Origin of the sequence: Pseudomonas sp. PONIH3, assembly GCF_002934345.1 — a bacterium.
Lineage (GTDB): Bacteria > Pseudomonadota > Gammaproteobacteria > Pseudomonadales > Pseudomonadaceae > Aquipseudomonas > Aquipseudomonas soli.
The window spans coordinates 3484792-3542462 of the sequence record NZ_CP026386.1; the positions used below are offsets into that span (position 1 = coordinate 3484792).

At 62.0% G+C, this 57671-nt stretch carries 32 protein-coding genes and 1 pseudogene (2 of these 33 only partly in view); 14 read left to right on the forward strand and 19 right to left on the reverse strand.

Translation table 11 applies throughout. The features are described from left to right. Both C3F42_RS16120 and C3F42_RS16125 read right to left on the reverse strand, forming a co-directional pair. Positions 1-1649, reverse strand: the 5' portion of a protein-coding gene (locus tag C3F42_RS16120) for a type I secretion system permease/ATPase (protein WP_038707141.1). Its footprint begins 508 nt before the window's first position; the window shows 1649 of its 2157 coding nt (coding positions 1-1649); the start codon lies at positions 1647-1649; its stop codon lies beyond the left edge, outside the window. Between the two features lie 45 nt (positions 1650-1694). Beyond that, positions 1695-3032: a TolC family outer membrane protein gene (locus C3F42_RS16125; protein WP_094011626.1), complete on the reverse strand. Its 1338-nt coding sequence runs from the start codon at positions 3030-3032 to the stop codon at positions 1695-1697. A 469-nt stretch (positions 3033-3501) separates the two neighbouring features. Here C3F42_RS16125 and C3F42_RS16130 point away from each other — a divergent pair, with 469 nt between their 5' ends. Continuing rightward, a complete protein-coding gene (locus C3F42_RS16130; protein WP_094011627.1) occupies positions 3502-5628 on the forward strand; it encodes a retention module-containing protein in 2127 nt (708 codons plus the stop codon). A gap of 63 nt (positions 5629-5691) precedes the next feature. On the opposite strand, the gene C3F42_RS16135 is transcribed toward C3F42_RS16130, so the two are convergent. Then, positions 5692-7029: a TolC family outer membrane protein gene (locus C3F42_RS16135; protein WP_038707140.1), complete on the reverse strand. Its 1338-nt coding sequence runs from the start codon at positions 7027-7029 to the stop codon at positions 5692-5694. Between the two features lie 348 nt (positions 7030-7377). Here C3F42_RS16135 and C3F42_RS16140 point away from each other — a divergent pair, with 348 nt between their 5' ends. Continuing rightward, entirely contained in the window at positions 7378-25590 is an 18213-nt protein-coding gene (locus tag C3F42_RS16140) for an immunoglobulin-like domain-containing protein (RefSeq protein WP_104444636.1), read from the forward strand. 161 nt (positions 25591-25751) lie between these two features. After that, positions 25752-26093, forward strand: coding sequence for a hypothetical protein (locus C3F42_RS16145; RefSeq protein ID WP_023628881.1), 342 nt, complete (start codon positions 25752-25754; stop codon positions 26091-26093). A 54-nt stretch (positions 26094-26147) separates the two neighbouring features. On the opposite strand, the gene lapD is transcribed toward C3F42_RS16145, so the two are convergent. Both lapD and lapG read right to left on the reverse strand, forming a co-directional pair. Continuing rightward, positions 26148-28094, reverse strand: a complete 1947-nt coding sequence (gene lapD, locus C3F42_RS16150; protein WP_094012622.1) for a cyclic di-GMP receptor LapD — start codon at positions 28092-28094, stop codon at positions 26148-26150. 10 nt (positions 28095-28104) lie between these two features. Beyond that, positions 28105-28806 carry a cysteine protease LapG gene (gene lapG, locus C3F42_RS16155; protein ID WP_244916739.1) on the reverse strand — a complete coding sequence of 234 codons (702 nt, stop codon included), beginning with the start codon at positions 28804-28806 and terminating at the stop codon, positions 28105-28107. A 271-nt stretch (positions 28807-29077) separates the two neighbouring features. On the opposite strand from lapG, the gene C3F42_RS16160 reads away from it, so the two are divergent. The 8 genes from C3F42_RS16160 (at position 29078) to C3F42_RS29965 (ending at position 38599) form a co-directional block, all read left to right on the forward strand. Beyond that, positions 29078-29770 carry a GntR family transcriptional regulator gene (locus C3F42_RS16160; RefSeq protein ID WP_023628878.1) on the forward strand — a complete coding sequence of 231 codons (693 nt, stop codon included), beginning with the start codon at positions 29078-29080 and terminating at the stop codon, positions 29768-29770. Positions 29771-29842: 72 nt separating this feature from the next. Next, on the forward strand, positions 29843-30409 hold the full coding sequence (locus C3F42_RS16165) for a hypothetical protein (protein WP_023628877.1): 567 nt from the start codon (positions 29843-29845) through the stop codon (positions 30407-30409). Positions 30410-31010: 601 nt separating this feature from the next. After that, entirely contained in the window at positions 31011-31787 is a 777-nt protein-coding gene (locus tag C3F42_RS16170; protein WP_023628876.1) for a DUF3050 domain-containing protein, read from the forward strand. Continuing rightward, the gene (locus C3F42_RS16175; protein WP_023628875.1) at positions 31784-32713 is read left to right on the forward strand and encodes a diiron oxygenase; all 930 of its coding nucleotides are present in this window, start codon (positions 31784-31786) and stop codon (positions 32711-32713) included. The genes C3F42_RS16170 and C3F42_RS16175 overlap by 4 nt, the downstream gene beginning before the upstream one ends. A gap of 10 nt (positions 32714-32723) precedes the next feature. Next, a complete protein-coding gene (locus C3F42_RS16180; RefSeq protein ID WP_104444638.1) occupies positions 32724-36155 on the forward strand; it encodes an amino acid adenylation domain-containing protein in 3432 nt (1143 codons plus the stop codon). A 32-nt stretch (positions 36156-36187) separates the two neighbouring features. Beyond that, positions 36188-36655, forward strand: a complete 468-nt coding sequence (locus C3F42_RS16185; RefSeq protein WP_104444639.1) for an SRPBCC family protein — start codon at positions 36188-36190, stop codon at positions 36653-36655. Between the two features lie 243 nt (positions 36656-36898). Beyond that, positions 36899-38098 carry a site-specific integrase gene (locus tag C3F42_RS16190; protein ID WP_033948200.1) on the forward strand — a complete coding sequence of 400 codons (1200 nt, stop codon included), beginning with the start codon at positions 36899-36901 and terminating at the stop codon, positions 38096-38098. A gap of 75 nt (positions 38099-38173) precedes the next feature. Further along, on the forward strand, positions 38174-38599 hold the full coding sequence (locus tag C3F42_RS29965) for a DUF1016 N-terminal domain-containing protein (protein WP_052151340.1): 426 nt from the start codon (positions 38174-38176) through the stop codon (positions 38597-38599). A gap of 202 nt (positions 38600-38801) precedes the next feature. Here C3F42_RS29965 and C3F42_RS30305 read toward each other — a convergent pair whose 3' ends face one another. From C3F42_RS30305 to C3F42_RS29390, 10 genes are all read right to left on the reverse strand, one after another. Further along, positions 38802-39143, reverse strand: coding sequence for a DUF6527 family protein (locus C3F42_RS30305; protein ID WP_339328081.1), 342 nt, complete (start codon positions 39141-39143; stop codon positions 38802-38804). Next, positions 39140-40546, reverse strand: a complete 1407-nt coding sequence (locus tag C3F42_RS16205; protein WP_033948202.1) for a ThiF family adenylyltransferase — start codon at positions 40544-40546, stop codon at positions 39140-39142. The genes C3F42_RS30305 and C3F42_RS16205 overlap by 4 nt, the downstream gene beginning before the upstream one ends. After that, positions 40546-41475: a multiubiquitin domain-containing protein gene (locus tag C3F42_RS16210; RefSeq protein ID WP_019184000.1), complete on the reverse strand. Its 930-nt coding sequence runs from the start codon at positions 41473-41475 to the stop codon at positions 40546-40548. The genes C3F42_RS16205 and C3F42_RS16210 overlap by 1 nt, the downstream gene beginning before the upstream one ends. Before the next feature lie 96 nt (positions 41476-41571). After that, positions 41572-45000, reverse strand: coding sequence for a UvrD-helicase domain-containing protein (locus C3F42_RS16215; protein WP_033948206.1), 3429 nt, complete (start codon positions 44998-45000; stop codon positions 41572-41574). Positions 45001-45003: 3 nt separating this feature from the next. Next, the gene (locus tag C3F42_RS16220; protein WP_023082436.1) at positions 45004-45597 is read right to left on the reverse strand and encodes a hypothetical protein; all 594 of its coding nucleotides are present in this window, start codon (positions 45595-45597) and stop codon (positions 45004-45006) included. Continuing rightward, positions 45594-46373 carry an RNA polymerase subunit sigma-24 gene (locus C3F42_RS16225; RefSeq protein ID WP_033948211.1) on the reverse strand — a complete coding sequence of 260 codons (780 nt, stop codon included), beginning with the start codon at positions 46371-46373 and terminating at the stop codon, positions 45594-45596. Before C3F42_RS16225 ends, C3F42_RS16220 begins: the two co-directional genes overlap by 4 nt. Before the next feature lie 54 nt (positions 46374-46427). Further along, complete coding sequence (locus C3F42_RS16230) at positions 46428-48653, reverse strand: S8 family peptidase (RefSeq protein WP_033948212.1); 2226 nt, start codon at positions 48651-48653, stop codon at positions 46428-46430. After that, complete coding sequence (locus C3F42_RS16235) at positions 48650-49684, reverse strand: AAA family ATPase (RefSeq protein ID WP_021156357.1); 1035 nt, start codon at positions 49682-49684, stop codon at positions 48650-48652. Before C3F42_RS16235 ends, C3F42_RS16230 begins: the two co-directional genes overlap by 4 nt. A gap of 356 nt (positions 49685-50040) precedes the next feature. Next, complete coding sequence (locus C3F42_RS30310; RefSeq protein ID WP_371264243.1) at positions 50041-50151, reverse strand: hypothetical protein; 111 nt, start codon at positions 50149-50151, stop codon at positions 50041-50043. Between the two features lie 19 nt (positions 50152-50170). Then, positions 50171-50317, reverse strand: coding sequence for a hypothetical protein (locus C3F42_RS29390; RefSeq protein WP_021156355.1), 147 nt, complete (start codon positions 50315-50317; stop codon positions 50171-50173). A 537-nt stretch (positions 50318-50854) separates the two neighbouring features. Here C3F42_RS29390 and C3F42_RS16240 point away from each other — a divergent pair. The 3 genes and pseudogenes from C3F42_RS16240 (at position 50855) to C3F42_RS16255 (ending at position 55037) form a co-directional block, all read left to right on the forward strand. After that, a complete protein-coding gene (locus C3F42_RS16240) occupies positions 50855-51682 on the forward strand; it encodes a DUF932 domain-containing protein (RefSeq protein ID WP_033948216.1) in 828 nt (275 codons plus the stop codon). Between the two features lie 79 nt (positions 51683-51761). Further along, positions 51762-53782 (forward strand): annotated as a pseudogene (locus C3F42_RS16245) (ParB N-terminal domain-containing protein). A 226-nt stretch (positions 53783-54008) separates the two neighbouring features. After that, positions 54009-55037 carry an IS30 family transposase gene (locus tag C3F42_RS16255; RefSeq protein ID WP_100774681.1) on the forward strand — a complete coding sequence of 343 codons (1029 nt, stop codon included), beginning with the start codon at positions 54009-54011 and terminating at the stop codon, positions 55035-55037. 11 nt (positions 55038-55048) lie between these two features. On the opposite strand, the gene C3F42_RS16260 is transcribed toward C3F42_RS16255, so the two are convergent. From C3F42_RS16260 to C3F42_RS16275, 4 genes are all read right to left on the reverse strand, one after another. Then, positions 55049-55180, reverse strand: a complete 132-nt coding sequence (locus C3F42_RS16260; protein ID WP_256586195.1) for a hypothetical protein — start codon at positions 55178-55180, stop codon at positions 55049-55051. A gap of 91 nt (positions 55181-55271) precedes the next feature. Further along, positions 55272-56084 (reverse strand): ABC transporter ATP-binding protein, encoded by an 813-nt coding sequence (locus tag C3F42_RS16265; RefSeq protein WP_024944155.1) that lies wholly within the window; start codon positions 56082-56084, stop codon positions 55272-55274. Between the two features lie 5 nt (positions 56085-56089). After that, positions 56090-57247, reverse strand: coding sequence for an ABC transporter permease (locus C3F42_RS16270; protein WP_000063629.1), 1158 nt, complete (start codon positions 57245-57247; stop codon positions 56090-56092). After that, a protein-coding gene (locus C3F42_RS16275) for a DUF3313 family protein (protein ID WP_000837791.1) crosses the window boundary here: on the reverse strand, positions 57244-57671 show its 3' portion. It continues 193 nt past the right edge of the window; only the last 428 of its 621 coding nucleotides appear in the window; its start codon lies beyond the right edge, outside the window; the stop codon is at positions 57244-57246. Before C3F42_RS16275 ends, C3F42_RS16270 begins: the two co-directional genes overlap by 4 nt.

Here is a 57671-nt window from a genome sequence, read left to right on the forward strand (position 1 = left end):
CGGATATCCACGCCATCGACCAGCAGCGAGCCGTTATCTGGTTCGTACAGGCCGACGATCAGCTTGGCCAGGGAGCTCTTGCCCGAACCACTGCGACCGATGATGCCAACCTTCTCACCCGGACGGATATTCAGGTTGATGCCCTTGAGCGCCTGGTTCTGCTGGTTTGGATAGGTGAACTCGACGCCGCGGAACTCGATCGCGCCCTGCAGCACCTGACGGCTCAGCGGACGCTCTTCGAAATTGCGCTCCTGGGGCAACTCCATCATCTGGTCGGTGGCAACCATGGTCACCTTGGCTTGCTGATAGCGGGCCAGCAGGCCGTTCAGCGAGCCCAGTGGGCCAAGGGCCCGACCGCTGAGCATGTAGCAGGCCACCAGGCCACCCATGCTGAGATTGCCGTCGATGATCAGGTAGACGCCCACGCAGATCATGGCCACGCCCGCCAATTGCTGGACCAGCGCGGTAATGTTCATGGCCAGGCCCGACAGCACCTTCACCCGCAGTTCCAGTCGGCTTAAGGTGCCTAGGGTCTGCTCCCACATGTACTGACGCTCACTCTCGGCGTTGTTGACCTTGATCCCGTCCAGTCCGGCCAGGGTCTCGATCAAGCTCGACTGCCGCTCGGAGGCCAAAGCCATGGTGCGTTCCATGGTCGCCATCAGCGGTTTCTGCAAGGCGTAGCCAATACCCAAGGCAAGGGGGAACGCCAGGATCGGAATCCATACAAGGTGCCCCCCGATGATGGCGATGACCACCAGGATTAGCAGAGTAAACGGTAGGTCGATCAGGCTGGTCAGTGTCAACGAGGCAAGAAAGTCACGCAGGCCCTGAAACTCATGGATGTTCTGGGCGAAGCTGCCGACCCGCGCCGGCCGGTACTTCATGGCCATGCCGACGATACGCTCGAACAGCGTCGCCGATATGATCAGGTCGGTCTTCTTGCCGGCCAGGTCCAGGCACAGGCTGCGTAGTCCTTTGAGGATCAGGTCGAACACATAGGCCCCGGCGATACCCACCGCCAGCACCCACAGGGTCGAGGTGGCCTGGTTGGGCACCACGCGGTCATAGACGTTCATCACGAACAGCGGCGCTGCCAGGGCGATCAGGTTGATCACCAGGCTCGCGGCGATGGCATCGATGTACAGCCATTTGCTGCGCAGCAGCGTGTCGCGGAACCAGGAGCGCGCGCGAGGGATCAGGTTGCCGTGGTTGACGTCGAACTTGTGCTGGGGCTGGGCGAAGAACACCTTGCCGCTATAGTCGCCCAGCAACGCCTCACGGGTGACATGCACTTCGCCGCCGTCGCTTTCGCTGAGCAGCAGCCGCGCGGTGTCTTCATTTTCCCAGCCCAGCAGCACCGCGCAGCGGCCTTCCTTGAGCAGCAGCATCGCCGGCATGGCGATGCTGGGTATCTGCTCCAGCTTGCGCTGCAACAGGCGCCCCTGCAGCCCGGCCCGTGCGGCCGCACGCGGCAGCAACTCGGCGGTCAGGCGTTGTGAGGGCAAGGGCAGCCCGGTGGTCAGCATGGCCCGGCTGGCGGGTTTCTGATGCAGGACACACAGGGTCAGCAGACTGTCCAGCAGCGGGTCGTCATGCTGACTGCGTGGATCGTGGCTGAGTTGGACTCGACTGACTTCGGATTCCACGCGGCGCTCTCTTCATCCTTGCGGGGGGTGGGTTCAAGGCGCCTTTCAGTTCATGCCTGGCAGGTTCACCTTGGGTTTCAGGTCGTTCTGCACAACGGTGGCCATCGGGGCTACAACACCCTGGCTCTTGAGCAGTTGGCCAATGGTCGCCTTGATTCGGTACTGAGTAAACATTTGTATGTTCTTCACTTCCACCAGACGACGCTGGGCGGTGAAGGTTTCATTCTCGCTGTCGAGCAAGTCGAGCAGGGTTCGCTCGCCCAGGCCGAACTGCTGCTGGTAGGCGCTGCGCACCCGCTTGCTGTGATCGACGTACTGCTGGGCGATCGGCACCTGGGTGTTGGCGTTGTCCAGAGCATTCCATGCCAAGCCTAACTCCTCATTGAGTTGGCGCAAGGCGTTGTTACGAATGTCCAGTGCCTGGTTGGCCAGGTACGACTTCGATTCCAGGTCCGCCTTGTTGCTGCCGCCTGCGTACAGGTTGAAGTTCATGCGCAGCATCGCCTGCCACTCGTTGTTGTGGCCGGTCGCACCGTCTAGGTTGTTGGCTACCGTTCGTCCAATTTCGGCATCGAAGCGCGGATAGAACGTGGACTTTGCCGCTTCGTATTGTTTTTCGGCGGCGGCGATGTCCGACTCGGCCGAACGCAGAATCGGACTGTTCTTGATCAACTGATGACGGGCCTCCTCAAGGGTGGCCGGCAGCAGGTCCAGAAATGGCGCAGGCATGCTTAATTCGTCGGGCATCTGCCCGACGACGCTCAGGTAATTGATATTGGCATCAGCCAGGTTGGTCTGCTCGGTGGTCAGGTTGTTGCGGGCCTGGGCCAGGCGCGCCTCGGCCTGGTCGAGGTCGGCAAGACGGCCGACGCCACGGCTGGTTCGCAACTTGATCTGGTCAAGGATGCGTTCGTGGTTTCGCAGGTTATCTTCGGCCAGGCGCACCATCTCCCGGCGCGACAGCACATCGAGGTAGACCTGGGCAACTGTCAGCGCGGTGCGCTCAGAGGTGCCCAGCAGGGAGTAGGCGCGAGCGTTGACGGTAGCCTGTTGACGCCCGACCTCACTGGAAGTGGCGAAGCCGTCGAAGACCATCTGCCGCAGGCGGATCGCCGATTCGCCACGGTTGAGCGTCTCCCAGCGATTGCGGGTGCCTGGGCTGTCGCTGCCCTCGCGGCCATAGCCGGCGGTCACTTCGACCCGCGGCAAATAGCCGCCTTGGGCTGCACGCAATTGATGGTCCACAGCCGCGCGTGCGTTCACGCCGGCCTGGATTTCCGGGTGCACCTCAAGGGTTTTCTGCATGGCTTCGGGCAACGTCTGGGCTTGAACAAGCGTAGTGATGAAAGTGAAAGGTAGAGCGGCGAACAAGAACACACGCATTCAACTGATTCCCGGAAAAATACTGTCACGACTATAAGAGCTAATTCCTCCTAACCTTTTAAGATGAAAGCTCACTTGTAGCAGTAGGAATATTTACCCAATCATGTACGGCATGTAGGAATACTCTTCAGAAACACGATTTCCGATATGAAGTGAAAAAATTATTGATTAGCATCATCCGAAACATGCCAAGGACTCAGGCAAACCCTAGGGGCATAGTCAGGCCTAGGGTTATCACGAATAGTTGTCGCGCGGCGATCAGGCAAGGCAAAAAAAGGCGAAGAGCGGTCGGGCCGTGCTCGAACCTACAGGCTGTAAAAGTTCAACTCGAGCCTATTTCAACGCAGCATGCCCATCGAGCAGGCAAAGCCTAAAGCTTGCGCCACATATTCAAGCACACCAAGCCCAAGTGACATAACCACATGGCCGCCACTATGGCAGACCCCTGCATAAAAGTTTGGAGAGTTAAATGAGCACTGTTGCCGCCATCGTAAAAAGCCTTGTTGGCCAGGTTATCGCAGTTTCTCCAGAGGGTATCCAGCGTATATTGATCGAAGGCGACCGCTTGCTTGCCGGAGAGCAACTCGACACTGGCATCGGCGGCTCGGTGACCCTTGAACTGGCCGATGGTCGCATCTTCGAACTGGGTGGCGACACCCGGTGGACCGGCACTCCTCCAGGCAGCAGCGACCTCAGCACAGCCGCATCGTCGAGCGAAGCACTGCAGCAAACCACCACGGTGGGCGCAGACGCGACTATCGAATTCGATATCCCAATCGTCGCCCCAAACGCCCCTGATGACGGTGGCCACAGCAGCGTCATGCTAGAAGAAACCGCAGGGATGGTCGCCCCGAGAATCGGCTTCCCAACCGATACTGGCACGCCATCGAGTTGTAGCGATCTCCACGAATCCCCTGGCAATGCATATACCTCAGGCGCTCGGGCGCTCAACACGATCCATGCACCTAACGCGACGTCATCCTTTACTGATCAGCCGCAGGCCTACGTCGGCATCAATCTGAACGAGGGAGATGACACCTACGCCCTCACCGCTGATCACAATATCGTTGTGGCAGACATTGCGGGCTGGCGTGTCCTGCCCGGGCAGAACTACAACCTTGCGTTCATCGTGGACACCTCTGCCAGTATGAAAGAAGAAGGCGTCGGTGCAGCGAAAAAGTCTCTCGAGACAGTGTTCAAGGTATTGGCCGCCAGCGCCCAGAGCGCCCACTCAGGCAGCGTGAACATCCTCCTGGTGGACTTCTCCTCCAACGTCAACAGCATCGTTTCGGTTACCCTGAACGAAGAAGGCTTAAAGCAATTGCTCGATGCCTTGAACACCCTCAAACCGGGAGAGGGCGATAACGCTGGCACAAACTATGAAGATGCATTCAAGACAACTGCCAATTGGTTCAATAATCTCCAGAGTGCTGGCAGCTGTGCCAGTAACCAGACGTTCTTCCTCACCGATGGCGTACCAACCCATTATCAAGAAGAGCGCATCAACCCGATACTGGGTGACTCAGGCACTACTCTGGATAGTTTCCTGAGCACTATAGATTATCAGAAGGGCATGACATACAACGGCCACCTTGGCAGCGGCACTTCCACTATAAATATCGATAGCGATGGCAGCCTGACGCTGAGCTATTACAGCGATAAAACATGGAAGCATGAGCCACTTGGGAAATTGTACGCAAATGGCCATGGCGGTTACGAACTGTCTACTGTCGTACATGAAAACCCAAAGCAGGGCCCTAACTCCCTCCTCAACGCACTTGCCAGCTTCGAACTGCTGAAAGACCTGTCCAATGTCGAGGCCATCGGCATAAATGACAGTATCCAGCTTGTGGAACTGAACCCTTTTGATTCCGACGGCGTGCCGCAGGCCAATATCGACCCGAGCAAGCTGGCCGAGGCTATCTTCGGAACCACCGAGTCTGTCCGACCGGGTAACGATACCGTCAATGGTGGTGGCGGCAACGACATTCTTTTCGGCGACCTGATCACCTTCGACGGCATCGCCAGCGCTGGTGTTCATGCAATTCAAGATTACGTCGCCGACAAATTGAACATGCCGGTGAATGCTGTAAATACCGAAACCATGCACAATTTCATCACCGAGCACAGCGCCGAATTTAACGTTTCGGGCAGAAATGATGGAGCCGACACACTGCTGGGCGGTGCTGGCCAGGACATTATCTTCGGCCAGGGTGGCGACGATCACATAGAGGGTGGCAAAGGTGACGACGTGCTGATCGGAGGCAAAGGGGCCGATACCTTCGTGTGGAGGGCCGGCGACGAAGGTAACGATGTGATCCGGGACTTCAACGTCCAGGAAGGCGACCGACTCGACCTGCGCGATCTGCTACAGAGTGAGGAGGACATTGCCATCGACAACTTCCTCAGAATCACCACTGTCGACGGCGAGACCACGCTACAGGCGAGCAGCGACGGCAAACTGAACGCTGCCGGCGGCTTGGCAAATGCCGATGTCAGCATCAAGCTCGAGGGTGTCAACTGGTCGAACACCACGATCCAGTCACTGATCAGCGGTGCCGATCCGACCATCAAGGTCGACCATTCCAACAGCTGAACCCGCTCCAACCAACGGCCTGCAGCCACCGTCGGAAGGAGCCAGGGATACTCAAGACTTCCCTCAGTTCATGCCCGGCAGGTTCACCTTGGGCTTCAGGTCGTTCTGCACAACCGTCGCCATCGGCGCGACGACACCCTGGCTCTTGAGCAACTGGCCGATGGTCGCCTTGATTCGGTACTGAGTAAACATTTGTATGTTCTTCACCTCCACCAGGCGGCGCTGGGCGGTGAAGGTTTCATTCTCGCTGTCGAGCAAGTCGAGCAGGGTTCGCTCGCCCAGGCCGAACTGCTGCTGATAGGCGCTGCGCACCCGGTTGCTGTGATCGACGTACTGCTGGGCGATCGGCACCTGGGCGTTGGCGTTTTCCAGAGCATTCCATGCCAGGCCTAACTCCTCATTGAGCTGTCGCAAGGCGTTGTTGCGGATGTCCAGTGCCTGGTTGGCCAGATACGACTTCGATTCCAGGTCCGCCTTGTTGCTGCCGCCGGCGTACAGGTTGAAGTTCATGCGCAGCATGGCCTGCCATTCGTTGTTGTGGCCGACCGCGCCGTCGAGGTTGTTGTCGGCCGTTCGTCCGAGTTCGGCATCGAAACGTGGATAGAACGTAGACTTTGCCGCTTCGTATTGCTTCTCGGCAGCCGCGATGTCCGACTCGGCCGAACGCAGGATCGGGCTCTCTTCGACCAACTGGTGGCGAGCTTCATCGAGGGTCGCCGGCAACAGGTCGACAAATGGCGCGGGCGTGCTTAACTCGTCGGGCATTTGCCCGACGACGCTCAGGTAGTTGGTGTTGGCATCGGCCAGGTTGGTCTGCTCGGTGATCAGGTTGTTGCGGGCCTGGGCCTGGCGCGCTTCGGCCTGGTCGAGGTCGGCCATGCGGCCTACGCCACGGCTGGTGCGCAACTTGATCTGGTCGAGGATACGATCGTGGTTGCGCAGGTTTTCTTCGGCCAGGCGCACCATCTCACGGCGCGATAGCACGTCCAGGTAGACCTGGGCGACGGTCAGCGCGGTGCGCTCGGAGGTCCCCAGCAGGGAGTAGGCACGTGCGTTGACGGTGGCTTGTTGACGCCCGACCTCGCTGGAGGTGGCAAAACCGTCAAAGACCATTTGCCGCAGGCGGATCGCCGATTCGCCACGGTTGAGCGTCTCCCAGCGGTTGCGGGTGCTTGGGCTGTCGGTGCCCTCGCGGCCATAACCGGCCGTCACATCGACCCGCGGCAAATAGCCGCCCTGGGCTGCACGCAGTTGATAGTCCGCGGCCGTGCGCGCGTTCACGCCGGCCTGGATTTCCGGGTGTACCTCGAGGGCCTTCTGCATGGCTTCGGGCAAGGTTTGTGCTTGAACGAAAGAGGCGGCGAGAGCGAAAGGAAGAGCGGTGAACAGTGACGCACGCATTTTTACTGGTTCCCGAGAGAGCTGTTGTCCCAAATCACAGCCGAAGCCGTGCCTGCCTTGGAAAATGGCGAACCCTGATCTGTATGTAGGAAGCTTCCGAATAGGCAGTGCGATTAATACAAAAGAAAGGGGTTGGCTGGCCAAATATCAATGTGACATTACCTTGGCGATTGTTTAGGATGGCAGCCAGAAGGTCAATAGTTTGGCATAAACTTAATAGCCAGAAATTATAGACGTAAAATTGACGCAATTATGCGTCAAAAACATTATTGAAACATTCCATCAGTCGCCGCCTTCGAATGCCGGCCGGGCATGGAAGCCAACTGAACGGGTAGTCCGGAGAGTCCAATGAGCACTGTTGTTGCCATCGTCAAAAGCATTGTTGGCCAAGTCATCGCAGTTTCCCCAGAAGGCATCCGGCGCGTTCTGATCGAAGGCGATCGCCTGCTTGCCGGTGAACAGGTAGACACCGGCACTGGCGGCGCGGTCACTCTGGAGCTGGCCGACGGCCGTTTGCTCGACCTCGGTCGCGACACCCAGTGGAGTGCCGACGCCCCCGACAGCAGTATTGACCTGAGCCAGGCCACCGCCCAGGCGGCGCCCTCGGTCGAAGAGCTGCAGCAAGCCATTGCCGCCGGCGTCGACCCAACCACCGAACTTGAAGCCACCGCAGCCGGCCCGGCCGCGGCGGGCGGCGGTTCGGTAGGCGGCGGGCATAGCTTCGTCCTGCTTCAGGAAACCGCCGGAGTGGTCGACGCGACCATCGGCTTCCCCACCGGCCCGATAGGCTTCGGCAACGGCCTGGCGGTCGAGGAGCTGGGCGGACTGGACGGCAACGCTGCCAGCACCAACACGGCCAACGTCCCGCTCACCACCGGTCTGACCCTGAGCGCCACCCCCACGATCACCGAGGCGGGTGGCGTCATCGTCTATACCGCCACCGTCGGCCAGCCTCCGCTGACCAACCTGACCGTGACCCTGTCCAACGGCGCCGTCATCGTGATCCCGGCCGGCCAGACTACCGGCACCGTCAACGTCAATATCCCGGCCAACGACACGCCCTACATTGATGGCGGCCAGATTTCCGCGACCATCACCGGTACAAGCGGCGGCAATGGCCTGATCGTCACGCCGAGTACCACCCCGGCGGTGACCCAGGTCACCGACACCATCGACACCACAACTGCCACGCTGACCGCCAATCCAAGCGTGACCGAAGGTGGCGTGATCACCTACACCGTGACCCTGACCAACCCGGCCCAGACCCCGGTCACCGTCATCCTGTCCAATGGCCAGACCGTCACCATCGAAGCCGGCAAGTCGTCAGGCAGCGTTGATTTCCAGACCCCGGCCAATGACGTCTATAACAATGGCAGCACTGTAAGCACCACGATCACGGGGGCAACGGGCGGCAACTTCGAGAATCTGGTGGCGAACCCAGCACCAGCGGAAACGAAGATCAACGACTCCGTCGACACTACCACCGCCACCCTGACCGCGACCCCAAGTGTGACCGAAGGTGGCGTGATCACCTACACCGTGACTCTGACCAACCCGGCCCAGACTCCAGTCACCATCACCCTGTCCAACGGACAGACCGTCACCATCGACGCCGGCAAGTCGTCCGGCAGCGTTGACTTCCAGACCCCGGCCAATGACGTCTATAACAATGGCAGCACTGTAAGCACCACGATCACGGGCACAACGGGCGGCAACTTCGAGAAACTGGAGCCGAACCCGGCACCAGCGGAAACGAAGATCAACGATTCGATCGACACTACCACTGCCACCCTGACCGCGACCCCAAGCGTCACCGAAGGCGGCGTGATCACCTACACCGTGACTCTGACCAACCCGGCCCAGACTCCGGTCAGCGTCACTCTGTCCAATGGCCAGACTATTACCGTCAAAGCCGGCGAAAGCGCTGGCAGCGTCGACTTCCAGACCCCGGCCAACGATGTGTTCGTCAACGGCAGCACGGTCAGCACCAGCATCACCGGCGCCACCGGCGGCAACTTCGAAAAACTGGTGCCCGACACCACGCCAACCCAGACCGTGATCAGCGACAGCATCGACACGGTGACCGTCAGCATCGCCAGCAATGGCAACGTGACCGAGGCCGAACAGCCGACCTTTACTGTTTCAGTCAGCCAGAAGCTCGACCATGACCTGACCGTGACCCTTTCCAATGGCGCCACTGTGGTTATCGGCGCCGGCCAGACCCAGGCCACCTACAGCCTGCCGGCCCAAGGCGACGACGTATTCAAGGACGCCGGCTCCGTGACCCTCGGCGTGACCGATGCCAGCGTGACGGGCAAGACCTTCGAGAACCTGCAGTTGGGTGGCGATGCCACCGTGCAGATCACCGACACCGTCAGTGAAGTCGTAGCGACCCTCACCGCCGACAAGACCAACGTCACCGAGGGCGGCCAGATCACCTACACCGTGACCCTGACCAACGCCCAGGGCCTGTCGGTCACCGGCCACAACGGCCTGACCTTCACCCTGACCGATGGCACCAAGGTCACCATCCCGGCCGGCAGCGCCACTGGCACCATCACCATCAATGCGCCGGACGACGTATTCGTCGGCGGTCAGCCGACCATCACTAACAAACTGGAAGGCGTGACTGGTGCCGACAACTTCGAAAAACTGACCCTGGGTCAGGACGAAGTGAAAACCTCCGTCACCGACGAGCCAGGCACCGGTACTCCAGGCACCGACAACCAGGGCGACAAGGTCACCGTCACCATCGTCGGCAAAGGCGATGTGACCGAAGACCAGCAGCCTGCCTTCACCGTCAAGGTCAGCCAGAAGCTCGACCACGACCTGACCGTAACCCTGTCGAACGGCGACAAAGTCGTCATTCCAGCCGGTCAGACCGAAACCGAGTACAAAGCCAAAGCTCAAGGTGATGACGTCTTCAAGGACGGCGATACCCTGACCGTCGGCATCACCGATGCTGCCGTTGACGGCAAAGCTTTCGAAAATCTGGAGCTGGGCGGCAACGCCAGCGTTCAGATCAACGACACCATCAGCGAAGTCGTCGCGACCCTGTCTGCCGACAAAACCACCGTCAGTGAAGGCGGCCTGATCACCTACACCGTCACGCTGACCAATGCCCAGGGCCTGTCGGTCACCGGCCACAACGGCCTGACCTTCACCCTGACCGATGGCACCAAGGTCACCATCCCGGCCGGCAGCGCCAGCGGTACCTTCACCATCACCGCACCGGACGACGTGTTCGTCGGCGGCCAGCCTTCGATTGTCAACAAGATCGAATCCGTTGCCGGTGGCGGCAACTTCGAGAAACTGACCCTCGGCGACAACTCGGTCACCACGACCGTGACCGACGAGCCAGGCACCGGCACTCCAGGCACCGACAACCAGGGCGACAAAGTCACCGTCACCATCGTCGGCAAAGGCGATGTCACCGAAGATCAGCAGCCAGCCTTCACCGTCAAGGTCAGCCAGAAGCTCGACCATGACCTGACCGTCACCCTGTCCAATGGCGACAAGGTCGTGATCCCGGCCGGCCAGACCGAAGCCGAATACAAGGCCAAGGCCCAGGGCGATGACGTATTCAAGGATGGCGATACCCTCACCGTCGGCATCACCGATGCTGCCGTTGACGGCAAAGCTTTCGAAAATCTGGAGCTGGGTGGCAACGCCTCGGTTCAGATCACCGACACCATCAGCGAAGTCGTCGCAACCCTGACCGCAGACAAGACCACCGTCACCGAAGGTGGCCAGATCACCTACACCGTGACGCTGACCAATGCCCAGGGTCTGCCGGTCAACGGCCACAATGGCCTGACCTTCACCCTGAGCGATGGCACCAAGGTCACCGTACCGGCCGGCAGCGCCAGCGGCACCTTCACCATTACCGCACCGGACGACGTGTTTGTCGGTGGCCAGCCTTCGATCGTCAACAAGATCGAATCCGTTGCCGGTGGCGACAACTTCGAGAAACTGACCCTCGGCGACAACTCGGTCACCACCACCGTGACTGACGAGCCAGGTACTGGCACTCCAGGTACTGATAACCAAGGCGACAAGGTTACCGTCACCATCGTCGGCAAAGGCGATGTCGCCGAAGACCAGCAACCCGCCTTCACCGTCAAGGTCAGCCAGAAACTCGACCACGACCTGACCGTAACCCTGTCGAACGGCGACAAAGTCGTCATTCCAGCCGGTCAGACCGAAACCGAGTACAAAGCCAAGGCCCAAGGTGATGACGTCTTCAAGGACGGCGATACCCTGACCGTCGGCATCACCGATGCTGCCGTCGATGGCAAGACCTTCGAGAACCTGGAACTGGGTGGCAACGCCTCGGTGCAGATCACCGACACCATCAGCGAAGTCGTCGCGACCCTGTCTGCCGACAAAACCACCGTCAGTGAAGGCGGCCAGATCACCTACACCGTGACGCTGACCAACGCCCAAGGTCTGCCGGTCAACGGCCACAATGGCCTGACCTTCACCCTGAGCGATGGCACCAAGGTCACCGTACCGGCCGGCAGCGCCAGCGGCACCTTCACTATCAACGCTCCGGACGACGTGTTCGTCGGCGGCCAGCCTTCGATTGTCAACAAGATCGAAAGCGTCAGCGGCGCGGATAACTTCGAGAAGCTGACCCTCGGCGACAACTCGGTCACCACGACCGTGACCGACGAGCCAGGCACCGGCACTCCAGGTACCGATAACCAGGGCGACAAGGTCACCGTCACCATCGTCGGCAAAGGCGATGTGACCGAAGACCAGCAGCCTGCCTTCACCGTCAAGGTCAGCCAGAAGCTCGACCACGACCTGACCGTAACCCTGTCGAACGGCGACAAAGTCGTCATTCCAGCCGGCCAGACCGAAGCCGAGTACAAAGCCAAGACCCAAGGCGACGACGTCTTCAAAGACGGCGACACCCTCACCGTCGGCATCACCGATGCTGCCGTTGACGGCAAAGCTTTCGAAAATCTGGAGCTGGGCGGCAACGCCAGCGTTCAGATCAACGACACCATCAGCGAAGTCGTCGCGACCCTGTCTGCCGACAAAACCACCGTCAGTGAAGGCGGCCAGATCACCTACACCGTGACGCTGACCAACGCCCAAGGTCTGCCGGTCAACGGCCACAATGGCCTGACCTTCACCCTGAGCGATGGCACCAAGGTCACCGTACCGGCCGGCAGCGCCAGCGGCACCTTCACCATCACCGCACCGGACGACGTGTTCGTCGGCGGACAGCCGAGCATCGTCAACAAGATCGAATCGGTTGCCGGTGGCGACAACTTCGAGAAACTGTCCCTCGGCGACAACTCGGTCACCACGACCGTGACCGACGAGCCAGGCACCGGCACTCCAGGTACCGATAACCAGGGCGACAAGGTCACCGTCACCATCGTCGGCAAAGGCGATGTGACCGAAGACCAGCAGCCTGCCTTCACCGTCAAGGTCAGCCAGAAGCTCGACCACGACCTGACCGTAACCCTGTCGAACGGCGACAAAGTCGTCATTCCAGCCGGCCAGACCGAAGCCGAGTACAAAGCCAAAGCTCAAGGTGATGACGTCTTCAAGGACGGCGATACCCTGACCGTCGGCATCACCGATGCTGCCGTTGACGGCAAAGCTTTCGAAAATCTGGAGCTGGGCGGCAACGCCAGCGTTCAGATCAACGACACCATCAGCGAAGTCGTCGCGACCCTGTCTGCCGACAAAACCACCGTCAGTGAAGGCGGCCAGATCACCTACACCGTGACGCTGACCAACGCCCAAGGTCTGCCGGTCAACGGCCACAATGGCCTGACCTTTACCCTGAGCGATGGCACCAAGGTCACCGTACCGGCCGGCAGCGCCAGCGGCACCTTCACCATTACCGCACCGGATGACGTGTTCGTCGGTGGCCAACCGACCATCACCAACAAGCTGGAAGGCGTCACCGGCGCCGACAACTTCGAAAAACTGACCCTGGGTCAGGACGAAGTGAAAACCTCCGTCACCGACGAGCCAGGCACCGGTACTCCAGGCACCGACAACCAGGGCGACAAGGTCACCGTCACCATCGTCGGCAAAGGCGATGTCACCGAAGACCAGCAACCCGCCTTCACCGTCAAGGTCAGCCAGAAACTCGACCACGACCTGACCGTAACCCTGTCGAACGGCGACAAAGTCGTCATTCCAGCCGGTCTGACCGAAACCGAGTACAAAGCCAAGGCCCAAGGTGATGACGTCTTCAAGGACGGCGATACCCTGACCGTCGGCATCACCGATGCTGCCGTTGACGGCAAATCCTTCGAGAACCTGGAGCTGGGTGGCAACGCCTCGGTTCAAATCACCGACACCATCAGTGAAGTCGTAGCGACCCTCACCGCCGACAAGACCACTGTCACGGAAGGCGGCCAGATCACCTACACCGTGACCCTGACCAATGCCCAAGGCCTGTCGGTCACCGGCCACAATGGCCTGACCTTCACCCTGAGCGATGGCACCAAGGTCACCGTACCGGCCGGCAGCGGCAGCGGTACCTTCACCATCACCGCCCCGAGCGACGTATTCGTCGGCGGCCAGCCCTCGATCGTGAACAAGCTCGAAGGTGTCAGCGGCGCGGACAACTTCGAGAAGCTGACGCTCGGCAAGGAGACACTCACCACTACCGTCACTGATGATCCGGATACCGGCAACAAGGTATCTGTCACCATCGTCAGCAACGGCGATGTCACCGAGGACCTGCAGCCATCCTTCACCGTCAAGGTCAACCAGAAGCTGGACCAGGATCTCACTGTCACCCTGAGCAATGGTGCCAAGGTGGTGATTCCGGCTGGCCAGACCCAGGTCGAGTATAAGGCGGATGCCCAGGGCGATGACGTCTTCAAGGATGGCAGTTCGCTGACCGTCGGCATCACTGATGCAGTCGTTGATGGCAAGACCTTCGAGAACCTGCAGCTGGGTGGCGATGCCACCGTGCAGATCACCGATACCGTCAGCGAAGTCGTCGCGACCCTGACCGCCGACAAGACCACTGTGTCGGAAGGTGGCCAGATCACTTACACCGTGACCCTGACCAATGCCCAGGGCTTGTCGGTCACTGGCCATAACGGCCTGACCTTCACCCTGACCGATGGCACCAAAGTCACCATTCCGGCGGGCAGTGCCAGCGGGACCTTCACCATCACGGCCCCGGACGACGTGTTTGTCGGTGGCCAGCCGAGCATCGTCAACAAGATCGAATCGGTTGCCGGTGGCGACAAATTCGAGAAGCTGACCCTCGGCGACAACACGGTCACCACGACCGTGAACGACGAGCCAGGTACTGGCACTCCAGGCACTGATAACCAAGGCGACAAGGTCACCGTCACCATCGTCGGTAAAGGCGATGTTACCGAAGACCAGCAGCCAGCCTTCACCGTCAAGGTCAGCCAGAAGCTCGACCATGACCTGACCGTCACCCTGTCCAATGGCGACAAGGTCGTGATCCCGGCCGGCCAGACCGAAGCCGAATACAAGGCCAAGGCCCAGGGCGATGACGTATTCAAGGATGGCGATACCCTCACCGTCGGCATCACCGATGCTGCCGTTGACGGCAAAGCTTTCGAAAATCTGGAGCTGGGTGGCAACGCCTCGGTTCAGATCACCGACACCATCAGCGAAGTCGTCGCAACCCTGACCGCAGACAAGACCACCGTCACCGAAGGTGGCCAGATCACCTACACCGTGACGCTGACCAATGCCCAGGGTCTGCCGGTCAACGGCCACAATGGCCTGACCTTCACCCTGAGCGATGGCACCAAGGTCACCATTGCGGCCGGCAGCGCCAGCGGCACCTTCACCATCACCGCTCCGGACGACGTGTTTGTCGGCGGCCAGCCTTCGATCGTCAACAAGCTCGAAAGCGTCAGCGGCGGGGATAACTTCGAGCAGCTCACGCTCGGCAAGGACACCCTCACCACGACCGTGACCGATGAGCCAGGTACTGGCACTCCAGGCACTGGCAACGAAGGCGACAAGGTTTCCGTGACCATCGATGGCAACGGCGCGGTCACCGAAGACCAGCAACCAAGTTTCACCGTCAAGGTTAGCCTGAAACTCGGTCAGGACCTGACCGTAACCCTGAGCAACGGCGATAAAGTGGTTATCCCAGCGGGTCAAACCCAGGTTGAGTACAAGGCTACCGCCCAAGGCGATGACGTCTTCAAGGATGGCGACACCCTCACCGTCGGCATTTCCGATGCGTCGGTCACCGGCAAGACCTTCGAGAACCTCGAGCTCGGTGGTAACGCCTCGGTGCAGATCACCGACACCATCAGCGAAGTCGTAGCGACCCTCACCGCCGACAAGACCAACGTCACCGAGGGCGGCCAGATCACCTACACCGTGACCCTGACCAACGCCCAAGGCCTGTCGGTCACCGGCCACAACGGCCTGACCTTCACCCTGAGCGATGGCACCAAGGTCACCATCCCGGCCGGCAGCGCCACTGGCACCATCACCATCAATGCGCCGGACGACGTATTCGTCGGCGGTCAGCCGACCATCACTAACAAACTGGAAGGCGTGACTGGTGCCGACAACTTCGAAAAACTGACCCTGGGTCAGGACGAAGTGAAAACCTCCGTCACCGACGAGCCAGGCACCGGTACTCCAGGCACCGACAACCAGGGCGACAAGGTCACCGTCACCATCGTCGGCAAAGGCGATGTGACCGAAGACCAGCAGCCTGCCTTCACCGTCAAGGTCAGCCAGAAGCTCGACCACGACCTGACCGTAACCCTGTCGAACGGCGACAAAGTCGTCATTCCAGCCGGTCAGACCGAAACCGAGTACAAAGCCAAAGCTCAAGGTGATGACGTCTTCAAGGACGGCGATACCCTGACCGTCGGCATCACCGATGCTGCCGTTGACGGCAAAGCTTTCGAAAATCTGGAGCTGGGCGGCAACGCCAGCGTTCAGATCAACGACACCATCAGCGAAGTCGTCGCGACCCTGTCTGCCGACAAAACCACCGTCAGTGAAGGCGGCCAGATCACCTACACCGTCACCCTGACCAATGCCCAAGGTCTGCCGGTCAACGGCCACAATGGCCTGACCTTCACCCTGAGCGATGGCACTAAGGTCACCGTACCGGCCGGCAGCGCCAGCGGCACCTTCACCATCAATGCGCCGGACGACGTATTCGTCGGCGGTCAGCCGACCATCACTAACAAACTGGAAGGCGTGACTGGTGCCGACAACTTCGAAAAACTGACCCTGGGTCAGGACGAAGTGAAAACCTCCGTCACCGACGAGCCAGGCACCGGTACTCCAGGCACCGACAACCAGGGCGACAAGGTCACCGTCACCATCGTCGGCAAAGGCGATGTGACCGAAGACCAGCAGCCTGCCTTCACCGTCAAGGTCAGCCAGAAGCTCGACCACGACCTGACCGTAACCCTGTCGAACGGCGACAAAGTCGTCATTCCAGCCGGCCAGACCGAAACCGAGTACAAAGCCAAAGCTCAAGGTGATGACGTCTTCAAGGACGGCGATACCCTGACCGTCGGCATCACCGATGCTGCCGTTGACGGCAAAGCTTTCGAAAATCTGGAGCTGGGCGGCAACGCCAGCGTTCAGATCAACGACACCATCAGCGAAGTCGTCGCGACCCTGTCTGCCGACAAAACCACCGTCAGTGAAGGCGGCCAGATCACCTACACCGTCACCCTGACCAACGCCCAGGGCCTGCCGGTCAACGGCCACAATGGCCTGACCTTCACCCTGACCGATGGCACCAAGGTCACCATCCCGGCCGGCAGCGCCAGCGGTACCTTCACCATCACCGCACCGGACGACGTGTTCGTCGGCGGCCAGCCTTCGATTGTCAACAAGATCGAATCCGTTGCCGGTGGCGGCAACTTCGAGAAACTGACCCTCGGCGACAACTCGGTCACCACCACCGTGACTGACGAGCCAGGTACTGGCACTCCAGGTACTGATAACCAAGGCGACAAGGTTACCGTCACCATCGTCGGCAAAGGCGATGTCGCCGAAGACCAGCAACCCGCCTTCACCGTCAAGGTCAGCCAGAAACTCGACCACGACCTGACCGTAACCCTGTCGAACGGCGACAAAGTCGTCATTCCAGCCGGCCAGACCGAAGCCGAGTACAAAGCCAAAGCTCAAGGTGATGACGTCTTCAAGGACGGCGATACCCTGACCGTCGGCATCACCGATGCTGCCGTTGACGGCAAAGCTTTCGAAAATCTGGAGCTGGGCGGCAACGCCAGCGTTCAGATCAACGACACCATCAGCGAAGTCGTCGCGACCCTGTCTGCCGACAAAACCACCGTCAGTGAAGGCGGCCAGATCACCTACACCGTCACCCTGACCAATGCCCAAGGTCTGCCGGTCAACGGCCACAATGGCCTGACCTTCACCCTGAGCGATGGCACCAAGGTCACCGTACCGGCCGGCAGCGCCAGCGGCACCTTCACCATTACCGCACCGGACGACGTGTTTGTCGGTGGCCAGCCTTCGATCGTCAACAAGATCGAATCCGTTGCCGGTGGCGACAACTTCGAGAAACTGACCCTCGGCGACAACTCGGTCACCACCACCGTGACTGACGAGCCAGGTACTGGCACTCCAGGTACTGATAACCAAGGCGACAAGGTTACCGTCACCATCGTCGGCAAAGGCGATGTCGCCGAAGACCAGCAACCCGCCTTCACCGTCAAGGTCAGCCAGAAACTCGACCACGACCTGACCGTAACCCTGTCGAACGGCGACAAAGTCGTCATTCCAGCCGGTCAGACCGAAACCGAGTACAAAGCCAAGGCCCAAGGTGATGACGTCTTCAAGGACGGCGATACCCTGACCGTCGGCATCACCGATGCTGCCGTCGATGGCAAGACCTTCGAGAACCTGGAACTGGGTGGCAACGCCTCGGTGCAGATCACCGACACCATCAGCGAAGTCGTCGCGACCCTGTCTGCCGACAAAACCACCGTCAGTGAAGGCGGCCAGATCACCTACACCGTGACGCTGACCAACGCCCAAGGTCTGCCGGTCAACGGCCACAATGGCCTGACCTTCACCCTGAGCGATGGCACCAAGGTCACCGTACCGGCCGGCAGCGCCAGCGGCACCTTCACTATCAACGCTCCGGACGACGTGTTCGTCGGCGGCCAGCCTTCGATTGTCAACAAGATCGAAAGCGTCAGCGGCGCGGATAACTTCGAGAAGCTGACCCTCGGCGACAACTCGGTCACCACGACCGTGACCGACGAGCCAGGCACCGGCACTCCAGGTACCGATAACCAGGGCGACAAGGTCACCGTCACCATCGTCGGCAAAGGCGATGTGACCGAAGACCAGCAGCCTGCCTTCACCGTCAAGGTCAGCCAGAAGCTCGACCACGACCTGACCGTAACCCTGTCGAACGGCGACAAAGTCGTCATTCCAGCCGGCCAGACCGAAGCCGAGTACAAAGCCAAGACCCAAGGCGACGACGTCTTCAAAGACGGCGACACCCTCACCGTCGGCATCACCGATGCTGCCGTTGACGGCAAAGCTTTCGAAAGTCTGGAGCTGGGCGGCAACGCCAGCGTTCAGATCAACGACACCATCAGCGAAGTCGTCGCGACCCTGTCTGCCGACAAAACCACCGTCAGTGAAGGCGGCCAGATCACCTACACCGTGACGCTGACCAACGCCCAAGGTCTGCCGGTCAACGGCCACAATGGCCTGACCTTCACGCTGACTGACGGCACCAAAGTCACCATTCCGGCCGGCAGTGCCAGCGGCACCTTCACTATCAACGCTCCGGACGACGTGTTCGTCGGCGGCCAGCCAAGCATCGTCAACAAGATCGAAAGCGTCAGCGGCGCGGATAACTTCGAGAAGCTGACCCTCGGCGACAACTCGGTCACCACGAACGTGACCGACGAGCCAGGCACCGGCACTCCAGGTACCGATAACCAAGGCGACAAGGTCACCGTCACCATCGTCGGCAACGGCAATGTCACTGAAGACCAGCAGCCGTCGTTCACCGTCAAGGTCAGCCAGAAACTGGCGCAGGACCTGACCGTGACTCTGAGCAACGGCGACAAGGTGGTGATCCCGGCCGGTCAAACCCAGACCGAGTACAAGGCTGCCGCCCAGGGCGACGATGTGTTCAAGGATGGCAGCTCGCTGACCGTCGGCATCACCGATGCCGCAGTCACCGGCAAGACCTTCGAAAACCTGGAGCTCGGTGGCAACGCCACTGTGCAGATCACCGATACCATCAACGAAGTCGTCGCGACCCTGACCGCCGACAAGAGCACTGTGTCCGAAGGTGGCCAGATCACCTACACCGTGACGCTGACCAACGCCCAAGGTCTGCCGGTCAACGGCCACAATGGCCTGACCTTCACCCTGAGCGATGGCACCAAAGTCACCATCCCGGCCGGCAACGCTACCGGCACTGCCACCATCAATGCACCGGACGATGTGTTCGTCGGCGGCCAGGCGACCATCAGCAACAAACTGGTGACCGTCAGCGGTGCCGACAACTTCGAGAAACTGACCCTCGGCCAAGGTGAGGTGCAGACCTCCGTGACCGACGAGCCGGGCACTGGAACCCCGGGCACCGACAACCAGGGCGACAAGGTGTCCGTCACCATCGTCGGCAATGGCAATGTCACCGAGGACCAGCAGCCCTCGTTCACCGTCAAGGTCAGCCAGAAGCTTGGATACGACCTGACTGTCACCCTGTCCAACGGCGACAAGGTGGTGATCCCGGCCGGTCAGACCCAGACCGAGTATAAGGCCGCAGCCCAGGGCGACGACGTGTTCAAGGACGGCAGTTCACTGACCGTCGGCATCACCGATGCCACGGTTCCGGGCCATACCTTCGAGAACCTGGAACTGGGTGGCAATGCCACCGTGCAGATCACCGACACCATCAGTGAAGTGGTCGCCACGCTGTCCGCCGACAAGACCACTGTGTCCGAAGGTGGCCAGGTCACCTACACTGTGACCCTGACCAATGCCCAGGGCCTGTCGGTCACCGGCCACAACGGCCTGACCTTCACCCTCACCGACGGCACCAAGGTCACCATCCCGGCCGGCAGCGCCACTGGCACCGCCACCATCAACGCGCCGGACGACGTGTTCGTCGGTGGTCAGCCGACCATCAGCAACAAGATCATCGGCGTCACCGGCGCGGACAACTTCGAGAAGCTGACCCTGGGTCAGAACGAAGTGAAGACCTCCGTCACCGACGAGCCAGGTTCGGGCACGCCCGGCACCGGTAACCAGGGTGACAAGGTCTCGGTCACCATTGTCGGCAACGGAGATGTCAACGAAGCCCAGCAGCCATCGTTCACCGTCAAGGTCAGCCAGAAGCTCGACCAGGACCTGACCGTCACCCTGAGCAATGGCGCCAAGGTAGTGATCCCTGCTGGCCAGACCCAGGTCGAGTACAAGGCGCCGATCCAGGGCGACGACGTGTTCAAGGACGGCGGCCCGCTCACCGTTGGCATCAGCGATGCCAGCGTAGTCGGCAAGACGTTCGAGAACCTCGAGCTTGGCGGCAATGCTACCGTGCAGATCAACGACACCATCAGTGAAGTGGTTGCCACGCTGTCTGCCGACAAGACCACCGTCACCGAGGGCGGCCAGGTCACCTACACCGTAACCCTGACCAACGCCCAGGGCCTGTCGGTCACCGGCCACAACGGCCTGACCTTCACCCTGTCCGATGGCACCAAGGTCACCATCCCGGCCGGCAGCGCCACTGGCACCGCCACCATCAACGCGCCGGACGACGTATTCATCGGTGGCCAGGCCACCATCAGCAACAAGATCACCGGTGTCACCGGCGCGGACAACTTCGAGAAGCTGACCCTGGGTCAGAACGAAGTGAAGACCTCCGTCACCGACGAACCGGGCTCTGGTACTCCAGGTACCGGTAACCAGGGTGACAAGGTCTCGGTCACCATCGTCGGCAACGGAGATGTCAACGAAGCCCAGCAGCCATCGTTCACCGTCAAGGTCAGCCAGAAGCTCGACCAGGACCTGACCGTCACCCTGAGCAATGGCGCCAAGGTAGTGATCCCTGCTGGCCAGACCCAGGTCGAGTACAAGGCGCCGATCCAGGGCGACGACGTGTTCAAGGACGGCGGCCCGCTCACCGTTGGCATCAGCGATGCCAGCGTGGTCGGCAAGACGTTCGAGAACCTCGAGCTTGGCGGCAATGCTACCGTGCAGATCAACGACACCATCAGTGAAGTCGTGGCCACCTTGTCCGCCGACAAGACCACCGTGTCCGAAGGTGGCCAGATCACCTACACCGTGACCCTGACCAACGCCCAAGGCCTGTCGGTAGTCGGCCACAACGGCCTGACCGTCACCCTCAACGACGGCACCAAGGTCACCATCCCGGCCGGCAGCGCCACTGGCACCGCCACCATCAACGCGCCGGACGACGTGTTCGTCGGTGGTCAGCCGACCATCAGCAACAAGATCACCGGCGTCACCGGCGCGGACAACTTCGAGAAGCTGACCCTGGGTCAGAACGAAGTGAAGACCTCCGTCACCGACGAGCCAGGTTCGGGCACACCCGGCACCGGCAACCAGGGTGACAAGGTTTCGGTCACCATCGTCGGCAACGGCAACGTCACCGAAGACCAGCAGCCAAGCTTCACCGTCAAGGTCAGCCAGAAACTGGCGCAGGACCTGACCGTGACCCTGAGCAACGGTGCCAAGGTAATCATTCCGGCCGGCCAGACCCAGGTCGAGTACAAGGCTGCAGCTCAAGGCGACGACGTGTTCAAGGACGGCAGCTCGCTGACCGTCGGCATCACCGATGCCGCAGTCACCGGCAAGACCTTCGAGAACCTCGAGCTGGGTGGCAACGCCACCGTGCAGATCACCGACACCATCAGTGAAGTGGTTGCCACCCTGTCTGCCGACAAGACCACCGTCAGCGAAGGCGGCCAGGTCACCTACACCGTGACCCTGACCAATACCCAAGGCCTGTCGGTAGTCGGCCACAACGGCCTGACCTTCACCCTCACCGACGGCACCAAGGTCACCATTCCGGGCGGCAGCGCCAGCGGCACCTTCACCATCACCGCCAAGGACGACCCGTACCTCGGTGGCCAACCGAACATCGTCAACAAGATCGAGTCGGTCGCCGGTGGCGACAACTTCGAGAAGCTGACCCTGGGCAGCAACACCGTCACCACCAGCGTCACCGACGAGCCGAGCGGCCAGGGCGACCTCACCACCGTCGGCATCAGCGGCGACACCTCGGTGACCGAAGGCGACACCGCCCACTACAACCTGACCCTGAGCAACCCGTCGAAGTCCGAGGTGACCATCACCCTGACCTACAGCGGCACCGCCACCGACGGCCAGGACTTCACCGGTGTGGTCACCGTGAAGATCCCGGCCGGCAGCAGCGGCACCAGCTTCGACATCAAGACCATCGACGACAAGCTGGTCGAGGGCTCGGAGAACTTCACGGTCAAGATCAGCGGCGCCACGGGCGGCGGCTTCGAGAACCTGCAGGTCGACTCGAGCAAGTCCAGCGTCACAACCACCATCATCGACAACGACCACGCGCCGGTGTCGACCGGTGGTGCGGTGACCGGCAGCGAAGACACCGACTACGTGTTCAAGTGGGGCGACTTCAACGTCAGCGACGCCGATGGCAACACCGGCCTGTCGGTGACCATCAGCAAGCTGCCGGACCTGGGCAGCCTGAAGTTCTTCAACGGCACCTCGTGGGTGGATGTCTCGCTCAACCAGAACATCAGCCAGGCCGACATCGCCGCCGGCAAGCTCAAGTTCGTGCCGCTGGCCAACCAGTCGGGCGTCGACGGCTATGGCGGCAGCGGCGTGGGCAACAAGCAAGCCGACTATGCGCAGATCAAGTACAAGCCCAACGACGGCACCAACGCCGGCGGCGAAGTGACCCTGAAGGTCGATATAGCCCCGGTGGCCGACAAGCCGGACTTGAACATCGGCAACAACAACGTCAACTCGATCGGCCTGCTCAAGGAAACCTGGAACAGCCTCACCGGCCTGGGTAGCAACGGCAACGGCATTACCGGCGATGCACTGAAGAACGTCTTCGCCAACTCTGGCAATGCCAGCAAGAGCGAAACCGTCACTGGTGTCGACACGGTCGCCACCGTGACGCCTGGTACAGGGTCGAAGACCTCCGGCCTGATCTACCTGGAAGCCGGCAAGACTTATTCGTTCAGCGGCACCGCCGACGATAGTCTGCAGATCGTCGTCGGTGGCAAGAACGTCGCCAGCGGCACCTGGGGCTCGGCCAGCGGCGCCATTTCCGGCAGCTTCACCCCGACCACCAGCGGCTACTACACTCTGGAGATCTACAACGCCAACCAGGCCGGCCCCGGCAGCCTGGACGTCAACATCAAGGTGGGCAACGGCGCGGTCACCGACCTCAACAGCTCGAACATCCCGATGTACCCGAGCGTCAAGGACCTGACCAACGCCGGCGTGACCGTTGGCGACCTGCACGGCAGCAACAACCAGGGCTACTACGACGGCTACAAGCTCAACGAAGGCAGCGAGAACGGTGCCCCGGTCAAGCTGGTGGGCATCAGCACCAACCTCACCGACACCGACGGCTCCGAGTCCCTGAGCGTCAAGCTCAGCGGCATCCCGGCAGGCTCGGTGCTGGCCGATAACGCCGGCCATACCTTCACCGTCGGCAAGGACGCGGTGGACGTCACCGGCTGGAACCTGGGTAGCCTGACCATCAAGCCGCCGGCTTACTACCAAGGCCAGTTCGACGTGAAGGTCAGCTCGACCTCCACCGAGAGCGTCGGCGGCAGCACGGCGACCAGCGAAGGCACCGTCAAGGTCACCGTCTACCCGCAGTCCTACACCACCAGCAACCTGTCCTCGGACAGCGACAACATCACCGGCACCGACGGCAACGATGTGGTGGTTGCCGACGTCACCGGCCTGCACGTGGTGCCGGGCCAGGACTACAACCTCGCCTTCATCGTCGATACCTCGGGCAGCATGGGTTCATCCGGCGTGGATGCGGCGAAAAAGTCTCTGGAATCGGTGTTCAAGACCCTGGCCGCCAGCGTCAAGGGCGACCAGTCGGGTACCGTGAACATCCTCCTGGTGGACTTCGCCACCCAGGTCAAGAGCAGCGTTGCGGTGACCCTGAACGATGCCGGCCTGCAGCAGCTGCTCAACGCCCTGAACAATCTGCGGGCAGATGGCGGCACCAACTACGAAGACGCCTTCAAGACCACCGCCAACTGGTTCCAGAACCTCAAGGATGGTGGCAATACCGGCAGCAACCAGACGTTCTTCATCACCGATGGCAAGCCGACCTACTACCAGACCAACGAGAACTCCAACCCGACCCTGGGCACCTCTGGCATCACCCTGGACACCTTCCTGGCTTCGATCAACTACAAGCCGGGCATGGCGTACAACGGCTACATCGACAGCAGCAACACCAACTACGTCAGCATCGACAACGCCGGCAACCTGCAGGTGCAGTACTACCGCAACGGTTGGAAATACGGCGTATCGGGCGAGCTGCACGCGGAAGGTAACGGCACTTACGAGCTGTCTTCACGGGGTGGTCTGGGCTACGACACCAACACCGCCACCACGAGCAACTCGCAGGACAGCTTCAAGTTGCTCTCGGGCCTGTCCGAGGTCGAGGCCATCGGCCTCAACAACGGCGTCAACACCAACGACCTGAAACCGTACGACACCGACGGCAAGCCGCAGACCAACATTGACCCGAGCAAGCTGGCCGAGGCCATCCTAGGTCATACCGAAGTCACACAGCCGGGCAACGATACAGTCAGCGGTGGCGACGGCAACGACATCATCTTCGGCGACCTGATGGTCTTCGACGGTGTTGCCGGCACCGGTGTCGAGGCGATCCGCGGCTATGTCGCCGACAAGCTCGGCGTAGACGCGGGCAGCGTGGACGCGCGGGCGATGCACAAGTACATCACCGAGAACTATGCCGAGTTCGATGTCTCGCGCAGCAACGACGGTGCCGATACCTTGCTGGGCGGCAACGGCAACGACATCATCTTCGGCCAGGGTGGCAATGACTACATCGACGGCGGCAAGGGTAACGACATCCTGCTCGGCGGCACCGGCAATGACACCCTGCTCGGCGGTGAAGGCAACGACATGCTGTTTGGCGGTGCTGGCAATGACATTCTCATTGGCGGCAAGGGCGATGACATCATGACCGGTGGCAGTGGTGCCGACACCTTCGTGTGGAAGGCCGGCGACCTGGGCAACGACGTGATCAAGGACTTCAAGGCAAGCGAAGGCGACCGCCTCGACCTGAGAGATCTGCTGCAGGGCGAAAAGGCCAGCACCATCGACAACTTCCTGAAGATCACCACTGTGGGAGGCGAGTCGACCCTGCAGGTTAGTACCGAAGGCAAGCTCAACGCCGCCGGTGGCCTGGCCAACGCCGATGTGAGCATCAAGCTCGAAGGGGTCAACTGGTCCAACACCACGATCAACTCGTTGATCAGCGGTGCCGACCCGACCATCAAGATCGACAACTCCAACAGCTGAGTTCCCTCCCCCTGCGGCAGCCGGCAACGGCCGCCGCGTCGGGGCGGGCTTTCCCCGCCAACGCTTCACGCGCATACTCGTGCACCGGGCCTACACGCCCGGTGAACTTTGCCTATGCTGCTGACTACCAACAAGGAATCATCGTGACGAGGGACGCCGCCATGTTCTACGTGCAACGCGACGCTGACGGCCGTTTGCTGCGAGTGGAAGCCGCCGGGTTTGATGGATTTACGGACATGGTCCCCGCCGACAGTGCCGAGATCCAGGAATGGTTCGCCGACGATGTCGTTGAGAACAGCCTCAGGCAGCTCAAGCAGAGCGATCTGGACATGATCCGGGTGCTGGAGGACCTGATCGAGGTGCTGACTGCCAAAGGCGTGTTCAGCATCACCGACCTGCCGCCCGGCGCCCAGGCCAAGTTGCTCAACCGCTCCACCGCGCGCAAGGCGCTGGGTAGCCTGAACAACCTGATAGAGGAAGACGAGGAAGGCGGGTTGATCTGACCAAGCTGGCGGCGTATTGCAGTGCGAGTTGCCTCGCACTGATGACACGGCTGGTCAACGCCAGGGGGCCGGCCCACCAACCAGTTGGCCCTGGATGCCCTGCACACCCATGTCCCGCAGCACCTTCAACTCCCCCTCGGTCTCCACCCGCTCAGCGATCAGCGGCAGGTCGATACTGTGTGCCGCCCGCTGGATAGCTTCGATGAAGAGGCGCTTGTGGCGTTCCTGGTCAATGTTGCGGATATAGCCACCATCGATTTTCAAGTAGGCCAGCCCCAAGTGAGCCAGGTTTCCGATCATGCTGAAGCGCCCACCGAAACGCTGCAGCGCCAGGCTGAAGCCCAATGTTCGCAGGCGCCGGGTCAGGAGCTCCAGCACCGACTGCTCGGGCAGCTGCTCCTCGCCGATCTCGAAAGTCAGCCGCGGTCCCAGTGCACTGTGCTGCCCCAACAGGTCATAGATCCGCTGCAGCGCCTTGGGATCGGCCAGTGTCGCAGCCGACAAGTTCAGTGCCAACGCTTCGCCATGCCCGTGCAGGTGCTTGAGCACCTTTTCCAGCACCAGCAAGTCCAGCCGTGGCATCCAGCCGAAGCGCTCCAGCCAAGGTAGGAAACGGCCGGCCGCCAGGGCTTCGCCCACTTCGTCGTGCAAGCGCGAGATGACCTTGTAATGCAGCACTCGCTCGGGCGCCCGGGCATCGACGACGGGCTGGAAGAACAGCTCGAACTGCCCTTGGCCCAGCGCCTGGTCCAGGCGCGTATGCCAGACATGGTGGCTGTCGGCGGCTTGGTCTGCGGCGCCCTGTTCCAGGCATACCCAACCCGGTGCGGGCTGACTCTCGGCGCGGGCCAGAGCTTCGTCGGCGAGCTTGAGGAGCCCTTGCGGCGCATCACCTGGACTGAAGGGGGCAAGGCCAATGCAGGCCACCGGGTCAACATCGCTGGCTCCGGTCTCGTGCAGGCTCTGCAAGGTGCCTTCCAGGGCTTGCGCCAGTTGGATTGCCTCATCATGAACCATGCCCGGCGCCAATACCGCGAACTCGCCGCCACGGCTGCGCGTGATCAGGTCGTTTGTCTCGGGGTAGTTCGCACAGGTGCGAAGCAATTGCTCCCCCACCGCCTGCAGTAATTGGTCGGTACGCTGACCACCCAGCCGGGCATTGAGCCCGGCCAGGTCCTGAACCCGCAGCAACAGCAGGTAGCCGCTCCGGGCCTCCTCCAAGTTGCTGACCCGGGCATTGAGCTGCATTTCGAAGTAACGGCGGTTGGCCAGGCCGGTGAGGCTGTCCTGGTAGGACTCCGCACGCAGCTTCTCGCTGCGCTCGGCCTGCTCGGTGAACAGAGCCTTGAGTTTCTCGACCATCTGGTTCATGGCCTGTACCACTCGGCGCAGTTCGGGGGTGCGTGGCAGCTCGGGCAGACTGAGGAACTCACGACGGGCGATGGCGTGGGACTGCGCCACCATATAGTCGAGCGGACGCAACTGGCGGCGCAGCAGCAGCGCCCCGAGCACCGCGCTCACGGCGCCGCACAGCAGCAGCCATCCAAGGCTGCCCAAGGCGCTCTGCCAGAGCTTGGCCAAGGCGAACATCGGGTGGCTTATCACCTCTACCCGCGCCGCCTGCTGCCAGCCCCGGCTGACGAGGGCATCGCCACCGGCTGGCTCCAGGCCGATGAGCTGGATGAACCAGCCCGGCACGCCGCCGGTGTCGGGCTCTGCGTGACGCTCGACCAGCACGGCATTGGAGTCCAGGTCGATAACCTTGATACTCGAGTAGTAGCCACTGTCGAAAATCGAGCTGACCATCAGCTCGACCATCGCCGGGTCATCGATATTCGGCGTCAGCGACAACGCCAACGCGGTCGCGGCATCCTGGGCATGAGAACGCAGTTGGTTGACATACTGGCTGCGCGAGCTCTCCAGGCTGACCATGAAACTGCCACTGAAGGCGATCACCAGGAACAGGCAAATGGCTAGCAGCAATTGTTTGAACAGTGACATCTGTGCTCCTTCAGTAAACCGGTTCGGCCGGGAACCCTTCGGCCTGCATTTTCTTCAGCAAGTCCTGCCAACGCGACAGGCGCTTGGTGTCGCCGACCTTCCTGTTGCCGCCTGCGCCGGTCAGCCACAAGCCTTCACCGTTGAAGGCGTACACCGGCAGCAGGTCAGTGCGCTGGCTGGCCGGCTTGATCGCGTCCATCAGGCTGTCGAGCACCAGCGGCTGCGCCTGTGGGCTTGAATAATAGGTCAGGACCATGTGCGCACGATTCTGGCGCAGGGCTTTGACGTAAGTGATGCGCAGCTTCTCCGCCGGAATGCCGATACGCCGCAGGCTGAAGTACTTGGCGATGGCGTAGTCCTCGCAGTCGCCCGCTCCTTTGATCAGCGATTGGACCGGCGTGGCCCAGTAGTCAACCTCGTGCCATAGGTCTATGTCCTCGACGTAGCGCAACTGCTTGTTGAAGAACAGATTGACCACTTGCAACTGCTCCATCTCGCTGCCCTGCTTCTGTGTCGACAGCAGGTTCTGCCAGGCATCGATACGCCCCTGGCCCGGGCCTAATGGGCCATAGAGCGCCTGGGCACGGCGGCTGATCTGCGAGAAGTCCCAATCCGCCTGCGTGACGCCCAGCCACAAGCAGCCGAGCAGCACGGCAAGGCCGAGCCGGCGAACGATCGCGTTGAGAGGCCAAGGTATCGCCACTGCGAACACCTGTTCAGATCAGTCGAAAGCAGCGATGGTGCGGGCTGGCGCGAGAAAAGACAATGGCGCCGGCTGCCAGTGCTGCCAACTGTCGGCAAAGCCGCTTCGTACAAGGGCTGGCGACCTTGACCATCTTCCCAATGCCGGCAACTTGCTTCACGATAGCCGCGTTTCGTGAGTGCGCCACGGCGCAACTGCCTGATCAATCCGTTTGACAAGCGCCCCCTTCCCTCACTAGGGTTATTGGATCCAATTTTCATGTTGCCGAGGCGAACCCCGCGTGGCTGAGAAACCCAAACTCCTGAGCACCGTGCTAGGCAGCGAGCAGGTACCGCCGCACCTGGCGCGCGGTGTCATCGAAGAGCGTCTGCGCAGTGCCATCCTCGACGGCCGACTGCCACCGGGGACCGCGGTGCGCCAGCAAGAGCTGGCGACCCTGTTTGGCGTCAGCCGCATGCCCGTGCGCGAGGCGCTACGCCAATTGGAGGCCCAGTCCCTGCTACAGGTGGTGATGCACAAAGGCGCCGTGGTGGCACCGCTGATCGGCGAGGACGCCGTCGATACCTACGCCCTGCGCGTACTGCTCGAGACTGAGGCACTGCGCCAGTCAATCCCCTCGCTCGACGCTGACGACATCGCCCAGGCCAGATCGTATATCCGCCAACTGGAGAACGAGACCCGCCACGCTGAAATCGGCAGGCTCAACCGTCTGTTCCACATGGCCCTCTATAGCAAGGCAAAGAACCAGAAACTGCTGCGCATGATCGAGATCGAGCTCAACGAGGAGGAACGCTTCCTGCGCTTCCATCTGTCCTCGATGGGGCTGGGCAAGCTCACCCAGGACGACCACATCGCGTTGGTCGACGCTGCCAGCGACAAACTGGTTGACGAAGCCATCAAGCTCCTGGAAGAGCACCTGAACCACGCCGCGCGAACCATCAGGAACTACCTCGACAAGCAATCGGGCAACTGATTCTGCTCAACCGCGCAGCCGACCTCAGCGACCGCGTCGCTGCGCAGACACGATCCGCCACAAGGAACGGCAGTGCACGTGCAGACGCGACAGGAAACCACGCCCGACCAGCCCCCCAGGATTCGCTTGATCTGCCTGGCAAGCACCCGACAGCAACTTGCCCAATACCGCACGTGGGCAAGGACCCTGGGCGATCCCATCGAACTGGTCGCGGTCGATGTGCCCTCCATCGCCGACCCCGAACAATTACTGCCCATTTCTGGGCATCTGACTCAGGTGCTGCTTGAACAGCTCCAACCCTACCTCGTGCAGCCGCACGCCTTGTTTGCCCAAGGGCTAGGCGCGCATATCGCACTGGCCCTGATACAGAAGGTGCAGGGTGCTTGCCCAGGGCTGACCCGTCATTTGTTTGTTTCAAGCTGTGACAGCCCACAATTCAGTACCACCCACCTGCCCCTTCATATCCCCACGACTGTGCTCTATCCGCCAGGCTCCCTGGCGGCAATGCTTGGTTGGCACAGGCTGGTTCGTCGGGAGCTGGAGCTGATTGAGCTACCGCTGCAAGCGGTGGATAGTTCGTTGCTGAACCAGCGCCTGGTGCGCATCTTCAACGCCCATCTCGGGTTGCTGAGTTTCTAATCCTCCCCCTGCCATCCCTGTGCTGATCAAGGCTTTTCCGTGGCCCGGTCAGTGCCTGGCCATGGCAGTGCCAGCTTTTTGGGGACACTCTACTCCCCGCAGCGGCCGCTGATCATCAGACGTGGACCTGGCCGTCTGCCTCCCCATTAACTTGCAGAAGGAACCTGGCACCGGGGCAAGGACCGCAAGCGATCAGCCGCCCCTCAATAGTTACTCTCCCCCTCTCCGTTCATTCGTGCTCCGAGTGAGGCATTCACTCTGTGACATTTTTTCTGATCGTTAATTATCGGAAGGAGTACGTATTGCCAAAATAAAACTTACTCAAAGTTTTATTCAGAACCGTATATTTCAAGAAAAGTCCGAATATAAATTAATCAAAAAAACAATTGCGGCAAACTTTGAAGTTGTTCTAACTTTTATATCGCCAGCCAAGGAGCGGCCCTGCGCCTCCGTGAGCGCTTAGCCAGACGAGCCCTGCTGGCCTCTGCCTGTTGTTCGAATTCGAGTTTCCACTCGAGGCCTTCATTCGCCCGGCATTTATCTGCCTTGCAACTTTCAGAGTAATACCAACCCTGTATTTCAACCCTAAACGGAGCTCATCATGAGCACATTGAAGCGCACACTTTCCGACAAGAAACATAAACTCTCCCTGCACCCGCTATTTTCCGAAATCGATTCTCTGGAGACGCTCCGGGGGTTCATGGAAACCCATGTGTTCGCTGTCTGGGACTTCATGTCTCTGACCAAACGCCTGCAGCAGGAGCTGACCTGCGTCAGCCTGCCCTGGCTGCCACCAAGGGACCCGGCCGCAGCGCGTCTGATCAACGAGATCGTCCTGGGCGAAGAATCAGACGAGCGCCTGGATCATGGTCACTACAGCCACTTCGAGCTGTATCTGGATGCCATGCGCGAAGTCGGTGCAAGCACCCAGGCCATCGAACGCTTCGTCAGCCTGCAGCAACAAGGCGTCGCGGCATTCGACGCGCTGCAACGCTGTGGCGCCAGTGAAGCGGCACAGCGGTTCGTTCGTGACACTCTCGAAGTGGCCATCGAGGCACCGGCCCACCAGGTTGCCGCCGCCTTCCTGCACGGGCGGGAAAGCGTCATTCCATCGATGTTCCAGCAGATTCTCGACGAGTGGGGCATCGGCACCGAGCAGGCACCGACCTTCCGCTACTACCTGCAACGTCACATCGAAGTCGACTCCGAGGACCACGGCCCCGCCGCCGAGCAATTGCTGGCACGCCTGGTCGATCACGATCCGCTGCGCCAGGAAGACGTCTACGTGGCCGCCATCGCCGCGGTGGACAGCCGCATGGCCCTGTGGGACCGCCTGCGTACGTCGCTGAAAACGGCTGTTGCCGAGGTCACCCCATGAATGCCCTCGAGTATCGCTCCTTTGCCGAGGCCTGGGAGGCCAGGGCGACCATTCGCACTCGGCCACGACGCCAGGTAGAGGATGACCAGCGCCTGATCTACCCCCTGAGCCGCCAGCCCCTGGTGCTCGGCGCGACGTTCCAGCGCGAGTGCCCGCAGTTGCGCGACTTCGTGCTGGTACAGAGCCTCTACAAGTTCATCAATGACGTGGTGATCTTCGAGACCGAGATCGTCGACCGTACCGCCCGGCGCATCGCCAAGGACCGCTTTGCCGTGCGTTTCCCGTTCGCCTGCCGCTACGACGCGATGACCGTGGTGGTGGACGAGGACTATCACGCCCTGGTGGCGATGGACTTCCTGCAGCAGAGCATCGCCCTGACCGGGATCGAGCCGATCGCCCTGCCCCAGGAAATCGAACTCAGCCGCGCCATTCCAGCCGTGCTGGAACAGGTGCCCGAGGCCCTGCGTGACGCCCTGGAGCTGATCTGCGTGGGCATCGCCGAGAACACCCTGACCGACGATGTCGCGGCCTTTGCCCGCGACGACTCGGTCAAGCCCTCGGTGAAGGGTCTGATGGCCGATCACCTGCTGGACGAAGGTCGTCACTCGAGCTTCTGGGCGCGCCTGACGCGCATCTACTGGCATACCGCGCCTGAGGCGGATCGCCAGATGATCGCCAAGGTACTCCCGTTGTTCCTGCGCCAGTACCTGACCAACGACATCCAGCAGGCTTTCGACTGCGCCCTGATCGACGCCTTGCCGGTGAGCGATACGGTGCGCCAGGCCCTGCGCGAGGAAGCGCTGGGCCTGGCCTACCCGATCAACCGCCAGCATCCGCTGCTGGGCAACATCCTGCGTTTCTTCCGCAGCAGCTCGATGCTCGAGTCTCCCTGCGTACAGGACGCCCTGCGCGACTATCTGCCCTGAGGACTTAGACATGAGACGCCTCGACATACTCCTGGTGGGCACCAGCCCGCCCCTGGAGGAGTTCGCCCGCCTGCTCGCCGAGCACGGACATGGCTCGGCCAGGGCCGATAGCGCCCAGGCCGTCCCCCGGCAGTTGTCGGCCCAACCCGACCTGGTGGTGGAGGATGGCAGCCTGGCACTGCGCAGCAGTGATTGGCAGCCCCTGGGCGGCACGCCGCTGCTCAGGCTGCGCCTGGGTGCGAGCTACGCCGACACCCTGCCGCAACTGGAGGCCCTGTGCTGGTGCGGCAGTGCCAGCGCCCAGCGGCTGATCCATCGCGTGCCGATACACACACCGCGCTCCGGCAATGGCCAACAGCTGCGTGAGGACACCTTGCAAGCCCTGTGCGAGCAACTGGCGCTGCAGGTCACCCGCTTCGCCCGCAACCCGTTGCATCTGCAGGAAACGCCTGCGGTGAGCCCGGGAGACCAGGAGCGTGAGCACGGCCTGGACTGGCTGGACACTTTGGCCTACCGCCATCCGTTCAACCGCACACTGCGCGCCGATTTGCTGGAGAAGGCCGAAACAGGCCTGATCGGCGGCCTGGAGCACAGCCTGCGTGTGCACGCAGGGTCTCCCGCCGTGAACCACAACGGCCAGCGTTGCTCTTATGAGCAACTGCACGCCCGCGCCGCCGTCATCCAGCAGGCCCTGTTGCCGCTGCTGCCCGACGCCGGGGAACAGCCGCCTGTGGTCGCCGTATGCATGGGCAAGTCACCCGAGCTCTACGCCAGCCTGCTGGCGGTGCTGGGCTGCGCCGCCATCTACCTGCCACTGGATCCGGCCACGCCGGCCGAGCGCCGCCAGCTGATCCTCGACGACGCAGGCGCCTGCGTCATGCTGCACGACGGCCAGACGCCTGTGGATATCCCTGATGTGGATGTGCGCAACCTTCCTTTGGCGCAGGACTTGCCGCCGCCCAGCCTGGCGTTGCGCCAGGCTGCCGCCGAGCAGGCCTGCGTGGCGATCTACACCTCCGGCACCACCGGCCAACCGAAAGGCGTGTTGCTCAGCCAAGGCAACCTGGCGCACTTCATGGCCTGGTATCGCGAGCATGTGGACCTGGACCGGCACAGCCGGGTCCTGCAGTTCTCCACCATCGGCTTCGATGCCTCGCTGCTGGATATCCTGCCGACGTTCGCCTGTGGCGCGGAACTGGTCCTGCCCAGTGAAGACCAGCGTCGCGATCCGCAACTGCTGGTACAACTTATCCACAGAGAGGAGGTGAGCCACGCGTTCCTGCCACCGGCGCTGCTGAGCATCCTGCCCCGGGATCTCCATCTGGGCCTGCGCCATCTGGTCACCGGCGGCGACGTCTGCGAACCGGAGGTCATCGCCCGATTGGCCGGGCAATGCCGGATGCACAATATCTATGGGCCGACCGAAACCACCGTGCTGGCCACGACCCGGGTGTTCGGTACGGGCGACGACAACCGCAACCTGGGGCTGCCAATCGCCAACACCCAGGTGTTGATCCTCGACCAACACCTGCAGCCGGTTTGTGAGCAGACCCCGGGCGAGCTGTACATCGTCGGGCCAGGTGTCGGCCTGGGCTACCTGAACAACCCCGAACTGAGCGCCGAACGCTTCGTCGAGCTGAGCTTGCCCGCGGGCCGCACACTGCGCGCCTACCGCACGGGAGATATCGGCAAATGGACGGACCAAGGTATCGAGCTGTGCGGCCGGCGAGACAACCAGGTGAAGATCCGTGGCTTCCGGGTCGAACCCGAAGAAATCGAGCACTGCCTGCGCGATAGCCAGCTGTTCGCCCAGGTGGCGGTGGTGATCGACGCCCAGCGGCGGGTCCTGGCCTTCCTTGCCCACCCGCAACGGGCCGATGGCGAAACCTTGCTGCGCGAGCATGCCGAGCGACACCTACCCGACTACATGCGCCCGATGTTCTATCAGGTACTGCAGCAGATGCCCTATACCGCCAACGGCAAGGTGGATCGCCGGGCGTTGTCGTTGCGTCCACTGGCGTTGCCAACCAGCCAGCGCATCGAACCGCGGACAACCACCGAGGAGCGCCTGCGCTGCCTGTGGAGTGCGCTGCTGGAGCTTCCACACAGCGAGATTTCCGTCGACGAGAGCTTCTTCAACCTCGGCGGGCACTCCATCCTGCTGTCGCGCCTGCTGCTGGAGGTCAGGGAACACTTCGGCCAGGGGGTGGCCATCAACCGCTTCATCGAACAGCCGACCCTGCAACGCCTGGGCGCGCTGCTCGATGGCGATCACGAGGCGTTGCAAACCTCCCTGGTACGCCTGGAGCAGGACGCCAACCGCGAACTGGGCCTGCAAGTGCAACCGCTGGAGCGCCTGGGCGATGTGCACAAGGTGATCGTCACCGGGGCCAACAGCTTCCTTGGCGTGCATCTGGTCGAGGCCCTGCTGGAGTGGGGCGCGAGTGAAGTCGCTTGCCTGGTACGCAGCGCCGCAGGGCTATCCGCCGATGAGCGTTTCTCCCAGGCCCTGCAGGACAACCACGTCACCCTGGACCGCAGCCGCGTGCGGGTATTCGAAGCGGACCTGCGCAAGCCACTGCTGGGTTTGGCCCAGGCCGACTACGACTACCTGGACAGTAACTATGGCGCGTTGCTGCACAACGCCGCGCAGGTCAACCATGTGCTCGACTACGAGGTCCTGGCAGCCGACAACATCGAGCCCTTGTTCGAGTGCCTGCGACTATGCGAAGGCCGGCGCAAAAAGATCTTTAACTTCATCTCGACCCTGTCCGCTTGCAGCGCGGTCGACATTGACGGTCGCGTGCTGGAGAGCGATCCGACCAGTACTCCGCCAATCTACATCCGCAACGGCTACAACCTCAGCAAATGGGTCGGCGAGCGCATCCTCAGCCGTGCCCGTGAGCAGGGCGTGTGGGTCAACCTGTTCCGCCCCGGCAACATCACCTTCGATAGCCGCACCGGGGTCTGCCAGCCGCAGCGCAACCGGCTGATGCTGATGCTCAAGGGCTCGCTGCAGTTGGGCCAGGTGCCGGAGCTCGAAATCGACTTCGACCTCATGCCGGTGGACTTCCTGTCCCGCTTCATCGCTTTCCACAGCAGCCGTCACCTGGCCGGCCAGTGCGTGTTCAACCTGCACAACCCCGAACCCCTGCGCTGGCGTGACTACCTGGCTTCGTTCCATGCCCAGGGCCATGCCTTCGAACTGGTCAGCATCGAGCAATGGCAGCGCCAGTTGGCCAGGGTCGATAGCGACAACGCGCTGTACGACGTCCTGGGCTTCTACCTGGACGGTTTCGAGGAAGACATCGGTGACATCTCCGGCATCGCCCACGACAACGCCCGCGCCGGCGTGCAGCGCATGGGCGCCCGTTACCCAAGCAAGGACCCGGCGCTGCTCAGCCGCGGCTGCCGCTACCTGGCCGACATCGGTTTTATCTGACCCCTTTCATACACAACAGGAGCAATACCCCTATGCAAGCACTCAAACCCGATACCCTGATCCGCAACCCGCAAGGCTGTCTGGTGGTTTCCAGCGTGGAGATCGCCGCGCCGGCGGCCAGCGTGTGGAACATCGTCGGCAACTTCGCTGGCTTCCCGGTGTTCATTCCTGCCCTGGCGCATATCGAGATGACCGGCAGCGGTGTGCGCTCGGTGCGCAAGAAACTGTTCAAGGATGGCAACGTGGTGATAGAGCAATTGAACAGCCGTGACGATCTAGCCATGAACATGACCTGGAGCCTGATCTACACCAGCTTGAATATCGGCAATCTGTGGGCGGCCATGCAAGTGCAGGCGACCGACGCCAGCCACAGCCGTGCGACCTGGACCATCCAGGCCGAGCCGTGGGAAGGCGGCCCGGAGGCTCTGCCGGGCTTCCAGGCGTTCCTGCAGGGATTTGCCGATGAAGCGATGGGCAATGTGCGTAATCTGCTGAGCTGATAGCACTGGCAGGGGCGTATGCCCCGATAGCAAAAAGGCCGCTCCCATCCGGGAGCGGCCTTTTTTTGTTTGACGATGACTCCAGCCCGGCACTTCGCTGGACTGCGCCCAGGCCCGCTACAGCAGGTTTATCAAGGACTTAGGCGCGTCCATCATATGCCGGTGCTTTCCGAAACTTGACCCGGCTTCCGGTCGCGTGGCTCCCATGTGGCTCTTGGAAACCGAGGTTTCCGAGGAGTCATCATGGCAAGAATCAAACTCACCAAATCCGCTGTCGATGCCGCCAAGCCCCAGGCGCAGGCCATCGAACTGCGGGACACCGTGGTGCCCGGCTTCCTGTGCAAGATCACCCCGGCCGGCCGCAAGGTGTTCATGCTCCAGTACCGGACGAACGCCGGCGAGCGCCGCAAGCCGGCCCTGGGCCAGTACGGCGAACTGACCGTCGAGCAGGCCCGTGTCATGGCGCAGGAGTGGCTGGCCGAGGTGCGCCGGGGCGGCGACCCCAGCGCGGCTAAGGCCGCCGCCCGCAAGGCACAGACCATGAAGGAGTATTGCCACACCTTCATGGAGGACTACTCCAAGCAGCGCAACAAGCCCAGCACGCAGCGCGGCTATCAGGGCGTCATCGACCGCTGCATCATCCCGATCATGGGCCGGATGAAGGTGCAGGACGTGAAGCGCCCGGACGTGGCCGCGCTGATGAAGAAGCTGGCCCACAAGCCGGCCGAGGCGAACCGCACCTTCGGCGTGTTGCGCAAGATGTTCAACCTGGCCGAAGTGTGGGGGTTGCGCCCGGACGGCACAAACCCGTGCCGCCACGTCCCGATGTTTCCGCCCGGCAAGGAAACCCGGCTCATCGTGGACGATGAACTGGTGCGGATCTTCCGTCACCTAGAGCACTTGGAAGCCGAGGGACTGGAGAACTACGTCATCCCGCTGGCGATCCGCCTGCAATTCGAGTTTGCCGCCCGCCGCTCCGAAATCTGCCCGCTCGAATGGGGCTGGGTTGATCTGGAAAAGCGCCGCGTCGTCTGGCCCGACAGCAAGACCGGCGGCATTTCCAAACCCATGAGCGAGGAAGCCTATCGGCTGCTTTCGACGGCGCCGCGCCGGGAGGGCTCCCCCTACGTCCTGCCGTCGCCCAACGACCCGGCCCGGCATCTGACGCATGGCGAACACTATGGCGGCTGGAAGCGCGTGCTCAAGGCCGCGGGCGTGCCGCACGTCGGCACGCACGGCATCCGCCATCGAGCGACGACCGACATTGCCAACTCAGGCGTGCCAACCAAAGTGGGCATGAAGCTCACAGGTCACAAGACCGTTGCGATGTTTATGCACTACGTACATACCGAGGACAAGCCGGTGCGAGATGCCGCCGAGCTGGTGGCGAATCGGCGGCTGGCGATTACCGGGGCGTCCCGTTCTATGGAGGTGACAGCATGACAAGGAAGACGCCCGCAGCAGTGGGGAATCCGCCGCCTTACCGGGGCTGGATATGCTGGCATCCAGGGCGGCATCGTGGAACTGCTGGATGCCGCGCGCCAAGCAGCGGCGGGCAGTGTCAATGCGCTGATGACGACCAGCTATTGGGAGATTGGCCGCCGGATCGTGGAAGCCGAGCAGAAAGGCAGGCGGCGGGCTGGTTACGGCGAGCAGTTGATGGCGCGGTTGTCCGCCGGTCTGACGGCGCGCTTTGGGCGCGGGTTCAGCCCGGACAACCTGGAAAACATGCGGCGCTTCTTTGCCGCTTACCCCCTTGAGGCAATTTCCAAGACGCTGTCTCGGAAATTTGACCTCTCCGAACTGGCCCTGGTCTTCAGGTTGCTGTGGTCGGCCTATGTCCGGCTGCTGGCGGTCAAGGATGACCATACCCGTCGGTTTTACGAGGCCGAGGCGCCGCGCGGTGCGCCAGCTCGAATGGCAGATCGGCAGCCACTTCTATGAGCGCACCGCCAAAGCCTGACGATGCAATCAAGAGCTCGTATGAGTTGGAGTCACTGAACCGCAAGGACGAATATTCGGAATCTGATATTAAACAGCAGTCGACCAGCGGATGGTGGATTTCTCCCGGAGCTTGGCAAAGGCTGCACCTTTGCCGACGACAGCGTCGATTGCGTATCGGCCGGACATGGTGCCGGGTGGGTCTCTACCGGCACCACTCGATCAAACCCTTCTTTACCCAGAAGTGACAGGAACATGCCCGATGCTGGTGGATGGAGGGCGACATGGTTGGTCGCCCCCAGAAGTCTGTTTCGACAGACCACCGGGGTCGTCGATCCGGGTTAAGGGAAAGTGATATCTGCACGCCACAACCGCCGGGGCAGCTCATGCAAGCCCACTTCTTGACGCCGGTGTCGATGACCAGCCACAGCTCTCCCGGCGGCACGGCATTATTGCCCGGATGCTGCGCAACCGGGTAAACGAGCAGGTTGTACTGCAGCCACCCGAGCCGGCGCAGCGCTCGCGCGATAAGTCGCTTCATGGTCATCCGATCACCCCAAGAAATGGGTTGACATCGCCGCGTCCCCAGCTCGCCTGGCTGGCACAAACCGGGCAAGACGCCAAGGGTCGGCAGGTCATGGTGCGATCCACTACGCGGTCAAAGCGGCGAATCCTGTTGTGCGACATGCCCGCAGGACCGCGAAAACCGGTCAGTCCCTGAATGAGCTCATCGACGGCCGCGCAGGCGATGGCCGTGGTGAACGTGACCACCGCAGGCGCCGGGTCGCCGCCGCCGTCCACATAGGCTTCCGCCTTACGCCGCTCGAACTCGGCCGGGTCGCTGCGCCGGAGTCCTTCGGCCGCAGCGCGGCGCGGATCGGCTACTCCCAGACACATGAGACAAGGTTTGCCGGGCCCAATCGTCGACACGCGCCCCGTCATGTCGAAGTCCGCGCCGCTGCGTGCCGCGCGCATGCGCAGGCCCACATCGATCAGCGGGATGCCGTAGTAGTGCGCCAAGCGGTTAAGCGTCAGCCGCCCCTGATGGTCGTCGGTACAGCCGAAAAGCACGTCGCAGGAGCGCAGCAGATCGCGCAGATCAGGATGGCCGACCCACTCGTCTTTGGTGACGACCTGGGTGCCGAGACCCGCGGCGCGAATCTCGCGCGCGAGGATGTCCACCTTGGCCAAGCCGGCGTCCACATCTGCGGTGCGCGAGCCATGCACGCGGTTGAGATTGGTGACATCAATGGTGTCTTTGTCCATCAGCCCCAGAAAGCCGACGCCCAGCCGCGCCAATAGCATCGCGACAGCACTGCCCGTGCCGCCGCCCCCTACGACACCCACCCGCAGCCCGCGCACGACTGGATTGAACCCTTGGCCGAAGAGCGCGGCCTGCCGCGCCAGGAATTGATCTTCGTCAGCCGCAGCCACCTTGCGCGCGATCTTGATCTGGCTTCCTACCAGCGAGATCGAGGATGCCATGACCGTCTTGCCGGGGGCAGTCCAGAGCCTGCCCGCGATGGCGTCATCGCGGCCGAACACCATGCTGGCTAGGCCGGAAACGCCCTTGTTGAACGTCGTCCGGGCCAGCTCCGACTCGTTTCGGTCATCCTGGTCGGAGAAGAACGCTGCCGCGTTCGGATGCGTGTGTACCAGGCCCGCAACCAAGCCCCGTTCTTTCGCGATGCCGAGAATGCGCATGAAGCCTCGGGTGGACCATGTGACATGGACAGGCGATGCGGAGACCATTTCATCGGCCGCGACGGGGATGACTTCGTGCGAGATCAATCTGGTGCGAGGCACTCCCGACCAGGGGTCTGCCGAGATGTCAGCCTTGCCGAACAGCACGTAGGCGGACGCCTCGGCACCGTTTTCCCTTTGCAGCAGCAAGCGCAGGGCCGCCTCGTGCGGCTCCAGCAGGACGATGTCCAGAGCGGCCGGCGACATCACTTCGCCTCCGCCAGGGCGTGCTCGATGCGCTTGAGCATAGTGTGCAGGCCGTCGATGCCCGGGCGCCACGCTGTGTTGTGGCGCGACCAGCGCTGCCAGCTGCGGCCCTGGAACGCGTGGGCCTGGTCAGCGCAGGTCGGGTAGCGCCCAACGCTTTGCAGCGTCAGCCACGGGTCGCAATAGAACATGTCCGGCGCAACATCGGGATAGCCCGGCGGCAGGAGAACGAGCACATCGGCCGTGGCGTGGTTGAGCTTTCCGGAGGGCAGCGGCAACTGCTTGAAGATGACGCCCGTGTGCGCGCCGTCGCTCACCATCTCGAAAGCCACGCCATGGCTGCTCAGATAGCGCTGGTCCGCTTCGGGCAGCGTGAGCAGCCCCTCAGTGGTGTCACGGATTAGCGTGATGAAGCGCTCGATGCCCGGCTTACCCAGATCGATCAGGTCGCCGTCGCGGATCAGAATGTCCTGGCCCCCGCCACGCACTTCGAGATAGACGTCGTAGGTCTCTGGTGGGACACCGGCCAGCGCCTTGAGCACGCGGCCGCTGATGCTGGGCTTGCCCCACTCCAGTTGCCGGTCATCGATCGTGAACTTGAACGCGCGATCAGTCTGGAAGATGACGAAACGTTCCGCACCGCGGCCGCGCAGATCGTAGGTTTCGTCCAGACGCAGGTCCTCGAACTCGCCAGAGGTCAAAATCGCATAAACGCTGTACTCATCGGCCGGGCGCGATCCGGCGGCCTGAAGGATCTGGCGCCCGGTCGGCACCGGATCGGAGAGATCGACGTGACGTTCGTGGAGCTGGTCGTCCAAGACGACGATCCGGTAGAGCGCTGCTGGCCGCAGGCTGCGGCCTTCGCGGATCGCCGCAGCAACATCTTCGACATCGAAGCGGTCATCACCGCTGGTGGTCTGGGTTTGCATTTGATTGCCTCATAGGGAGCCGTCATCTGCGGGATTGCAGGTTTTCTAGCCCCTTACTTGGTCAATCGCAGCCCAGCGGCAGACCGGAAAGGTCGATCAGAGTTTTTCTTGTACCCACCCCCCTCCGGGCAACTCGCCGCAGAGGAAGAAGTGCGGGCAGCGCGGACAGCTACGAGCCTCGGGCTTAGAGGGGAACTGCCCGGCCTGCATTGCCTGAAGGAAGGCCTGCAGCTTCTCGCGCCTGGATTCCAGCTTGCGCGACGTGATTTCCATCGGCTGGATGGTTTCGCTGGTAAGGTAGGTCACCTCGACCTGCGCATGTGGTCCATAAGCCTGGACGGCGGCGAGTTGGAGAATTGTGTACTCAATATCATCGAAGGCGTTCGAGCGCTGCTTGCCCGTCATGACGCGCCGCACCGTGACCCGGCCACCGGCTCCGTGAGCTACACTATCCGGGGTTACGAGGATCTCGCCCTCGGCCCAACCCAGCGAGATCGGTGGCGCCGGCGCGGCCACGTCACGATTCCGGCTCTCGATGAGGAAATCGACGAGCCGCTTGCCGATGCGGCGGTAGTCCTCCGCATATCCATGCTCTGTCGCACCCTTGGAGCACCAGGCCTCCTCGAAGCGTGCAGCCAGCTCGTCGACCGTGGGACTTGTCGTCTCGTGCTCCCGTTTCAACCAATCGAACACGTCGCTCACGACGTTGTGCATCTTCATGAATGCGGTTTCAGTTCGTCGACCTCCAAGCCTCAGCACGTGCGTGTACAAGAAGCGGCGCGGGCACCGCTCGAAGAGGTTGACCTGGATGTCGGTCCATTGGGGACGCCCTTGCCATGTGATGGCGAGCGGGGTGCCCGTCGATGTCGAGCCGGCTTGCAACGGCACCGGTACCGGACGAACAAGGAGTCGGTCGATCGGGGCGATAAACTTGGAGGCGCTACGCGTACGACCATCTGCCTGCCTGGCGTAGGCATACAGCTGCAGCCTATCGCGCGCTCGCGAAAGCGCTACGAAGAACAAGCACTCTTCTTCCTCGTCGTGGCCGGCCTTCACCGCCTCGATGCCGGTCAGCCCCTCCGAACCATGGATCAGACCGTCCGGAGGAAGACAACGCGGCGGCACGTTGTTGCGCGGTAGGCCGGACGTTACCATGCCAGGTAAATGAACGACATCGAACTCCAGCCCCTTGCTTCCGTGGATGGTCATCAAGCGCACTGCTTCGATGTTCTCGGCACTGCGGGGCAACTGGCTCAATCCACGATCCTCAGCGAGCAGAACTAACCGCCTGACGCGATCAAGCAGGCGAACCACTGGCATGCCTTGGCCTCTTGGCTGCCGGCGACAGAAGTTCAAGAACTGCCAGACAGCCAGACTTTGCATGCGACTCTGCGGATCACCAGCCAAATAAAGCGTCTTCGCGAGTCCGAGACCATCAATCGTCCATCCAGCAAGTAAGAGCCAGGGGTCAGTCGATGCGTTCACACCTGCAAAGAGCGCGGACAGGCGAGATAGCGCTTCTCGACTGCAGTCTGTCAGGCCATCCACTCCGGCATGTATTGCCAACCAATCCAGCGAAGCTGGATTCGTCGTCCGCAGCCGCTCAATGACCCGCATGACATCCTTCAAGGGCATTTGGTGCCGAGCCATGGTTGCCACGCGCACCATCGCGGCCGCCCGCGGGTCGGTCGCCAGCGAGAGCAAGGCCAGCAGATCCTTGATTTCCGGCCTCTCGAACAAGCTGCCCAAGTGCAGCGCGGGAATGCCCCGGGCCTCAAGACCTTCTGCAATGGCGTTCAGGCGCGCATTGGACGCGCACAGCACCGCCTGGCCACCATAGGCAATGCCCTGCTCGTGCAGGGCCGTGATCGACGCGGCAAGCGCGGAGATTTCATCGTCAGCCGACCCGGCAACGCGAAGCTCAACCCGTTCTCCTGTGGAGCCGCGGTCGGCCTGCAGGTTCAGCGGCAACGCACCGGCGGATGCTTGCATGCCGCGCGCGAACTCGGTGAACACATCGACGATCCGTTCGTCGGAGCGATAGTTGACGCCCAGCTGTGCGGCCTGCGCGCCGGGGAAGTCGATCGCAAAGCGCGCGATGTTCGTCGCAGAGGCGCCGCGGAAGCGGTAGATGGATTGGCGTGCATCGCCGACAACCCACAGGTTGCGGCCGTCGCTGACGATGGCCTTCAGGAGCCGGACCGAGGCGCGGTTGACATCTTGGTATTCATCTACCAGTACATGCTCATGGCGAGCACGCAGGGCATCCCTTACCTCGGCGCTGCCCTCGACAAGACGAACCGGCAGCGCGACCAGGTCACCGAAGTCCAGCAGCTGGCGCGCGGTCAGCAGCCGTTCGTACGCCTCGAAGAGCGTGGCGACCTCCAGGCACTTCTGCGCACGAACCTTCGCGTCCTGGTCGGTCCCTGCTCGATCCGCCATCGACTGCGCGAGGGCGCGATAGCCTGCTGCATCGACAACCTCATCCTTGGCGCGCGAGATCGCGCTCAGCATGTCGCTTAAATCCAGGGCCGGGTCCCAGAGGTTGCGATAGTGCTTCAGGTCGAGCCGCGGAAACTCGTCCTCCAGGAGTTCAATGGCCTCCGTCCGGTCGATCAATCGTGGGTCCGGCGGCAGCGCCAGTCGGTCGTGAAAGCGGCGAACGATGTCCAGCCCGAATGCGTGGAATGTGCCGATCCACATCGCCGCCGCCGCGAGAGGATTGCTCGCGGCAATCCTCTCGCACAGTTCATTGGCCGCCTTGTTGGAGAAGGTGAGTACCAGGATCGTGGTGGGATCGACGCCGTCCGCAAGCAACCCTTCGATGCGACGAACAAGCGTCCGCGTCTTGCCCGTACCCGGCCCTGCCTGCAGCTGAAACGCCAAACCACGATGTGCTGCCGCCTGAGCCTGCGTGGGGTCTGGGGTGAGCGGAGCTGCCACGGCGCCGGCGCCTACGGGGTTCGGCTCTTCGGCCGCTGGCAGCAGCAGTGCATCAAGCAACTGTTGCTGCACCACAGCGAGCGGCGCGCCGAAGCGCATCGCGATCGCGTCGGATGTCAGTCCTTCGTTGACATGCAACTCGCGCAACACAGGACGCGGCAGCAGGAACTCGCGCGCGAAGAGGTCCATCTTCACTTCACGTCGCTCACGCGCCCCGTAGTCAAGGACACGATCGACGCCCACCGGTGCGTCTTCCAGCGATCGGTCGGGCTCGACATCCACCGTCACCACATCGAGCGTGCCACCTTCCAGCACGACATGGCCGAGTTCGTGTGCAATCAAAAACGCGCGCTCGAAGTCTGATCCACGATCCTCGTAGAGGATGCCTCCAGCCTGACAGTCGAACGTGGCTTTGCCTCCCTTAAGCTGTGGGTCTCCTTCTCGCAGCGCGTACACATCCAAGCCGCGATTTGAGGCCTCCTGAAGCGCAAACACTAAAGGCCGGGTCGGATCTCCGCCGGCCGCGACGTTCGCACGGTGCAGGCGTTCTGCTTCCAGTCGAGCGGCCTCGGTGGCGTCCATCGTTCAGTCCGACAGTGCCTTTAGCGTCGCCTGCTGCTCCGGCGTGAGTTGTGAAGTCGCGACAGCTTGGTCGAACGTGATCTGCTCGCCCACACTCGGCTTCACATTTGACCGAAAAGCGTGTCCGGAAACCATGCCCGGTGGCCCCTGCAGGTATGCGTTCACAGATTGAACGGTGACACCCAGTTCTGACGCAAGCTTCTCGACGAATCGGGCAGGAATGGTGGCTGTACGAATGGCCCGATCGCGCACCCGCATGAGGAAGAGGTTACTGACGTCCAGGCTGCGTGCGAGCGACTTGAAGCTGCTCGTATTGAGCTTGGTGAACGGATTCGCAACCTCCGCATCGGGCTGCTGGACAGCCCGCTCGAATCGCTGCCAGGCCTTATCAATCGCGCTGTCCGGCACTTCGGTCGCCGGAACATCGCCTTCTGGCGCCTCATAAAGCAGATCGATCGAACAGTCGATCAGCGCGGTCGCATGCTGCGGGTACTCCCTAATGTAGCGTTCAAGCGTTTCCCGGCCATGGTTGGGCTCCATGGAGAACGCCATCAGCACAGATTCCTCGTCTGCAGCGAAAGGCTTTGACGTACTCATGCGTCCTCCTGCAGAACAGACCTGAGGGTCTTGTAGGCACGGTCGCGGCGATTGCGCACGGTTCTCTCATCGCACTGGAGCATCTTCGCGATAGTCATGATGTTCGGGTCCTTCGAGTCGATCTGGAAGCCTTGCCGTAGCAAGCCAACGACCCGCCTCTGATCGTCTGGTAATGCGTCAATCGCAGCGTCCAACTCCAACCGGAAAGCCGGGTCGTCAATTTTTTGAGGGTCGCCTCCGAGGAAGTCGGCCGCTGCTGCCTCGACTTCCGGTGAAATGTCCTGACCCTCATTGTCATCCGTGGACAACGGCACTGTAAGGACCGAGGCCGGACCAATCTGCCTCAGCACGGTCTTGCGGAACCGGGCGAATGCTAGGTCGAACCGCACTTCAAAGAAATCCAGCATAGCGAAGCGGCCGCTGCAGTCCTTGGCAATTCGCTCAGCGAATCGGCTCATGACCTCTTCTCGGATGTCTTGTGCCCCGGCCATACGAGAGTCCGGGATCGATGCAAACAGAGACTGCCCGACGCGCTTCATGAGCAGTCCGAAAAGCTGCTTGAACTCGTCCTTTGCGCCTGTCGCATGGGCGCGCCGCAGGAAATATGTCAGTGCTTCCGACGGCACATAGCCGTCGCTCTTCCTCGACGCGACGGTGAAGGCCTGCAGGCGTGTCGCGGCATCGATCGACTCCAGCCTCTGCAAACAGGCGTCGATCTCCGGGGGGCGCGCGAACGGCTCCCCGTTTTTATCCTTGCTTCTCAAGGGTTTCGGCATCGATCTTCTCCTTGCCCGTCAGCCCGCTCTATACATGCGTTCTCTTTTCCACCGTCACCGAACACGAATCGGCAAGGACACCTGCGGCTGGATCGGCACGAGGGTTTTGGCATAGGCACGCAAGATGTCGTTGTAGAGATCAGCATGCTTCGGGGCCTCGACCGAGAGGATCAGTGCATAGCGGATCTTCTCGGCACCAGTGGTGGCCCGGCCGCCGCCGTCGCGGGCGTTGTAGTGAATGTCGAAAACGGGGTTCTTGAGGCTGGAGCCGCGGAAGGTCTTGGCTCCGTGCAGCACAGTTTCCCATTTGCCCTGATCCGAACGCCGCTCCTGCTCGGTGGCGAACTTCTTCAAGTCGAAGAAGCCCTTGGTATCCGCGTTGCTCTTGCCATCCTTGATCTTCTCGTCGTTGGGCCGGAAGACGACTTCGAGGCCGGCCTTGGTGTAGGCCGCGGCATCCTGCGGATCGGTGGGTGAGGCATAGCAGAACGTCGCCTTCAGACGCACATTGCCGAGCAGTCCTTCCTTGGGCAGCGGCAGGCTGGCACGCAAGTACTTACTGGGCTTGAGCTCGCCCTGGTAGACCACGCGGGCCACACCATCCGGGCAGGTGATAATGTCGAGGGTGTCCTCAGGAATCTTGCCCCAACCCACTTCGACCGGATCATGCTCGCCAGGATCGGCCGCGTGAACCAGAAGGGCCTTGATGGCGAGTGGCGTCAGATCTCCGCCCAGGATCGCGCGTACGCCGACCGCGCTACGCAGCAGGTACGGAGCCGCGAAGCTGGTACCCAACTGCGGCGTCAGCACCGGCTTCACGTTCGGCGCCAACACATGAAAGTATTTGGCTGCTGGGTTGCCACCGAACGCCATCAGGTCTGGCTTGATAACCCCAGGGCTGCGGCCCGGCCCGATCGCGCTGTAGGGCGCGCGTGCCCAGCCAGCATCGGTGTCGTCGGCCGCGCCGACCGCGAGCGCATTCACGCAATCCGATGGAACCTGCACGCGGTTGTAGCCGAGCTCGCGGTCCCGGTCTCCGTTATTGCCAACGGCCACCGTCATGAGCGTATCGCCGTCGCTGAGCAACTCGTCGATAACGGACGTCCAAGCGTGGACTTCCCGGTCCTCCACTTCGAGATCTGGGCCCAGGCTCAGGTTGATGAACTCGTAGGACCTCGACAGCAGAACCTGCTCGATGAGACCGAGTGTGCGATACAACTCCAATGGATCTTCGCCGCCCGCCTCCTGGTCCAGCACGCGCAGATGGTCCACCGGGGCGAACGGCCTGCCGACCGTACCGTTGGGCTGGATCGGACCGAACAGCACGGCGGAGGTCACGCCCAAGCCATGCTCCGGGCCGTCCGGATCATCGTCGGCGTCTTCGTCGAGCTTGCGGTACGAGCGCAGCCAGGGGCCGATCGGATGGTGCTTAGGCAGGCCACCGTCCAGGATGGCGACACGAGGTTCGGATGAAAGGGCCTGTTCGGTGGGGAGGCTGCATCCCACTGAGGGCCCACCACTGCGTTGCAAGGGACGGATACCACGCAGCTTTGGCACGGGACGGATCACCCGCACGAAGGCGAAGCTGGCCAACCGCTCAATGTCGCGCGGCTTGCCCTCGACCGGCACGAACCACAGATTGCCGGCGATGAAATCGACTTCACTGTGGACCTTCACGCCTTCCTGCTGCGCGAACTTCACGAAAGCCTTCTGGATTAGGCCCGGGTCTTCATCCGGTAGCAGATGTAGGCCTACTTCGAAAAAGCGATCCTTCGGGCCGCCGAGGCCCACGATTCGCTCTGCTGGCGCAAAGGCGGCAAACTGTTCGATGTGGGCAAGATCTTCGCCCTCGTCGGATTCCGCCTCAATGGTTTGCGTCCATCGGGAGAGGTTGCGGAAAGCCTGGCGCTTGCCGGCGACAAACAGTTCGGTCGTTGTGGTTTCATGCGGCTGCCCCTTGCGGGTCCAGGCCTGCGGCTTGACCTTGACGGTACGGCTCCCGATGGACTCCAGTCCCGTACTACGCAGTAGTCCTGTCGGAAAATACGAGCGCGCAATGAAGCTGGGATTCATCATCAGCCGGGCTACCGCGAAGTCGCCCGGGCAAGCGTCAGCAGATAGCTCGTCCAGCGCCTTGCTTGCACTGCGGAACTGAGGAACCATTCGCTCCCTCGCCTGCGCGAACGTGTAGACCTCGGCCTTGCCTGGCATGCGCTTCGGACCGACGATGTCATGGGTCAGCAGCTCGCCACGACCGATCAGGAAATTGGTTTGGCTCATGCGTCAGCCTTTCTCCGTTGTGCGGCCTTTCGTACCGCAGACGTCTCATTGGTGTACTTTCGGATCGTGTCCCGGCTCACCCCGGTGATGTCGGAAACAGTGTGCTGGGACAGGCGGGTCTGCTTGGCCAGCATCACTGCCAGGTCGATGCGGCCCTGCCTATCGAGCGCCAAAGCACGCGCCTTCATGAAGTCTTCGACCAGATCAGCGTCGGTGGTCGTGCCCAGCGCCACGGCACGCCGGAAGCGCTGCACGTCGCGCTCGATGTCGCTGAACGAATGGCCGGCGAATGCAAACACCAGGATGTCGATCCAACGGGCAAAAAGGGCGTAGTCCGGCCCCAGGAATCGCTTGATGGCTTCCTTGACTGCCTGTTCATCGGGCGTCTTGAACTGGACTACCAGGTCGAAGCGTCGCCACAGCGCCGGATCGATCAGTTCCGGGTGGTTGGTGGCCGCCAGCAATACACTGCTGGCAGGCCATTCGTCGACTTCTTGCAGGATCACCGTGACCAGGCGCTTGAGTTCGCCTACGTCGCTGTCATCGCTGCGTCGCTTGGCGATAGCGTCGATTTCGTCCAGCAGCAGCACGCAAGGCTCGCGTTTGGCGAAATCGATGGCCGCCCGCAGGTTGGTGCCGCTCTTGCCTAGCAGGCTGCTCATCACGGCTGTCAGGTCGAGCACGTACAGCGGCACCTTCAATTGCGCGGCCAGCCAGCGGGCCGTGAGTGTCTTGCCGACCCCGGGCGGCCCCACAAAGATGGCCGAGCGGGTCGGCGTCAGCCCCATGGCCTGAAGTCGATCGCTCTGCCGGCGCTCGGCGATGAGTTGCCCCAGTGAATCCTCGACATCGCCGGACAGCAGCGGCGCATCTGTCGTCGGTTCGTCCTTGAACACCTTCAGGAGAGAGAGACGGGATTCGTCGTCAACCGGCAAGGCGTGGGCCGTTGGCGGCTGAGGCGACAGCTTGCGCATGGGAGAGACACTGCGTACTGGCTTCGACTTCAGGAACAGTTCGAGCTGCTCGGCCAAGTCGGGCGCCGTCCCTCGGTACTTGCGGACTAGCCGCGCCGTGAACAGGCGCACATCCTCACTCTGCTCGGCCAAAGCCAGGCGGACCATCTGGGCTAAATCTGAATGCTCTTCTCTCATTTCGCCCGCAACCTCGATAACTAATTGATTTATATTGAAAAATAAAAATTCTTCAATGGACTAAAGTAATTATCTCATAAAGCGAGGTCAAGTGGTAAGAGAGGCTGCGGCAGTAGCGGTCACAGCGCCGTCGTCGACTGGCAGGTTTGCCGTCTAGCGTGATCTGCGATTCCACGCCCAGAAGCGCCTGAGCGCCTATGCGCGCCTGGTCGGGCGGGGTGTCGTATGACCGGCCATCAGGGCTTGAGCAAGTCCGGCGGGCAGTCGGCGAACGCCGGCTGGGCCTTGCCCATCGGAATGGTGATGGCTTCATCGCCGCTGAGGATGGCCATCATCATGGCGATCATGGTCCTCAGGCCGTTCGAGTTACGCAGCACCTCCAGGCCAGATGCACGGGGAGCCGTCGAAATCGGCGCCGTCGAGCAGTTCGTTGAACCGTTCGTGCAAGGCCTCCGAGCGCTGGAACATGTGTTCCAGGGGATCGTTGGAATCGGCGTGTTCTGTCTCGGGCATAGCGTCATCGTAAAGGCCACTTTGCGTTCGGGCGTCCCCGGCCATCTGAGCAATGGCCGGTCGCGCTGTCGTGCGCGTAGCGCATCGAGCCTCGCTGCGCGAGTCTCGCCCCTATCTGGCTTCCATCGTTCCCTCGCTCCGCTCGGCTGACGCCTTCGGCCCGGCTTCCAGCTTCGGGCCTGCGCGCTTCGCTTGCGTGCGGTTGGCACACCAGGGATGGCCGTTGCCTTGTCCAGCCATCTCCCCTGACTTCATCACCTTACCCGCGACCGTAGCCCGCTCCCGTGTGCCGTCAAGGCGCGCAGGGCCGTGTCCTCGGCTGCGCCTGCGGGCCGCACCAACCCTGCGCTTGCTTCCTTGACGGCCCCCGTCCGCGCGCTCCTTTGGCCGCGGGCGATGAACTCAGGAAAGACGGTGGCAACAGGGCCAACCGGGTTCCTCGTGCCGACCGCACCGAACAGTCGAAAGGCTGGGCTCCGAATCTAGGAATCCGGTGTGCGGTTTGAACAGCAAACCCTTTTCGTCAGGAGAAAGACCATGCAACTCGCATCCCGATTCGCTTCCCGTTCCCCGTCGCTGCGCAGCGATTACCCGCTGTCCGACGATCAAATCCGCACGGTCGCGCCGTCCATCTTCGCGGACGCCCCGCACGAAAGCCGTTCCGAGCGGTACGCCTATATCCCGACCGCCGCCGTGCTGGCGGAACTGCGCAAGGAAGGGTTTGAACCCTTCATGGCAGCACAGACCCGCGTGCGGCACGACGATCGCCGCGACTACACCAAACACATGCTGCGCCTGCGCCACGCCAGCCAGATCAACGGCGCGGAGGCTAACGAAATCGTGCTGCTGAACTCGCATGACGGCACCAGCAGCTATCAGATGTTGGCCGGAATGTTCCGGTTCGTGTGCAGCAATGGCCTTGTCTGCGGTGACACCGTGGCCGATGTGCGAGTGCCTCACAAAGGCGACGTGGCAGGTTCCGTCATCGAAGGCGCTTACGAAGTCTTGCGCGGCTTCGACCGCGTGCAGGAATCCCGCGATGCCATGCGCGCCATCACCTTGAACGATGGCGAATCCGAAGTGTTCGCCCGCGCCGCGCTGGCCCTCAAGTACGACGACCCCGACAAGCCCGCGCCCATCACGGAATCGCAAATCCTGATGCCGCGCCGCTTTGATGACCGCCGCCCGGACTTGTGGAGCGTATTCAACCGCACGCAAGAGAACCTGACCCAAGGCGGCCTGCGCGGACGCAGCGCCAACGGACGCCGCCAGCAAACCCGCCCGGTGCAGGGCATCGACCAAAACATCCGCCTCAACCGTGCGCTTTGGCTGCTGGCCGATGGCATGCGCCAGTTGAAAGCCTGAATCCCCACGCGGCAGGGGCAGGCAGCAGCCCTTGCCGCTTCTCTCGCTGCTGCATCCCTAACCGCAAGGAGTTATCACCATGAACGCCGTTACCCAAATCGAAACCCGAGCCATCGAAACCGCCGCGCCGTTGGAAGTGGCCGACCCGACCAAGAACCTGATTTTGGTTCCGCTCTCGCAGTTGCTGCCGCGCCGCTCCAAGCGCAACGCACGCAAGACCCCGCGCCTGTCCATTCCCGAACTGGCCGCGAGCATCGCCCGCATCGGTCTGCTGCAAAACCTCGTCGTCATCCTGTCCGCCGATGGCGAGCAATACGAAGTGGTGGCGGGCGACCGCCGCCTGACCGCGTTGAAGCTGCTGGCGAAGAAGAAGCGCATCGCCGCCGACTTTGAAGTGCCTTGCCTGCTGGTGCCCGACGCTTCGGCCCGTACCGTCAGCCTCGCGGAAAACCTGCTGCGCGAGCAGATGCACCCCGCCGACCAGTTCGAGGCGTTCGCCGCGCTGGTCAAGGAAGGCCGCCCCATCGAAGACATTGCCGCCGACTTCGGCGTGACCCCGCTTGTGGTGCAGCGCCGTCTCAAACTCGCCAACGTCTCGCCGCGCCTGCTGGCCGACTACCGGGGCGGAGCCGTCACGCTGGAACAGTTGATGGCCCTGACCATCACCGACGACCACGCCGCGCAGGAAGCCGCGTTCTACGGTGCGCCCGAATGGCAGCGTTGCGCGAACGCCTGACCGAGCGCGAAATCGACGCCACGCATCCGCTAGTGCGCTTCGTTGGGCTGGACGCCTACACGGCGGCGGGCGGCGGCATCCGCCGCGACCTGTTCGCGGAAGGCGATGCCGGAACCTACCTGACCGACGCCGCGCTGCTGGAAACGCTGGTGCGCAGCAAGCTGGATGCGCTGGCCGGGAACGTGCGCGCCGAGGGTTGGGCATGGGTGGAAGCCGTGCCGCACATGAGCTACGCCGAGCGGCAGGCGTTCCAGAACGCGCCGCGCCAGCGCCGCGAACCGAGCGCCCGCGAAGCCCGCCGCATCGCATCGCTGCAAACCCGCCTCGACAAGATCGACGCCGAACTGGAAGAAGCCTACGACGCCGAGGACGAGGACAAGACCGAGGCGCTGGAACCGCGCCGCGAACAGGTCGCCGGGGAACTGCAAGCCGTGGAGGAAGCCTTGCGGGGCTACGCCCCGGACGTGCGCGCCGTGGCCGGTGCCATCGTCACCCTCGACCGCGGCGGCGAAGCTGTGATTCATCGCGGGCTGTTGCGCGAAGCCGAAGCCAACGCGCTGCGCACGCTGGAACGCTTGCGGCAGGGTTTCGGCAGCGCGGAAGGCGAAGCCGGGAACGACGACGAAGGCGAGGACGCCGAGCAGCCCAAGGCCGCGAGCCTGTCCGACCGGCTGGCGCAGCGGTTGAGCGCGCACCGCACCGCCGCGCTGCAAATCGAAGTCGCCCGACATCCGCAAGTCGCGCTGGCCGCGCTGGTGCATGGCATGGTGCAGAGCGTCTTGCAGGACAACCACTACGGCCACGACTTGCCGCTGGGCGTGAGCCTGAAAGTGCAAGACCGGCTGGAAGGCATGGCCCCCGACTGGCCCGAATCGCCCGCCGCCGTAGCCCTGCGCGAGTTGCAGCAGGTCGCGGGCGAAGCGCTGCCGCAGGACAGCGCCGAACTGTTCGCCGCGCTGCTGGCGATGGAGCAAGGCGAACTGGTGCGGCTGCTGGCGGTATGCGTGGCGGCGACCGTGGACGTGGTGACGCCTCGCGCCACGGCGCAACAGCCGGGCGCGGAACTGGCGCAGGCCGTGGGGCTAGACATGGCCGCATGGTGGCAGCCCACCGCAGACGGGTATTTCCAGCATGTGCCGAAGGCCGCGATTCTGGAAGCCGTGGGCGAGTTCGCAGCGGAACACGTCACACGGTTGGCAAAGTTGAAGAAGGCCTACATTGCCAGCGAAGCGGAACGGCTGGCCGATGGTATGGGCTGGATGCCCGCCGTGTTCAAGAGCGGACACGACACGGAGCCGCAGGACGGCGCGGAGGACGTGGAAGATGCTGCCGACGTAGTGGAAGCCCACGCGCTCGCCGCCTGACATAGCAGCATAACCCCGGCGCACCGCGCCGGGGTTTCAACGATGCCATCGGATAACGCTGAAAGCCGACGTAGGGTTAGCCAGGTCCTGGTAACGCCGGCGGAACCGCATGAATCCAGCATCCAGGGCTTTCACTATCAAAGAAGTCCACATGGACAGGCCCTAAATCATGGCGGCGGCAAAAACTGAGTGCAACACCTGACCTTTCCGGTACGGTGCTGCCACTATGTCTTATACCGAACTCAGCGTTGAAGAGCGCGCCACCATTCAAATCGGTCGTACTCAAGGCTTCAGCCTGCGTAGGATTGCCTGCTTGATCAACCGATCCCCTTCGACCATCAGCCGGGAGCTGCGCCGCAATCGAGATGTCTGTGGCGGCTACTCGGCCCACGCGGCCCAGCAGCAGATGCAGGCTCGCCGCCAGGTGTGTCGACCGAAGCGAAAGCTGTTGCCGGGTGGTGAGCGCTTCGAGTTGGTGGCGCATATGCTCCGTGAGCGTTTGTCTCCCGAGCAGATTGCCGGCAAGCTGCGCAGCATGAACATTCCCAGCCTCAGAGATGCCTACGTCTGTCGCGAGACGATCTATAACGCGATCTATGCCCTGCCGGTCGGTGAACTGCGCAAGGAGCTGATCATCTGCCTGCGGCAAAGCAAGACGACACGCCGACCGCGCTCTGGTGGTGTGGATCGGCGCGGCCAGATCCCCGAGATGGTCAGTATTCATGTGCGCCCGCCGGAGATTGAAGACAGGCAGATGCCGGGGCATTGGGAAGGCGACCTCATCAAGGGTAAGGCCAACGCCTCGTCCGTCGGTACGCTGGTGGAACGCACCAGTGGCTACCTGATGCTGGTAAAGATGAACGACGCGACGGCGACTTCGGCGCTGGAAGGCTTCAGCGCCGCGCTCAATGGCATGCCGCTGGAGATGCGAAAGAGCATGACTTACGACCAGGGCCGGGAGATGGCGCGACACGCCGAGATCACCCAAAGAACCGGCGTGGCGATCTACTTCTGCGACCCGCACAGCCCTTGGCAGCGCGGTAGCAACGAAAACATCAATGGCCTGATCCGCCAGTACCTGCCCAAAGGCACAGACCTGTCGGTACACAGCCAGGAAGAACTGAATGCCATCGCACTGCAACTGAACATGCGTCCGCGTAAGCGCTTCGACTTCAAATGCCCAATCGAAGTTATGGGCGAGGTGATGCAGAAGGCCATGGCTATGCGGCATGATGCTCCAGTTTCAATTCAATGACCGTGTTGCACTCAGCTCCTGCAACCGCCCTGGTAATCGTGGTCGGAACGTGTGTCGCTGAGCCAAAGCGCGAAGCCAATACCAATCGCACCGAGCAGCACGACGAACAGACCAATGAATACATGATGGGCACGTGGTTCCATGATCAGACCACCTCGTTCTCAGAGTTTAAATATTGCGTGCGCCCAGCCCAATGCGTGCGCGACGGAAGAATGATGCAGATGCGGAGGGGTTTCATGGCTGCGTCTCTTGGCTGGAAGCACCAGTGGCCTGTGCGGCCGCACGGCCACGGGGGCCGTGAAAGTATTCCTGTATCCACGGGTGCTTGAAGCGCTCGACTGCCTCGATGCCGTCGTTGATGAGTACCTTCTGGTTCGCCAGGACCGCGACACGGTCGCATATGGTGTACAGCGTATCGAGGTCGTGGGTTACCAGAAACACCGTGAGGCCCAGTGCATTGCGCAGGGTCAGAATCAATTGGTCGAAAGATGCAGCCCCGATTGGATCCAGTCCTGCGGTGGGTTCGTCAAGAAACAGGATGTTCGCATCAAGCGCCAAGGCTCTCGCCAGTGCTGCTCGTTTCACCATGCCTCCGGACAACGAGGCCGGATACTTGTCTCCCGCTCCGGCAGGCAACCCCACCAAGCCCAGCTTGCTTCTTGCCAAACGCTCGGCAAGAGGCCGCGCCAGACCGACATGCTCGATCAAAGGAAGAGCGACGTTCTCCAAGACGGTCAGCGATGAATACAACGCGCCCTTCTGGAACAGAATGCCGAACCTTCGCTCCATACGCGCGCGCGCAAGCCATTGGGCTCGCAGTAGGTCGCGCCCCCCGATACGGACCACGCCCGAATGCGGCTTCTGCAGCCCGACGACGCTACGCAAGAGCACGGATTTCCCGGTGCCTGACCCTCCCACCACGCCAAGGATTTCCCCGCGCCGCACGTCCAGGTCTAGGTCCTGATGGACCTGCTGGGTTCCAAACCTGTTGTCCAGGCCGCGCACTTCAATAGCGTGTCGCACACCGTTGTCGGTGTCTTGCTTCACCGCGCTCACCAGCCCATCTCCATGAAGAACAGTGCAGCGATGGCGTCTATCAGGATCACCATGAAGATTGATTGCACGACACTAGACGTCGTGTGGTCGCCTACCGACTCAGCGCTACCGGCGACCTTGAACCCTTCATGGCAGCCGATAGCGGCGATCATCACCGCGAAGAGCGGGGACTTGCTCATTCCGACAAGAAAATGGCGCACCTCGATTTTTTCCTGCACGATGGCAAGGAACTGTGCGGGAGGAATTTCCAAGCTCAGTGCGCATACGGTGGCGCCGCCCGCAATGCCAGCCAAGATGCCTACTAAGGTGAGCAGTGGCAAGGACACAAGAAGCGCCAGCACGCGTGGCAGCACCAGTAACTCGATGGGGTCGAGCGCGTTGGAGCGAAGCGCATCGATCTCTTCATTTGCCTTCATCGAACCGATTTGGGCGGTGTACGCGCTTGCGGTACGGCCTGCAATCAATATGGCCGGGAGCAGCACTCCGAACTCGCGCATGAACGAGAAGGCGACCAGATGCACCGAGAAGATGCTCGCACCGAAGTTGGCCAGCACCGTTGCTCCCAGGAACGCCACCACCATTCCTACCATGAAGCTCAGTAGCGCCACGATGGGAATGGCGTCCACCGCTGATCGCTGGATTTGAGCGATCACCGAGGTCGCGCGCCAGCGACGCGGGTGACGAACGGTACGGCTCCATGTTTCGATGATCTGGCCCACGAACCCGGCCAGACCAAGACACGCACGACAGCCCTGTTCCAAGGTCAGGCCTATGCGTCCCAGACCGCGGAGCAGAGGATTCCCGCTCACCGCTGCTTTCTCCGTCTTCTGCTGATCGGTAGCAGCGGCGGCCAGCGCTCTCATTAGGGCGAGGCGATCCGAGGACAGATTTGGAGCTGCCTCCGGCCGGTCGAGTATCGAGTCTGGCCCGAGAATTTCCACCAGCAGAGCCGCGCCGGCGGTGTCCAGTCTCTGGACTTGCGTCCAGTCGAGTAAGGGAGTGGCGTACCCCTCGGCATGACTGATGCGGGCGGCGGACACGGATTTTGCCAGACTGGCGTAGTGCTCTATCGTCCAGTCGCCACCCGCCAGCCATTTGTGATCACCGCCGACCATGGCATCCTGCCGGAGCCAAGCCTGTGAAGCGTTGCTCATGGCTGCGTGTCCCGCCAAGCGCTGTCGATGCGCTCGATGCAGTTCGTGATCGCCGCTTTGGCATGACCCAGCAATGTGTACGAACCGGCGAACTCTTTAATGACGTTGCCGCGCTCGAAGCAACTGGCGGCAGCAACCCGGCGTCCCGTCCTTAAATCGACTGCTTCGAACTCTAGGCTGGCACCACCCGTCGTCACGGGTCCAACCAGCAGGGTCGTCATTGCATTGACTGCCCGATTCGGTGTCTGCAGTTCGGTGACCGCTACACGCACCCGAACCTGTCCCGCGCCACCTGGGGGGGCGGGACTTTTGCCTTCCTGGCGTTTCAGTTCGCTCGTCACATGGTCTAGCACTTCGCGCTGCTGCGCGTCATCGAGCCCATCGATGCGACCCGAGGCGGTCTTGATCTGCGCTTCTTCCACCA

What these genes read in the sequence shown, in the direction of transcription:
- C3F42_RS16205 (WP_033948202.1), bottom strand. Translation starts at nt 40,546, where the DNA reads ATGTCGCCGGCCGCTCTGGACATCGTCCTGCTGGAGCCGCACGAGGCG.
- C3F42_RS16210 (WP_019184000.1), bottom strand. Translation starts at nt 41,475, where the DNA reads ATGCAAACCCAGACCACCAGCGGTGATGACCGCTTCGATGTCGAAGAT.
- C3F42_RS30310 (WP_371264243.1), bottom strand. Translation starts at nt 50,151, where the DNA reads ATGATCGCCATGATGATGGCCATCCTCAGCGGCGATGAAGCCATCACC.
- C3F42_RS16255 (WP_100774681.1), top strand. Translation starts at nt 54,009, where the DNA reads ATGTCTTATACCGAACTCAGCGTTGAAGAGCGCGCCACCATTCAAATC.
- C3F42_RS16230 (WP_033948212.1), bottom strand. Translation starts at nt 48,653, where the DNA reads ATGAGCCAAACCAATTTCCTGATCGGTCGTGGCGAGCTGCTGACCCAT.
- C3F42_RS16180 (WP_104444638.1), top strand. Translation starts at nt 32,724, where the DNA reads ATGAGACGCCTCGACATACTCCTGGTGGGCACCAGCCCGCCCCTGGAG.
- C3F42_RS16185 (WP_104444639.1), top strand. Translation starts at nt 36,188, where the DNA reads ATGCAAGCACTCAAACCCGATACCCTGATCCGCAACCCGCAAGGCTGT.
- C3F42_RS16130 (WP_094011627.1), top strand. Translation starts at nt 3,502, where the DNA reads ATGAGCACTGTTGCCGCCATCGTAAAAAGCCTTGTTGGCCAGGTTATC.
- C3F42_RS29390 (WP_021156355.1), bottom strand. Translation starts at nt 50,317, where the DNA reads ATGCCCGAGACAGAACACGCCGATTCCAACGATCCCCTGGAACACATG.
- C3F42_RS16125 (WP_094011626.1), bottom strand. Translation starts at nt 3,032, where the DNA reads ATGCGTGTGTTCTTGTTCGCCGCTCTACCTTTCACTTTCATCACTACG.
- C3F42_RS16175 (WP_023628875.1), top strand. Translation starts at nt 31,784, where the DNA reads ATGAATGCCCTCGAGTATCGCTCCTTTGCCGAGGCCTGGGAGGCCAGG.
- C3F42_RS16270 (WP_000063629.1), bottom strand. Translation starts at nt 57,247, where the DNA reads ATGAGCAACGCTTCACAGGCTTGGCTCCGGCAGGATGCCATGGTCGGC.
- C3F42_RS16140 (WP_104444636.1), top strand. Translation starts at nt 7,378, where the DNA reads ATGAGCACTGTTGTTGCCATCGTCAAAAGCATTGTTGGCCAAGTCATC.
- C3F42_RS16215 (WP_033948206.1), bottom strand. Translation starts at nt 45,000, where the DNA reads ATGGACGCCACCGAGGCCGCTCGACTGGAAGCAGAACGCCTGCACCGT.
- lapD (WP_094012622.1), bottom strand. Translation starts at nt 28,094, where the DNA reads ATGTCACTGTTCAAACAATTGCTGCTAGCCATTTGCCTGTTCCTGGTG.
- C3F42_RS16135 (WP_038707140.1), bottom strand. Translation starts at nt 7,029, where the DNA reads ATGCGTGCGTCACTGTTCACCGCTCTTCCTTTCGCTCTCGCCGCCTCT.
- C3F42_RS16220 (WP_023082436.1), bottom strand. Translation starts at nt 45,597, where the DNA reads ATGAGTACGTCAAAGCCTTTCGCTGCAGACGAGGAATCTGTGCTGATG.
- C3F42_RS16170 (WP_023628876.1), top strand. Translation starts at nt 31,011, where the DNA reads ATGAGCACATTGAAGCGCACACTTTCCGACAAGAAACATAAACTCTCC.
- C3F42_RS30305 (WP_339328081.1), bottom strand. Translation starts at nt 39,143, where the DNA reads ATGACCATGAAGCGACTTATCGCGCGAGCGCTGCGCCGGCTCGGGTGG.
- C3F42_RS16240 (WP_033948216.1), top strand. Translation starts at nt 50,855, where the DNA reads ATGCAACTCGCATCCCGATTCGCTTCCCGTTCCCCGTCGCTGCGCAGC.
- C3F42_RS16190 (WP_033948200.1), top strand. Translation starts at nt 36,899, where the DNA reads ATGGCAAGAATCAAACTCACCAAATCCGCTGTCGATGCCGCCAAGCCC.
- C3F42_RS16145 (WP_023628881.1), top strand. Translation starts at nt 25,752, where the DNA reads ATGTTCTACGTGCAACGCGACGCTGACGGCCGTTTGCTGCGAGTGGAA.
- C3F42_RS16225 (WP_033948211.1), bottom strand. Translation starts at nt 46,373, where the DNA reads ATGCCGAAACCCTTGAGAAGCAAGGATAAAAACGGGGAGCCGTTCGCG.
- C3F42_RS16260 (WP_256586195.1), bottom strand. Translation starts at nt 55,180, where the DNA reads ATGGAACCACGTGCCCATCATGTATTCATTGGTCTGTTCGTCGTGCTG.